This window comes from Spirosoma aerophilum, assembly GCF_054782495.1.
In genome coordinates, this window is record NZ_BAAGSJ010000032.1 from 1 (window position 1) to 57,671 (window position 57,671).

At 43.7% G+C, this 57,671-nt stretch carries 50 protein-coding genes (1 of these 50 running past the window's edge); 28 read left to right on the top strand and 22 right to left on the bottom strand.

All coding sequences use genetic code 11. The features are described from left to right. Nucleotides 1-52: 52 nt before the first annotated feature. The 3 genes from ACYVK4_RS27335 to ACYVK4_RS27345 form a co-directional block, all read right to left on the bottom strand. Nucleotides 53-1,951 carry a type IV secretory system conjugative DNA transfer family protein gene (locus ACYVK4_RS27335; RefSeq protein ID WP_461130755.1) on the bottom strand — a complete coding sequence of 633 codons (1,899 nt, stop codon included), beginning with the start codon at nucleotides 1,949-1,951 and terminating at the stop codon, nucleotides 53-55. A 210-nt stretch (nucleotides 1,952-2,161) separates the two neighbouring features. Beyond that, on the bottom strand, nucleotides 2,162-3,217 hold the full coding sequence (locus ACYVK4_RS27340) for a DUF5712 family protein (RefSeq protein ID WP_461130756.1): 1,056 nt from the start codon (nucleotides 3,215-3,217) through the stop codon (nucleotides 2,162-2,164). Further along, nucleotides 3,214-3,744, bottom strand: coding sequence for a hypothetical protein (locus tag ACYVK4_RS27345; protein WP_461130757.1), 531 nt, complete (start codon nucleotides 3,742-3,744; stop codon nucleotides 3,214-3,216). The genes ACYVK4_RS27340 and ACYVK4_RS27345 overlap by 4 nt, the downstream gene beginning before the upstream one ends. 687 nt (nucleotides 3,745-4,431) lie before the next feature. Here ACYVK4_RS27345 and ACYVK4_RS27350 point away from each other — a divergent pair. Together ACYVK4_RS27350 and ACYVK4_RS27355 are read left to right on the top strand one after the other, a co-directional pair. After that, complete coding sequence (locus ACYVK4_RS27350; RefSeq protein WP_461130758.1) at nucleotides 4,432-5,130, top strand: ParA family protein; 699 nt, start codon at nucleotides 4,432-4,434, stop codon at nucleotides 5,128-5,130. Nucleotides 5,131-5,139: 9 nt separating this feature from the next. Continuing rightward, a complete protein-coding gene (locus tag ACYVK4_RS27355; protein WP_461130759.1) occupies nucleotides 5,140-5,694 on the top strand; it encodes a hypothetical protein in 555 nt (184 codons plus the stop codon). A gap of 10 nt (nucleotides 5,695-5,704) precedes the next feature. Here the strand turns inward: ACYVK4_RS27355 and ACYVK4_RS27360 are convergent, their stop codons facing one another. Both ACYVK4_RS27360 and ACYVK4_RS27365 read right to left on the bottom strand, forming a co-directional pair. Next, entirely contained in the window at nucleotides 5,705-5,980 is a 276-nt protein-coding gene (locus tag ACYVK4_RS27360) for a helix-turn-helix domain-containing protein (RefSeq protein ID WP_461130760.1), read from the bottom strand. A 73-nt stretch (nucleotides 5,981-6,053) separates the two neighbouring features. After that, nucleotides 6,054-6,305 carry a helix-turn-helix domain-containing protein gene (locus ACYVK4_RS27365; protein WP_461130761.1) on the bottom strand — a complete coding sequence of 84 codons (252 nt, stop codon included), beginning with the start codon at nucleotides 6,303-6,305 and terminating at the stop codon, nucleotides 6,054-6,056. An 853-nt stretch (nucleotides 6,306-7,158) separates the two neighbouring features. On the opposite strand from ACYVK4_RS27365, the gene ACYVK4_RS27370 reads away from it, so the two are divergent. Together ACYVK4_RS27370 and ACYVK4_RS27375 are read left to right on the top strand one after the other, a co-directional pair. Continuing rightward, complete coding sequence (locus ACYVK4_RS27370; protein ID WP_461130762.1) at nucleotides 7,159-8,253, top strand: RepB family plasmid replication initiator protein; 1,095 nt, start codon at nucleotides 7,159-7,161, stop codon at nucleotides 8,251-8,253. Nucleotides 8,254-8,298: 45 nt separating this feature from the next. Further along, nucleotides 8,299-8,937: a hypothetical protein gene (locus ACYVK4_RS27375; protein WP_461130763.1), complete on the top strand. Its 639-nt coding sequence runs from the start codon at nucleotides 8,299-8,301 to the stop codon at nucleotides 8,935-8,937. 167 nt (nucleotides 8,938-9,104) lie between these two features. On the opposite strand, the gene ACYVK4_RS27380 is transcribed toward ACYVK4_RS27375, so the two are convergent. After that, complete coding sequence (locus ACYVK4_RS27380; protein WP_461130764.1) at nucleotides 9,105-9,344, bottom strand: hypothetical protein; 240 nt, start codon at nucleotides 9,342-9,344, stop codon at nucleotides 9,105-9,107. Nucleotides 9,345-9,733: 389 nt separating this feature from the next. Here ACYVK4_RS27380 and ACYVK4_RS27385 point away from each other — a divergent pair, with 389 nt between their 5' ends. Next, nucleotides 9,734-10,327 carry a hypothetical protein gene (locus tag ACYVK4_RS27385; RefSeq protein WP_461130765.1) on the top strand — a complete coding sequence of 198 codons (594 nt, stop codon included), beginning with the start codon at nucleotides 9,734-9,736 and terminating at the stop codon, nucleotides 10,325-10,327. A gap of 43 nt (nucleotides 10,328-10,370) precedes the next feature. On the opposite strand, the gene ACYVK4_RS27390 is transcribed toward ACYVK4_RS27385, so the two are convergent. Then, on the bottom strand, nucleotides 10,371-10,688 hold the full coding sequence (locus ACYVK4_RS27390; protein ID WP_461130766.1) for a hypothetical protein: 318 nt from the start codon (nucleotides 10,686-10,688) through the stop codon (nucleotides 10,371-10,373). A gap of 472 nt (nucleotides 10,689-11,160) precedes the next feature. Between ACYVK4_RS27390 and ACYVK4_RS27395 the strand changes: the two genes are divergently transcribed. The 11 genes from ACYVK4_RS27395 (at nucleotide 11,161) to ACYVK4_RS27445 (ending at nucleotide 26,985) form a co-directional block, all read left to right on the top strand. Beyond that, nucleotides 11,161-13,329, top strand: coding sequence for a TonB-dependent receptor (locus ACYVK4_RS27395; protein ID WP_461130767.1), 2,169 nt, complete (start codon nucleotides 11,161-11,163; stop codon nucleotides 13,327-13,329). Nucleotides 13,330-13,528: 199 nt separating this feature from the next. Further along, entirely contained in the window at nucleotides 13,529-14,221 is a 693-nt protein-coding gene (locus ACYVK4_RS27400) for a response regulator transcription factor (protein WP_370726181.1), read from the top strand. Continuing rightward, the gene (locus tag ACYVK4_RS27405; protein ID WP_461130768.1) at nucleotides 14,218-15,483 is read left to right on the top strand and encodes a sensor histidine kinase; all 1,266 of its coding nucleotides are present in this window, start codon (nucleotides 14,218-14,220) and stop codon (nucleotides 15,481-15,483) included. The genes ACYVK4_RS27400 and ACYVK4_RS27405 overlap by 4 nt, the downstream gene beginning before the upstream one ends. 66 nt (nucleotides 15,484-15,549) lie before the next feature. Beyond that, the gene (locus ACYVK4_RS27410) at nucleotides 15,550-16,908 is read left to right on the top strand and encodes a TolC family protein (protein WP_461130769.1); all 1,359 of its coding nucleotides are present in this window, start codon (nucleotides 15,550-15,552) and stop codon (nucleotides 16,906-16,908) included. Nucleotide 16,909: 1 nt separating this feature from the next. Continuing rightward, nucleotides 16,910-20,140 carry an efflux RND transporter permease subunit gene (locus ACYVK4_RS27415; RefSeq protein WP_461130770.1) on the top strand — a complete coding sequence of 1,077 codons (3,231 nt, stop codon included), beginning with the start codon at nucleotides 16,910-16,912 and terminating at the stop codon, nucleotides 20,138-20,140. Nucleotides 20,141-20,152: 12 nt separating this feature from the next. Beyond that, nucleotides 20,153-21,271, top strand: coding sequence for an efflux RND transporter periplasmic adaptor subunit (locus tag ACYVK4_RS27420; protein ID WP_461130771.1), 1,119 nt, complete (start codon nucleotides 20,153-20,155; stop codon nucleotides 21,269-21,271). 29 nt (nucleotides 21,272-21,300) lie between these two features. Further along, nucleotides 21,301-23,574, top strand: coding sequence for a carbohydrate binding family 9 domain-containing protein (locus ACYVK4_RS27425; protein WP_461130772.1), 2,274 nt, complete (start codon nucleotides 21,301-21,303; stop codon nucleotides 23,572-23,574). Nucleotides 23,575-23,693: 119 nt separating this feature from the next. Further along, nucleotides 23,694-24,668: a DUF1259 domain-containing protein gene (locus tag ACYVK4_RS27430; RefSeq protein ID WP_461130773.1), complete on the top strand. Its 975-nt coding sequence runs from the start codon at nucleotides 23,694-23,696 to the stop codon at nucleotides 24,666-24,668. 28 nt (nucleotides 24,669-24,696) lie between these two features. Then, on the top strand, nucleotides 24,697-25,248 hold the full coding sequence (locus tag ACYVK4_RS27435; RefSeq protein ID WP_461130774.1) for an arsenate reductase/protein-tyrosine-phosphatase family protein: 552 nt from the start codon (nucleotides 24,697-24,699) through the stop codon (nucleotides 25,246-25,248). Nucleotides 25,249-25,301: 53 nt separating this feature from the next. Continuing rightward, complete coding sequence (locus ACYVK4_RS27440; protein ID WP_461130775.1) at nucleotides 25,302-25,832, top strand: chromate resistance protein ChrB domain-containing protein; 531 nt, start codon at nucleotides 25,302-25,304, stop codon at nucleotides 25,830-25,832. Nucleotides 25,833-25,836: 4 nt separating this feature from the next. Further along, nucleotides 25,837-26,985 carry a chromate transporter gene (locus ACYVK4_RS27445; protein WP_370726190.1) on the top strand — a complete coding sequence of 383 codons (1,149 nt, stop codon included), beginning with the start codon at nucleotides 25,837-25,839 and terminating at the stop codon, nucleotides 26,983-26,985. 191 nt (nucleotides 26,986-27,176) lie between these two features. Here the strand turns inward: ACYVK4_RS27445 and ACYVK4_RS27450 are convergent, their stop codons facing one another. The 4 genes from ACYVK4_RS27450 to ACYVK4_RS27465 form a co-directional block, all read right to left on the bottom strand. Beyond that, a complete protein-coding gene (locus ACYVK4_RS27450; RefSeq protein WP_461130776.1) occupies nucleotides 27,177-27,773 on the bottom strand; it encodes a hypothetical protein in 597 nt (198 codons plus the stop codon). Between the two features lie 159 nt (nucleotides 27,774-27,932). Further along, a complete protein-coding gene (locus ACYVK4_RS27455) occupies nucleotides 27,933-31,088 on the bottom strand; it encodes a lantibiotic dehydratase (protein ID WP_461130777.1) in 3,156 nt (1,051 codons plus the stop codon). 566 nt (nucleotides 31,089-31,654) lie between these two features. Then, on the bottom strand, nucleotides 31,655-32,413 hold the full coding sequence (locus ACYVK4_RS27460; protein WP_461130778.1) for a LytR/AlgR family response regulator transcription factor: 759 nt from the start codon (nucleotides 32,411-32,413) through the stop codon (nucleotides 31,655-31,657). Beyond that, nucleotides 32,397-33,689: a sensor histidine kinase gene (locus ACYVK4_RS27465; RefSeq protein ID WP_461130779.1), complete on the bottom strand. Its 1,293-nt coding sequence runs from the start codon at nucleotides 33,687-33,689 to the stop codon at nucleotides 32,397-32,399. The genes ACYVK4_RS27460 and ACYVK4_RS27465 overlap by 17 nt, the downstream gene beginning before the upstream one ends. On the opposite strand from ACYVK4_RS27465, the gene ACYVK4_RS27470 reads away from it, so the two are divergent. Both ACYVK4_RS27470 and ACYVK4_RS27475 read left to right on the top strand, forming a co-directional pair. Further along, a complete protein-coding gene (locus ACYVK4_RS27470) occupies nucleotides 33,688-36,177 on the top strand; it encodes an outer membrane beta-barrel protein (protein ID WP_461130780.1) in 2,490 nt (829 codons plus the stop codon). The genes ACYVK4_RS27465 and ACYVK4_RS27470 overlap by 2 nt on opposite strands. Nucleotides 36,178-36,278: 101 nt before the next feature. Then, nucleotides 36,279-37,769 carry a serine hydrolase gene (locus ACYVK4_RS27475; RefSeq protein ID WP_461130781.1) on the top strand — a complete coding sequence of 497 codons (1,491 nt, stop codon included), beginning with the start codon at nucleotides 36,279-36,281 and terminating at the stop codon, nucleotides 37,767-37,769. 47 nt (nucleotides 37,770-37,816) lie between these two features. Here the strand turns inward: ACYVK4_RS27475 and ACYVK4_RS27480 are convergent, their stop codons facing one another. Further along, nucleotides 37,817-38,899: a DUF4238 domain-containing protein gene (locus ACYVK4_RS27480; protein WP_461130782.1), complete on the bottom strand. Its 1,083-nt coding sequence runs from the start codon at nucleotides 38,897-38,899 to the stop codon at nucleotides 37,817-37,819. On the opposite strand from ACYVK4_RS27480, the gene istA reads away from it, so the two are divergent. Together istA and istB are read left to right on the top strand one after the other, a co-directional pair. Next, nucleotides 38,829-40,370: an IS21 family transposase gene (gene istA, locus ACYVK4_RS27485; RefSeq protein ID WP_461130783.1), complete on the top strand. Its 1,542-nt coding sequence runs from the start codon at nucleotides 38,829-38,831 to the stop codon at nucleotides 40,368-40,370. The genes ACYVK4_RS27480 and istA overlap by 71 nt on opposite strands. A gap of 34 nt (nucleotides 40,371-40,404) precedes the next feature. After that, complete coding sequence (gene istB, locus ACYVK4_RS27490) at nucleotides 40,405-41,148, top strand: IS21-like element helper ATPase IstB (protein WP_461130784.1); 744 nt, start codon at nucleotides 40,405-40,407, stop codon at nucleotides 41,146-41,148. A gap of 302 nt (nucleotides 41,149-41,450) precedes the next feature. Here istB and ACYVK4_RS27495 read toward each other — a convergent pair whose 3' ends face one another. The 10 genes from ACYVK4_RS27495 to ACYVK4_RS27540 all read right to left on the bottom strand — a co-directional run bounded on the left by ACYVK4_RS27495 (nucleotide 41,451) and on the right by ACYVK4_RS27540 (nucleotide 49,253). Next, entirely contained in the window at nucleotides 41,451-42,449 is a 999-nt protein-coding gene (locus tag ACYVK4_RS27495) for a hypothetical protein (RefSeq protein ID WP_461130785.1), read from the bottom strand. Between the two features lie 143 nt (nucleotides 42,450-42,592). Further along, nucleotides 42,593-42,973 (bottom strand): hypothetical protein, encoded by a 381-nt coding sequence (locus ACYVK4_RS27500; RefSeq protein WP_461130786.1) that lies wholly within the window; start codon nucleotides 42,971-42,973, stop codon nucleotides 42,593-42,595. Nucleotides 42,974-43,076: 103 nt separating this feature from the next. Next, nucleotides 43,077-43,748 carry a recombinase family protein gene (locus ACYVK4_RS27505; RefSeq protein ID WP_461130787.1) on the bottom strand — a complete coding sequence of 224 codons (672 nt, stop codon included), beginning with the start codon at nucleotides 43,746-43,748 and terminating at the stop codon, nucleotides 43,077-43,079. A 204-nt stretch (nucleotides 43,749-43,952) separates the two neighbouring features. Continuing rightward, the gene (locus ACYVK4_RS27510; RefSeq protein WP_461130788.1) at nucleotides 43,953-44,336 is read right to left on the bottom strand and encodes a GNAT family N-acetyltransferase; all 384 of its coding nucleotides are present in this window, start codon (nucleotides 44,334-44,336) and stop codon (nucleotides 43,953-43,955) included. A 1-nt stretch (nucleotide 44,337) separates the two neighbouring features. Continuing rightward, entirely contained in the window at nucleotides 44,338-44,775 is a 438-nt protein-coding gene (locus ACYVK4_RS27515) for a hypothetical protein (RefSeq protein ID WP_461130789.1), read from the bottom strand. 269 nt (nucleotides 44,776-45,044) lie between these two features. Then, entirely contained in the window at nucleotides 45,045-45,176 is a 132-nt protein-coding gene (locus ACYVK4_RS27520; RefSeq protein WP_461130790.1) for a hypothetical protein, read from the bottom strand. Nucleotides 45,177-45,389: 213 nt separating this feature from the next. Beyond that, nucleotides 45,390-45,698 carry a hypothetical protein gene (locus tag ACYVK4_RS27525; protein WP_461130791.1) on the bottom strand — a complete coding sequence of 103 codons (309 nt, stop codon included), beginning with the start codon at nucleotides 45,696-45,698 and terminating at the stop codon, nucleotides 45,390-45,392. Between the two features lie 89 nt (nucleotides 45,699-45,787). Continuing rightward, nucleotides 45,788-46,711 carry an ArdC family protein gene (locus ACYVK4_RS27530; RefSeq protein ID WP_461130792.1) on the bottom strand — a complete coding sequence of 308 codons (924 nt, stop codon included), beginning with the start codon at nucleotides 46,709-46,711 and terminating at the stop codon, nucleotides 45,788-45,790. A 213-nt stretch (nucleotides 46,712-46,924) separates the two neighbouring features. Beyond that, nucleotides 46,925-47,182, bottom strand: a complete 258-nt coding sequence (locus ACYVK4_RS27535) for a hypothetical protein (protein WP_461130793.1) — start codon at nucleotides 47,180-47,182, stop codon at nucleotides 46,925-46,927. A gap of 22 nt (nucleotides 47,183-47,204) precedes the next feature. Further along, a complete protein-coding gene (locus tag ACYVK4_RS27540) occupies nucleotides 47,205-49,253 on the bottom strand; it encodes a toprim domain-containing protein (RefSeq protein WP_461130794.1) in 2,049 nt (682 codons plus the stop codon). Between the two features lie 190 nt (nucleotides 49,254-49,443). Between ACYVK4_RS27540 and ACYVK4_RS27545 the strand changes: the two genes are divergently transcribed. From ACYVK4_RS27545 to ACYVK4_RS27580, 8 genes are all read left to right on the top strand, one after another. Beyond that, the gene (locus tag ACYVK4_RS27545; RefSeq protein WP_461130795.1) at nucleotides 49,444-50,130 is read left to right on the top strand and encodes a hypothetical protein; all 687 of its coding nucleotides are present in this window, start codon (nucleotides 49,444-49,446) and stop codon (nucleotides 50,128-50,130) included. Nucleotides 50,131-50,529: 399 nt separating this feature from the next. Beyond that, complete coding sequence (locus tag ACYVK4_RS27550) at nucleotides 50,530-50,886, top strand: hypothetical protein (RefSeq protein ID WP_461130796.1); 357 nt, start codon at nucleotides 50,530-50,532, stop codon at nucleotides 50,884-50,886. A gap of 321 nt (nucleotides 50,887-51,207) precedes the next feature. Beyond that, on the top strand, nucleotides 51,208-53,646 hold the full coding sequence (locus tag ACYVK4_RS27555) for a VirB4 family type IV secretion system protein (protein ID WP_461130797.1): 2,439 nt from the start codon (nucleotides 51,208-51,210) through the stop codon (nucleotides 53,644-53,646). Continuing rightward, nucleotides 53,643-54,590 (top strand): hypothetical protein, encoded by a 948-nt coding sequence (locus tag ACYVK4_RS27560; RefSeq protein ID WP_461130798.1) that lies wholly within the window; start codon nucleotides 53,643-53,645, stop codon nucleotides 54,588-54,590. Before ACYVK4_RS27555 ends, ACYVK4_RS27560 begins: the two co-directional genes overlap by 4 nt. An 18-nt stretch (nucleotides 54,591-54,608) precedes the next feature. Then, complete coding sequence (locus ACYVK4_RS27565; protein WP_461130799.1) at nucleotides 54,609-55,235, top strand: hypothetical protein; 627 nt, start codon at nucleotides 54,609-54,611, stop codon at nucleotides 55,233-55,235. Next, on the top strand, nucleotides 55,235-56,023 hold the full coding sequence (locus ACYVK4_RS27570) for a DUF4138 domain-containing protein (protein WP_461130800.1): 789 nt from the start codon (nucleotides 55,235-55,237) through the stop codon (nucleotides 56,021-56,023). The genes ACYVK4_RS27565 and ACYVK4_RS27570 overlap by 1 nt, the downstream gene beginning before the upstream one ends. Nucleotides 56,024-56,035: 12 nt before the next feature. After that, on the top strand, nucleotides 56,036-57,202 hold the full coding sequence (gene traM, locus ACYVK4_RS27575) for a conjugative transposon protein TraM (protein WP_461130801.1): 1,167 nt from the start codon (nucleotides 56,036-56,038) through the stop codon (nucleotides 57,200-57,202). A gap of 5 nt (nucleotides 57,203-57,207) precedes the next feature. Further along, nucleotides 57,208-57,671: the 5' portion of a hypothetical protein gene (locus ACYVK4_RS27580; RefSeq protein ID WP_461130802.1), read on the top strand. The gene runs 763 nt beyond the window's last position; 464 of the gene's 1,227 nt are visible here — the first part of the coding sequence; it begins with the start codon at nucleotides 57,208-57,210; its stop codon lies off the right edge, out of view.

Genomic DNA, 57,671 nt, shown 5'->3' on the forward strand with positions numbered 1-57,671 from the left:
AAAAAAAAAGACCGCTTGAATCAGGCGGTCTAACCAATTAGTTTGCATCCATTTACTTAGTTGACGCTCGTAAACTGCTGGCTATCAATAAGTTTTCATTTACTGGATCAATCTGTCCTTTTATGATGGCGTTACATTCTAATCGGATTCGTTCAAAGTTCAAATCAGCGTCAACGTCTGTGTAGAAAACAGGCAATGGCTTGTTAGTACCTGTGGGGAAATTGTAGGTTGGTAGCTTTAAGCGGGTATGAAAGACCGGCTCGGCGGCTTCTGCCGTAATACCAACGAACTCCCCTTGTTCCATACGGTTAACCTCGTGCGGTTTGAACAATGCCTTGTCCTGAATAGAAAAACTTACCCCCTGGCTGCTTGAACCGCTTTTGGTGTCCAAGCTATTAGGATTACTGCGGTTCTGGCTTTCGTTTCGTTGTAGCATTTCCTCCTTACCAAATAGTTTACTCACATACTCACCCGTTTCAATGTTTGGATTCTTACCAAACATCTGTGTATTTAGGTTCGATATGATTGCATAAGCTTCTTCCTTTCCATAAGCTTTAACCATCTGGCTAATATCCTGAGCCATGTATATAGTGGCTACCTTGTTACTTCTGCCCGTTGCTGGAAGATCGGATAAATTAGGGATGTAACACTGTGGCCCTTCATCCAAAAGAACCATGCTATGTTCTTTGTCCGGATTGTTTAACTGCTTGATCGACGCTGTAATAATTAAAGAAACAACCGGAGATAGAGCCTCTATAATGTCCTGCTTTGTACCAATACAAAGTAGTTTAGGTTGATCCCTGCTGTTAAGATTAATATCGAAATCGTCACCCGATAACACCCAAGCGATCTCTTGGGTATTCATTCTGCCCAACGCATTTTGCAGGGTTCCGTACTGGCCCGCTAACTGTGGTTCAGCTTTCGTTTTGATAGCTGTGCTAACGCTGGCTACAATCGTTTTAGTCTGGTAGTTCGTTTCTAATAAGCCGATCAGTTGGTATACGTCATGACCTAAAATCATGTTCAAAACGTGAGGTAATGTGCAGTAGTCGGGGTAGTGAGTTTTCATATACCAGATTACTCCCGCTAGTATGGCGATGGCCGATGTATCCCAAAAGTCTTTTTTTCTGATTGCTTCTCGATTCAGCGTACAATAGAATGCGGCTGCAAACTCATACGCATAGGCTTGAAAGTGTAACAGCTCCGGCAACAGGGGATTAATTCGGTGACTCCTTTTCAAGTCAACAAAATTGACAACTACCAAGTCTACTTTACATTCACTGCGGCTGTAGTGATTATAAGCATATTCAGTTAAAGAAGGAAATTTAAAATCGAATAGCACACCCGTATAGTTCTTGTAGGCCGCTTGAGCTATGATCTGCTGCGCTACGGATGCCGTTTTACCAGAACCGTTAGAACCAATGATACCTACCCCTCGTGCGGGATTTGGGATGTTAACCCATGTTCCATTAGCTCCCTGAAAGCTAAAAGAATCCGGGTTATCAATTCTCTTTTTATCAGTGGGTATCTTATACTTAGATTGTTCTCCCTTCAACCAGTGAGTTAAAAAGGGCGTAGACGGTAATAATAGTAACAAACCAGCAATTTCGAAGTAGTAACTGTACGGGAAGATATCTGCTTTGAATAGCAGTAGACAACCTAACGCATAACAGCCAGCGATCAACAGCAAAGCCATCTTATCAACGCTGAATATACTTTTTTGCTTCTTCTTGTCTAACTCAGCTTGCAGAGTGGTATCAGGTAAAAGATAGCAGAAAGCATACATAATCACGAGCAAGGCCCGTACATAACCCCCGAACTTAAAAACCTGCTGGATGATAAATGAATTGAATTGTAGCGGGTCGTAATAAACAGCAACCTCTACCCCAAAGAGAGCTAACAAAAAAAGTGTAAAGCTCCAGACCCCAATTTTAAGCTGACTTATGACCATCGCTTTTGAGATTAAGTGTTCAGGAAATTTTTAAGATTCAGTAGTGTCGTTTGAGCGATCACGGTACTTTCTAAGTTTATTTATGTGCTGGTTTATAGTGGCTATTTTGCCATTAGACGTAGAGCCTACTATTATTATAGCTCTATACGGATTAAGTGATTCTCCTCCTGTTTCAGTGTTAGAATTATCGTTTCTCATATTTATTGAATGTTACAAACCGAAGTGACCACCCCGTTTACTTGACAAGTCTTTTAAAATCTCTCGGTCGTCGTCCTTATTGTCACCAGCTCCTCTAAGTACTGACTCGACAGCATAACTTACCCGTTGGCTCTGTACTGCTTGTCGTTGCTGGTTAGCCTGGCTGTGGGCGAACTCCCTATTTTCGCGCGGTTCCGCTTTGCGTAAATTCGCAAACTCCGTTAGGTCGTCTTTCCTCCCTTCCTTGTTATTTATCCGCGTACTGTAATCTTTCAGCCCTTTGTAGAACTCTTTAGAATACCCGGACTCTGCGGCTTTACTCCGAATGCTACCAACCGTCTTTTCGTCTAAGTCATACTTTTCTGCCAGTCGGTTGATTCGTTTTTCAAAGTATCGTACTTGGTCAATATGGCCGCGCTCCTTGTGGGGTTTCTCTTTGTGAAAGTGCGTCTGCTTCTCATAGTTGAACTGCTGTTGAAATGTCTCAGCGTTCTTTTTTTGAAAATCAACGATGTTAAAACGTGCCTTACTGGTATCAGGATTCAACGTAATTTTCTGCTCTTTATCACGTGTAGAAACTACGATATGAATGTGAGTCTGTACTCCCCCTTTCGATTCCCCTTTTTGCGCCTTTCCTTCTTTAACTTCTTTGTCATCCCATTGATACTTACGTGTTTCGTGAATAATCCCGTACCAAACCAAATCTTTACCTTCTAACTGATTACCATTTTTCAAGGTAAAGTTTTTGGCGTAATTTTCCATCACGTCAATGGTATATTTTTTTAGCATTTTAGGGTCGCCCTTGATATGGGCTAACTCCTCGCTGGATGGCGAGATAACCAGTGACACGAATTTTGTATCATCCTTCTTTAAGCCTTTTACGTTTCCATCAATACTGGCAACTACTTCTTCCTTACTTAGACCGTCTTCGTCCTGGGAAAAGTAATAAGCCTCTTGCCCTTGCTCCTTTCCCTCGTGTTCAAAATAATTCACTAACCGTTCAGAACTACCCTTATTATCGTAGTTGATTTCCCGGTTTTTAGTGGCTGGCAATACTTTAGTAATCATGCCTTTTTTGGTTTACGATTCACCTTTTTCTGAGTAAACATCTTAGCTGCCCTAGCCTTATGAGCCTCCTGCTCCTGCTCACTTAATCCTAATCCGGCTAGGAGTAAGTCTATAAATATCTCCATGAGGTTCAGCATATCAAAACTCGTATCCTCTAACGTATCGGCTCTATTTTTCAATTCATAGACATCTTGAACAAATGGCATCAAGTAGGTTCTCTCCTGTACTTGCATGAAAGAAAAGACGTTGTTACGAAGCTTTCGTACTTCTGTTAATACATCTTTTTCTTCACCCATATTGCGGGGGTCTATGTGGTTCCTTAAGAAGTATAGTATTGCGGCTTCACTGTATGACTTGATGGTTAATTTCTTTGGCTTAACTGCTTTCTTTCCCTTCTTTTTTTCTGAATTCCCTACAGCTTCAAGATATTCTGTATCAGCTATTCGATTAAGAACGTCTATCTCTTCAACTATCTGTTTTATAAGGGTAGGGTCAAAGAATACCCCTGCGCGTTTGCTAGATTCCATGTTTTTAAAGGTATTTTATTAAAATAGATAGCAAAATATGAAATAATATATTTGATAATCAACAACTTATGTATATACAGCTATCATTAGATAAAGTTATGCTTTTGATAGACAAGGCTTTAGCTCTGCTAAAAACGTTCCTTCTTGCTAAAAAAATTGCTCTCCTATTATTAGTGTACCCCTAAGATTATATAACTCAGTCTTTGAGAGATATTGTTAACAAAATAACATAGTTAACAAATATATAAATGTAATTTTGTATTATATGTACTTTAATTATAAAATACATTTATTAACAAAATAACTTTCGTTGGAAGTTACAAAGAATACATAGTAATCTCTACTTATAGCACTTCTATAATCCACTCTTAATTAATGGACACCCTGACACAAATTTACTTTATAACATTGTTACAAACGTAACTTTGTATATTGTTACATAATTTATAAATTAATTATGTAACAATAATTTATATCATTTTATTATTTTATCATTTTATATACTATGTTACATTGTTAACAAAATAACATAATACACAAAGTAATTATGTATAGTACATAATTTGTTATTTTATAAACTTTGTAGTATAAATTAAAAAATAATTTATTTTAAATGTCATTATAATATTGAGTATATTATGTATGTTTGTTAACAAATAAACACTGACACATTTTTAACAGATCACCATGAGAATCATTTGTGCGTCTACAATGAAGGGGGGGGCTGGTAAAACAGCTACTACCTGTTGGCTGGCTAACGTGTTGGCAAAACACAGCGATCAGAGGATATTGGTAATTGATGCAGATAACCAAAAGTCAATTACTGACCTCCGCGAAGAAGATAAGGAAATAGTAGGAGAGGGGCTAAAATTTGATTGGGACCTAAAAACAGCCAACCCGGAAGAAGCTCAAGCAATTATAGAAGATGCATATGAAAATGACAAGTATGATATTATCTTCATTGATATGCCCCGGATGACAGGCTTAGAAGATGATGCCATTATAGCACTATTAGCAATGGCAGATAGCTTTATCATCCCTATAAAACCGGCTCGTACTGACGCTTTGGCAACAGGTCATTTCATGGCAACAATGGCTGATTTAAAGAAAATTCGTGAAGGTGAAGGAATGCCGACTTACATCTACGCATTCCATAATTTTTATAGAAACATTAAAGAGAACAGTTACTTACCTGAATTTGCCGAAGGAATTGGTATTGAGCTGTTAGATTCTAAAATCAAACTGAAAAAGATTTTCGAAAACTACAACACGCATACGTCTTTACTAGAAAGTGCCGAAGGTCGGGATGAGTTCTTGCCCTTTGTTGATGAATTTATAAAGAAGTACGAATTGGAAATCCAACTAACTGTTCCAACCTCTAAATAAGCTTAAGATATGACACCGGGAAAAACAAAAGGCTTCGGCATAGTATCCAAAAAGGCAAGGGAGAAAGCTGCTGAACAAGCTACGAAAACGCTTAATAATGTAGATACTGCTGATGATGACAACGCATCAACCCCAACTCCACCAATGGAACAAAGTACCTCGACTCCCGACACTGCGGCCCCGATCACCGAAACGGACACTCCCGCTACCGCCCTGGCCCCTTCGGTTGAGTCTACAACTCTTGAACCTGCGCCTTCTGTCACTGCGGATATTGAATCTACAAATGATAAGTCTACGCCCTCTGAACCTGCAACTCCTGAACCTACAATTTCTGAAACTACCAGTTCGGAACCAGCCTCTAAACCAGCATCAACTAAAAGGGAAGGGAAGAATAAAAAGACTAGTGATACACCTGCTACACCGATGAACGCTGCAAGGGTATCACCACGAGCACATAAATTGTTGAATATGATCAGTTCGTTGGAGAACAAGACGCAAAGTGCAGTCATTGACGAACTTATAGTTCTGCATCCTTTGTATAAAAAACTGAAAGACTTAGTATAGCGGTTACAGACTAGTTATTTTGAGTCTTTTTTTTCAATTGATCTTTTTCATCTGGGGTGTCATCAAGCTCCCTCAAAATTATTTTTACTATCGCGGTTGGTGTCCGTTTAAGTACTTTAGCAAGCTTAATGATCTCTGCAATCGTGTACTGTTCAGGATTATTTTTGCGTTCCCGAATTGTAGCGCGATTGTAATTCAATACTTCTGCCAAGTCTTGTAAGGTTATATCTGACTCTTTGATAAGATCTGATAACTTTTTTGAATCAGGCTTATTAGAATCTTTCATGGCTCAATTAATTTTCTGGATTATACAAGAGCAGCGTCTTGTCGTTAAGCATTAATGTATTTTTTTGACCAGTTTAGTTTTCTTGCATAGTGGCCAACTCCTCAGCTGACCGGACAAGCAACCAGAGGGGAACATCCAAAGCAACAGCAATGAGCCAGGTAATGTGTATACTTGGATTTACTTTACCCCGTTCAACGCTTGAAATGTAAGTTCTGTCTAAATTACAACGAAAGGCGAGTTCTTCTTGCGAAAGACCTTTATTCATTCGTTCTGCCCTCATAGCTTTACCAAAGGCGACTGATAAAACCTTAGCGGTTGCTCCCATTTCGGCAAAGGTGCAGTTATGTAGTCTATTTGTCTACGGACTATTTACCACATAATATGCACTACGGTAAACTACAGATATAGTTGGCGGAAGATTTTTTTAGCATTTCCAAAGGTTTAATACTAAAAAAAATTGAAATTTTTATACTTTTTGCCCATGTTTCTTTAGCTTTTTTTCCCCTCTGTTCTTTTTTTTAGCACGTTGTCTAAAATTTCTAAAAATTTCTAAAAATTGATAGATTAGGTAGCAAATAACTCGTTGATTTTTAGCATTTTACTAACGAAAAAGCGACTAGAGTACGAAGCTAAAGCGACCGGAGTACGAAGTCAAAGCGACCGGAGTACGAAGTCAAAGCGACTTGTATACGAAGCTAAAGCGACTTGTATACGACTTAAACAAGACAAAAGCGACTTGAATACGAAGTTACTTTAAAACGACCAAAAGCGACCGGAGTACGAACTTGGCATGGCATTGTAGAATAAAACAGAAAAGCGACCGGAATACGAAGCTGAATGGGTTAATAGTTAACCTTAAATAAGACAAATTAATCTTTAATAATTTCAATATGTAGCTAGAAATGAATATTCGTAGAAGGCAATAAGCTAGCCATATGGACACAGGTTATGGCCTAACTATCAATAAGTTGGCTAATGATAGAAAAATCTACCATCATAAAAATTAACAAAACGACTTGGTAACGAAACCAAAGCGACCTAGCTACGAACGAGTAGGTAAATAAGCTGCTGAAAGATAAGTAGTTGGAAATAGGCTTAATTAGGTTTATTCAAGTTTGGCAAAGCCATAATTCTTTATAAATTGCAATCGTTTTTTAATATAACTTGATCCTTCTCTTATGTCGGTTCCAGAAGAAAATCTAGTAGTTGTACCAAGCAAGAAGCAAAAGAACAACTACCAGCCAAATCTGATTACGGAATCCCGTCAGATGTTTACCGCATTGGAAAAGAATATAGTGGTGATGGTTATTAACCAGCTAACGATTCGCTATTTCGAAAAAAGCCAGCCACTTTTTCCTAATCAGAACGTCGATTTCCTGATTCCTTTCTCTGAAATCAGTAAAAGCAGGAATTACAGCGAAATTGAGCGGGCGGCCAAATCGTTGCAGCTAAAACAACAGGGTTTCGCTTACACCAATGATAAAGGTGAACGTTATTTTAAATACATGATTCCCTTTCCTCTTGTGGAGAACCTCATGAGCAAAGGGAAAATGTGTTTAAAAATTACCATGTTTTCCGGCGCTGTCCCGTATTACACAGAACTGGGAAAAACATGGACGAGCTATGATTATGAGGTCATGCGCTCGTTGGGCTCGTTATACTCCAAGAGAGTGTATGAGATTTTAATGAGTCATTACAGGAACAATGACTTTACATATGAAGTGGACCATCTCCGGCACATCCTCAATGTGCCAGATACATTCAAATATTTTGACTTTACTAGAAAGTGTCTGGATGTAGCCAATAACGAGATCAAGGCTAAAACAGGAATGGAGTTTACTTACCAACCTGTCAAAAAAGAAGGGAAGAAAGTCACTAAACTCAAATTCACTAAAATATCGCCACTTAGCCAAGTCGAAAGCGAGGTTGAAAAGAACCGGCAATACATTAGCAATATGCCTGTAGGCGAAGCGGTGGCCCTGGCATGGAAATGGTTTTCAAACTACACGTTCAATAACGCCCAAAAATCGGCTATAACCGATAATTCAGATAAACTTGATACATTCCTTCGTATTCATTCAGAAGTAGCGTCAGGGAGACGCAAAAACGTCAAGAATGCGACCGCTTACATGGTTAAGTCATTAAGCCTCGAAAACGTTAGAGATAAGAAAAAGGAAGTAGTCCCCAAAACAACAATTCCGCGTAGTACGGCAAGTCCTAAAGCACTCAGCTCGATTATAGGAACGATGAACTTGTTTAAACCGGAAGAATAGAACGGCGGGGAAAAAAAGAATAAATCAACCCCAAACCTCAACGCGATGAACACCTTTAAACTCTTCGGGCTGCTAAGTGTCGTTCTGGCACTTGTTGGTGGCTGCAAAAAAGACCCTGACATAGTTTCAGTAAACAACGGTATAGAGTTTACTGAAAATCCTGATCCTGTAAAAAGAGTATCAGGTACGTACGATGCGGTGTTAGTCGATGCTGGTTTTAAATCTGGCTCTGGCGTTAGAAGTTACCGGGAAGGAAACCTTTCACTTTCGAAGCCTGACGGAAGTATTAAGGGCGGTGGTTATAAAATAACTATTCAGCCAGCCGGAGCGCAGACCGTAACCGTTTCTGTAGAGGGGTCAAGTAACAACTTTGCCAATGTGCCCAGCCATACCATAGGTACGTACACCGTATATGCAGTTCCAAATGGTAGTACTACCGAATACCAGTTACGAAAGTCATTAAACGACCCAATTGCCTTACTGGTTAAACGTTATGATGTTTATAATGAATTAACCGGATTTGAGTACGATGTAACGTTTAGCTACTATCACAATAAAAGTACGGGGGATTTCCATTGGGGCGAGCATGAAGAAATTGAACCGGCTCCTACCTCCTGGTTTTATTTGAATGGTGATGAATATACTGTTTACTGCAAGATGCTCAGAAAGGTCTCAAAAGCCTGATAAAGGCTACTTGATGATGTGGATAGAAGCGAAACAGCCTGATACTATCAGGCTGTTTTTTATAATTCCCTTATTTTTCTAATTAGAAATTTCTAATTAGAAAAATAAGGGTAAGAGTAAAGGCCACTTTAACGAAGTGGCCTTTGAGTACAGCCAATGACAACAGTTCAATTTTGATACCGTTTGTATTTCTTGTCTAGAACCTTATCAGCGACAATTTGGCATTCATCCATCAATCCAATGTTCATTTCAGTTATTTCAACAAGGATGCTCTCAAAAATTTCTGTGGGTGTCTTTTTGAGAAGTCTTGCCATTCTGATAATATCTTCGACGTTAAAGAGCTGGGGCTTAACAACGAGTTTTGCTAACTCGTCTAAAGCTTTTTTTTGACCATGAGCCGCTACCATGATAGAGTTGGATTAGTTAAGCATATCCAAATTCGCACCTATTCACTTGTGTTGGCAACAAAAGTTGGCGAAATAGCCTAATTAGTTGGTGAGGGGGTGAATGTCTTGTTTTAGGGGGTGAAGTGTATGTGTTCCTTCGTCTATAAGATACATTCTTACATATTTGTAAAACAGTATTAGGTAATTTTGCCGAAATGGAGGTAAGTAATCAAATAGGAGACAAATTAGTCTTACAAACTCATGTGTATCACTGCGTATGCGACGGATGGCGCTTGACAAATATTGAAAAATCAATATCTCACAATTCGCTAGATAAGTGACGGTAGGCTAAGCCAAAAAAGCATCGAACCTTATTTACATATACATTCCTTAGTCTGAACTCCACACGGATGAAAAAAAGTGATATACCTCCACCAGTTAGTCAGGTATCCATACAGCCAGCCACAATTCAATTGAAGGTCGTCACGGTGAACAACCGCAGCATGACCTATGCTCTGTTTAAGCAGCTCCCCGAGGAAGATTTCTTTGATGAGTCGTTTGGCATCATAGGTATACGATGGGGTAGGATAAATTATTTTTGGGGTGATCATAAAGATGCCACTGATACAACCCTGCATATATTATGGCAGAAAGGGGATGAACTTCGGCGGTGTATAATCTACAAGCCAAAATCATTCAACCATATCAATGAAAGTATCCTTGACTTAGCAAATCATTTCGAGCGTCTAGGTTTTCCCACTACCATTGACCGCGCCTATCTGGACCTTAAGCTAAAGCTTCGCTCAAATTATAATTATGAAGGAAAACCTGATAAATGGGAGTCTGACTCTGATCGACAGGAACGACATCATAGTAATCAAAATATTCTACAGTCTGAGGATTATCAACCGATCTATTCCAGTTTGAAGCAGCTTCATCAGAACTGTGTAAATCTTTACCTAGAAATGAAGGAGATTCCTCAACTCTTTATTGCAGTCGGCTGAGCGATGCATGATCGGGTAGTTTTACCGAAGTAGAGACAATTCGTCATTCAGGCTCAGGTGTCAACGGGACAAGTGCCGTTGAAAACCGATTAGTCTTATGTTTACGGTAATCGGCCATTACCTCCTCTGCAATTTCTTTAGTCGGTAAAAATTGCCAATCGAGCATCTGACTAATATGCATTATCCGGGCGACGTTGGGTTCTCCGGTCAGGACATTTAAGAATTGAACGATATAATAGTTGTCGTCAGCTTTGCCCATAATAAAAACCTGACGAAAGAGAGTATCTCCCTGCCAAATGTTTGCCCACATGTCAACCAGGCTGGTATTATTCACGGTAGGTTTCTTTTTTACTTCTGCCATTATCAAAAATGTTGGATTATCCTGACCTCAAAGTTATGGCTAATGTCTGCATTATGCATCCCTTGGGTGCGTTTGCCGGTTCGTACAAAATTCGTCACTTGGCAACTAGTCGGCAAGAAGGTATCATATACTACCGAAACGGACCAAGTCGTGTTACGGTGGCCGCTGGACGGCTAATTCGCCATTTGGGAGAAAAATCAATCTCTCAAACTCAGCTAAAATGTGAGATTTTGAATTTGATTCGTGAGATGCCAATTTGAGATTGAGCGTAGCTAGAATTGACTCGAACAGTTAAGATCCGGCGACCGTTGCTTGAAACGGGCGTTTCTTGCGACATTATCTTTCGTACTATCCTAAGAACGTATGTTACGCCAATATGAAGTTGCAGTCTTCACTCCAAAACTTCAATTTTTGTACAGAATCAGAAGGTATTTTGGGCGTGTTTAAATAGCCCGCACGACCGTTAATTGGTATGATTCGACTTCTAATTTTATTGCTCCTCATTACTTCCTCTCTTTTTGCCCAAAATACGTTTGTCGCCCGCGTTTTGGATGCTAAATCAAAGACACCACTGCCCGGAGCTACGGTACAAATAAAAACCCTCAAGCGTGGAGCCGTGGCCAATGGCAATGGCATTATCACCATAACCGATCTTCCGTCAGATGAATATGAAATCGAGGTGCGATTTATAGGCTATAAAGAAGTCGAGAAGGAATACGAATTCCCGTTAAAACGGGCCGACACACTGACCTTTTTACTCTCACCAGTTGGGGAAGAACTCGGCGAAATTACCGTATCCACTACCCGAAGCAGCAGAACCATCAGTGACATTCCAACCCGCATCGAAGTTATATCGGCGGGTGAGTTGGATGAAAAAGTTAGTGGTCAACCCAGCAACATCCGCACCTTGCTGTCCGAAAGCACGGGTATTCAAACTCAACAAACATCCCCCACCTCAGCCAACACCACCCTTCGCATTCAGGGTCTGGATGGTCGATATACTCAGTTAATGCAAGATGGATTTCCGCTGTATTCCGGTTTTGCCAGTGGACTAAGTATTTTGCAAATTCCTCCTCTTAACCTCCGACGAGTGGAAGTGCTTAAAGGGGCTTCTTCGACGCTCTACGGCGGGGGTGCCATTGCCGGACTGATTAACTTAATTACTAAAGAGCCAACTGCGGAACGCGAACTCACTTTTTTGGCTAATTACAATCAAACCCAGGCACTGGATTTGAGCGGTTTTTATTCGCAGCGGTTTGGTAAGATCGGACTAACGCTGTACACAGCGCGTAACATCCAGCGGGCCTATGATGTCAACCAGGACGGCTTCTCCGATATTCCAAAATTTGAGCGATACACCCTCAGTCCCAAGCTGTTTTATTACCTCAATCCGACCACGACCATCAGCTTGGGTGTGAACACCAGTTTCGAAAATCGGCTAGGAGGAGATATGCAGGTTATCGCTGGTCAATCAGACAATATCCACTCTTATTTTGAACGCAACCAAACCAACCGCATCTCTACGCAATTCCGGTTCGATAAAACCTTTACGAACCAAGCCGTGCTAACCCTAAAGAACAGTGTCAGTTGGTATACCAGGGCATTAACCCGGCCGAGTTATATGTTTGATGGCCAGCAAACAGCCAGCTTTTCAGAAATCAGCTATAGCCGACCCAATCCAGTCTTCGAATGGGTCATTGGGGGCAATCTATGGACCGATCAATTTACCCAAAAAAACGCCGTCGCCCTCCCGCTGAATTATGCTTTAACGACGGTTGGCGCATTCGCGCAAAGCAACTGGAAGCCATTGGCTAACCTGGTTTTGGAGACTGGCTTACGTACCGATTATACCAGCCGCAATGCCTTTTTGGTCTTACCCCGGGTGTCAGTCCTGTACAAATTCTCCCCTCATCTTACCAGCCGCATCGGGGGCGGCCTGGGTTATCGCTCCCCCACCCCGTTTACCGACGAATCCGAAACGCTGGGCTTTCAAACTATTAGCCCCCTTAATTTTGCCACTGTACATACAGAAACTTCACTGGGGGGTAATGCGGATATCACCTACCGGACCCTGTTGTTTGAAACAATCAATTTGTCCGTGAATCAGTTATTTTTTTACACCCGCCTGAATAACCCGACCCTGCTGAACACGACCCCAGACAAAAGCGGTCAATACGTATTTTATAGTGCAGCGGGCTACCTTGATTCCAAAGGGTTTGAGACCAATATTAAATTCACTTATGACGAATTAGCCTTGTACCTGGGCTACACCTACACGGATGCTAAGACGTATGCTAGTGGCACCATCCGGCAAAATCCGTTTACCTCAAAAAACCGGCTTTATACTACGCTGCTCTATGAAATCGAACCTCATTTGCGGTTAGGGTACGAGTTATTCTATATTGGTCAGCAAACTATCCGTGATGGGGATATAAAGCAAAGTTATTGGGTAATGGGTGTATCCGCAGAGTATAAATGGAAGCATTTCAGCGTTTTCGCCAATGCGGAGAATTTTACGGATGCCCGCCAATCCCGCTTTGAGCCAAGTTATACGGGTAGCTTTCAAAATCCCCAGTTTAACGATATTTGGGCACCAACAGATGGATTCATCTTTAATGCAGGTTTCAAGTTGATGCGTTAAGTGATTCTGACTTATGGGGTAACTATTTTTTTAAATTAACATGGATATAACTATGTAGCATACAGAGTAAATTTATTTATTAAAAATTACTCTGATCATTCGCTCAACGGAAACCAACGTTCAATATTTGTTCAGAATCCAGCTCTACTTTAGCTGTTGGTAACCGGCCTTTCCTTAAAAGGCGGTAATCTGACTGCCCATGAAACTGCTAATTGTTGAGGACGAATTACCCTTATTGAACGACATCAAAGCTTACTTCGCTGATGAGAATTTCGTCTGCGAAGGGGTCGAGACCTATGAGCAGGCCGTTGAAAAGGTAAGTCTTTACGATTACGATTGCTTGTTAGTGGATATTACGCTGCCCGATGGGAATGGTCTGGATCTACTAAGTCTGTTGAAAACCCTCAAAAAATCACAAGGCGAATCCGCACCCGGTATTATTATTATTTCTGCTAAGAACTCCCTGGATGATCGCATTCGGGGACTGGATCTGGGTGCGGATGATTATTTAACCAAACCTTTTCACTTATCGGAACTCAACGCCCGGTTAAAAGCCATTATTCGCCGTCGCAATTTCGCTACCACCGATCAGTTGACGGTTGGTCATTTACGCATTGATCCGTTAAGCCGACAGGCCTGGTCAGGTGACCGGATACTAAACCTGACTCCCAAACAGTGGGACATCCTGCTCCATTTACTGGCCAACCGAACGCATGTCGTTTCTAAATCATCGCTGGCTGAGCACCTCTGGGGCGATCACATCGATCAGGCGGATTCCTTCGATTTTTTGTTTGCCCACATCAAAAATCTGAAGAAAAGACTGGCTGGAGCCAATGCGGGTATCGAAATACGAACCGTCTATGGGGTAGGCTATCAACTGATTGAATCATGAACCTACTCACCGTTACAACGCGCTATTTTCTGGGCTTGCTCTTGATGCTACTCGTCCTGTGTTCCGCCATTTCCTACGCGGTGATGCGTTATGCGGTCAATAGTAACATTGATGAGATTCTATTTAACCGCCGGAATGCCATTATCCGTACGTTTGCCCGGCAACAGGGCGTATTGCCCAGAGATGCTGCTGACTATAACGACTTTATTCTCAAACCGCTTCCCAGGAGTGTTCAGATCGATACCTCGCTCCGCTACAGCGACACGCTGATTTATGAGCCGACCGATCAGGAAGAGGACGAATACCGGAAACTGCAAACGCAGTTCAGCTTTCAGGGTAAACCTTACGCCCTAACCATTGTCCGTACCCATTTAGAAAACCCCGAGATCATCGGCACTATATCGGCTACACTGATCCCCCTCTATCTTTTTGTCATCGGCGGATTGCTCATCGCCGGTCGTTATCTCACGCAGCGTCTATGGACACCCTTCTACCACACGCTCACCAAACTAACCGAATTTGACCTGGATTCAACGGCTCCGATCCAGTTTGAGCCTGCCCGTATCACTGAATTTGAAGCACTCAATCAGGCCGTGAGTGGCTTAACGGCACGGAATCAACGGGCCTATCAGCAGCAAAAACAGTTTATCGAAAACGCGTCGCACGAAATGCAGACGCCCTTAGCGGTCATTCAAACCAAAATCGAACTCTTATACCAGCAGCCCCAGTTAGGCCAACAGCAAGCGTCATTATTGCATGCGGTGGGCGGCCAAACCGAACGATTGACCCGGTTGAACAAAGCGTTGCTTTTGCTTTCTAAGATCGACAATCGACAGTTTACGGATCGTACCCGCGTGGTCTGGGCAGACATCGTGACCAATATTCTGCCCTACTTTGAGGAGCAGGCTGAAAAATATTCTCTGACGATCCATTCGGCCATTGAACCCGGTGCACACGTCCACACAAGCCCGGTACTGGCGGATATTCTGCTGAGTAACCTGCTTAAAAATGCCTTCGTCCATAACGTGCCGAATGGACAAGTCAATATTCGTACGGAAGGATGCACCTTAACCGTAGAGAATACCGGCGATGCTCCCGACATAGCTCCCGATTTGCTCTTCGAGCGGTTTCGAAAAGCATCGCGACAAAAACAAACACTGGGTTTGGGGCTAGCCATCGTCAAAAGTATTGTCGACGTGAATGGCTGGCAAATCAGTTACGTATTCGCCGACGGGCAGCATCGGGTGCGTGTCCATTATTGACGAGTTCAGTTTTTATTCAGAATGACCCAGTACGTTTACAGTTAATTGATTTATATCCTTTTTCTAATGTGGTTTCCCCGGTACGTAACCTTAGGATTGATTTTTTTCACGCTTTCTTCGTCCTGGGCTCAACCAACCCGGCTGACGGATTTGCTGAAACAGGCGGAACAAACCTATCCGGCGCTGAAAGCAACTCGCTACCGACTGGATGCACTCCGTAAAAATGATGCCCTCATTCAACAAACGGCCCGTCCATCGCTCGATGCCGCCTATGGGGCGAATCTGGCCACCTATAATAACATCACGGGGCTGTTTTTTCCACCCTTTGTATTGCCCATTAGTGGGCCTCCCTCGGCATCGAATAACTACCAGCCCGTGGCCGGCAGTTCGGCTAGTTTACTCCTGGGTTGGCAACCCATTAGTTTCGGCAAACGGGATGCCCAGCGGGTGGTAGCCGGAGCCGAAGTGGCTGCCAGTGAAGCCGGACTCGGTAATGACCGGCTTAGTCTCAACGTCCGGTTGATCAGCGCTTATTTAGATCAGATTCTGTTTCAGCAGCTACTGGGTGTCTACCGGCAGAATATTCAGCGGGCACAAACAGTACTCACCCAGGGCCGGGTATTGGTGGCCAATGGATTACGGCCCGCATCGGATACGGCATTATTACGCAGTGAACTCTCGCGGGCAGGGGTCGAGCTGTTACAGGCGCAACTGGCCTTGCAAACGGCCCAAATCAATCTCGGCGAGTTCGTCACCGGTACGGCTTCGCTGGTGCAGGCGGACTCGCTTTTATTTACGCGCTTACCGGATTTACCCGGCCAACCCGACTCCTTATCAGCTCATCCCGCCATTCGACTTGCCGAGCAACAAATTCGGGTGAGCGAATCCAAAGAGACGCTGGTTCAGAAAGCGCGCCTGCCAACCCTCAGCCTGTGGGCCACGACCTATGCCCGAGGATCAGGGGTATCGGCAACGGGTGAGGTGAAAGCAACGGAGGGTTTACTATTGACCCGACTGAATTACGGGGCTGGCCTCCAGTTAGCGCTCCCGTTATTGAATGGCCCTGAGGTACGGTTGCGCGGCCAGCAGCAACATCTGCTGACGAGTGCCTTCGCAGAGGAGCTGAATCAAACCCGGCTGCAACTCTCCACCCGGCTGCAACTGGCGCAGTCCAGTTTACAAAATGCCCTGCTGGTGGCTCGCGAACTACCCGTTCAGGTGCAGGCGAACCAGACGGCCTATGCTGCCCTGCAAACGCGTTACACCAATGGGCTGGTGACCCTGACCGATCTGGCCCAGGCCCAATACGGGCTGGTGCGGGCGGAAACGGATCTACGCCGGGCCTACTGGTCGGCCTGGCAAGCTTTATTACAACAAGCAGCGGCTAGTGGCGATTTATCCCTTTTTCTAACCCAGCTACCCTGACATGATTGGACTCATCACTGCCGCCCTGCGCCGACCCATTACCGTTCTGGTAATACTGGTGGGCATTCTGCTAGCGGCTGGCCTGTCGATCCGCCGAATGCCCATTGATATTTTCCCCCGGCTTGGAACGCCTACCATCTACGTCGCCCAAACCTACGGGGGGCTATCGCCCCAGCAGATGGAAGGCTTCGTGACATCCTATTACGAATACCATTTCCTCTACATTACGGGCATTAAATTCGTGGACAGCAAATCCATTCAGGGTTTGTCGCTGATCAAGTGTCAGTTTCAAGAGGGGACTGACATGGCCTCGGCGATGGCCGAAGTGGTATCTTACGTGAACCGGGCCCGGGCCTTCATGCCCCCTAATCTGCAACCGCCCTTCATCATGCGGTATGACGCCGGTTCGGTTCCCGTTGGCCAGTTAGTGTTCAGCAGTCCAACTCGTTCATTGAACGAGGTTCAGGACTTAGCCCTGTTTAAAGTCCGGCCTATGTTTGCTGCGTTAGCAGGTGTATCGGCCCCGCCCCCCTTTGGCGGCAACCAACGAACGGTGGTCGTTAAAGCCGATCCCGAACGAATGCGCAGCTATGGACTGACTCCCGATGAATTAGTCACGGCTATTGCCAAGGGCAATCTCCTCACCCCAGCGGGTAACCTTCGGGTAGGCGATCAATTGTTAATCACCCCTCAGAACACCGTTGTCGATAACATCAAGGAACTTGAAAACCTGCCCATCAAACCAACCCGAAGCGGAATTTCGAACGGGGGTAATCCAGCCGGAACGGTCTATGTGCGCGATGTAGCCACGGTCGATAATGGAGCGGATATCACGACGGGCTATGCACTCATTAATGGTAAACGGTCGGTCTATATCCCCGTGACTAAACGGGCCGATGCGGCTACCTGGGACGTCGTCCAACGTATTAAAAAAGCGTTGCCGGAGATGCAGGCAGCCATTCCTGAAGACATCAAGGTTTCCTACGAGTTTGATCAGTCGGGCTACGTGATCAACTCACTGCGTAGTCTGCTTTTCGAGGGTGGACTAGGTGCCTTGCTGACGGGTTTGATGGTGCTCTTGTTCCTACATGACTGGCGCAGCGCCCTGATTGTGGTGCTGACCATTCCGGTGGCCTTGCTCTCCGCCCTGGTGCTGCTGAATTTGTTTGGGCAGAGTTTAAACATCATGACCCTGGGCGGACTAGCCCTGGCGGTTGGTATTCTGGTCGATGAGGCCACCGTAACCATTGAGAACATTCACCGGCATCTGGAACAGGACGAAGAGCATTCGGTTCAGGCTAAAGCGCGGGCCATTGCCGATGCCTGCCAGGAAATCGCTGTGCCCAAACTCCTCATTCTGCTGTCAATCCTGGCCGTTTTTGTGCCATCCCTGTTCATGTCGGGGGTACCGCGCGGGCTATTTCTGCCTTTATCCCTGGCCGTTGGCTTTGCCATGATGGCCTCGTTTCTATGGTCGCAGACGTTAGTTCCGGTACTGGCCAACTGGCTGCTCAAAAACAAAGGCCATGCAATACCGACTACTCGATTTGACCGATTTTCACAGCGTTATGCCCGCTTCACGGGCCGATATGCTGGGCGCGGTGGGTTGGTTTTAGCCCTCTATGGCCTGGTCGCGGTGGCGCTGATGGTCGTTTTGTACGTAGGCGTAGGCAAAGAATTATTTCCCCGCGTGGATGCGGGTCAGTTTCAAGTACGGCTGCGGATGCCAGCCGGAACGCGCATCGAACGGACGGAAGATCAAACCAAAAAAGTGCTGGCCATTATCCAACAGCTAGCCGGATCGGGGAATGTGGCCATCTCATCGGCCTATGTCGGCCTCCAACCTCAGACCTATGCCATAAGTCCCATTTACCTATGGACGAGCGGTCCGCACGAGTCAGTCCTGCGCGTTAACTTTAAACCTGGTTCGGGTATTCGGTTAGCCGATTTTCAGGAGCAACTCAGAGCCGAGGTTACGAAACAAATCCCGACGCTGCTGATTTCGTTTGAGCCTGCCGATCTGGTCGATCAGGTATTAAGCTTAGGTACCGCCACGCCCGTCGATGTAGCGATACAAGCCAAAAATCTGGTTCAGGGGCGGGTGTTTGCCGAAAAAATCAGAAAGCAACTCCTGGCATTGCCCGCCCTGCGCGATGTGCAATACAGTTTACCCCTTGATTACCCGACCCTGCAAATCAACTACGACCGGCTGCGAACCGGACAGATGGGATTGACCCTGGACGAGATAAGCCGGTCGGTCGTGGCAGGTACGTCATCCAGTCGGCTGACCCAGCCGGGTTACTGGCTCGATAAAGCATCGGGGAATTCCTATCAGGTGCAAATCGAATACCCGCAATTTCGCATGAACAGCCCCGACCAATTGGAAGCGATTCCGGTATCGTCCAGTGGCAATCAGCGCGTTTACCTCCGGGATGTAGCGGACTGGAAACGGCTCAATACCCCCGGTGAATATGACCGACTCAATCAGCAACGCTACATCACGCTGACGGCTAATTTACACGGTCAGGCGCTGGGTGGAGCCGTTACGGATATTAAAAAAATCATTCATAACCTGGGCGAACTACCCGCCGGGATGAAAATAAGCCTGCGGGGACAGGCTGATCTATTAGCCCAAACGCTGAGTGAATTGTCGCTGGGATTGGGGTTAGCCATTGTCGCCATTTTTCTGTTGCTGGCTGCTTACTTTCAGTCCGTTGGCCTGTCGCTGGTGGTCCTCTCCACGCTGCCCGCCGTGCTGACCGGATCGCTGGGGCTTCTTTTCCTAACCGGCCATACGTTGAACATTCAATCCTTTATGGGATGCATCATGGCCATCGGTGTAGCCGTCGCGAATGCCATTTTACTGGTGGCTAACGCGGAAACCGTCCGGCGACTTCCAGTTTCAAAAAGCCGTAGCACCACCCAGACCGATGCATCCCGAAAAACAGGTATTGGTTTTCAGGCCGGACAAACCAGACTACGCCCCATTTTAATGACCTCGCTGGCCATGATGGCGGGCATGATTCCGATGGCCACCGGTTTGGGCGAGGGAGGAGATCAAACGGCTCCCCTAGGTGTCGCGGTGATTGGTGGGCTGCTGGCATCGACGGTGACGACCCTGTTGATCCTGCCGGTATGCTATGACGCGGTGCTGGGCCGAAAAATCTACCAAAATCCATCGCTTGACCCCGACGATTCTTCCGCGTCTGTTTATTCACCATCCCATTCTTAATCGCTACGACTCATGAAAAAAAGCCTTTTTATGCTGCTGATCAGCGGTTGGCTGGTGGCCTGTTCCGATTCTAAAACCGCCCAAACGGGTAGCACTACTATAAACAACCCAGGTACCGACGCCAAACCCGATACGTTGCAAGCCCTGGTGCTGTCCTCTGGCCCGGTTGAAAAAGCCATGAATCTGCCCGGCGAACTACTCCCTTTTGAGCGGGTGCAGCTCCGGGCTAAGGTGCCGGGCTTTATTCGCCGGATTGCGGTTGATATTGGTTCGCCTGTTCGAGCCGGGCAGGTACTGGCGGTGCTTGATGCGCCGGAGCAAAAAGCGCGCCTGGCCGAGGCCCGAAGCCGGATGCAGGTTAGCCAGGCTAAACTGGTGGCCAGTCAGGATGTGTACCACCGACTGAGCCGGGCCGCGCAAACACCGGGCGTCGTGGCGGAGAGTGAGTTAGCGCGTGTACATGGACAGGTGGTCGCTGACAGTGCCGAAAACGTAGCCTCACGCTATGCCGCAAACGCTTTACGCGACATCGACGGCTACTTAGTCCTCCGGGCTCCGTTCGATGGGGTTATCACCAAACGCAATGCTGATGTGGGTACGTACGTAGGTACGGCGACGGATCCGCCGATCCTGGAAATCGAAAATAATCGAACGCTGCGTCTGCGGGTAGCCGTACCCGAAGCGCTCACGAGTGGAAAATTGAAAGACAACAAAATTTCGTTTACCACCAAAGCCGTCCCCAATCAGAAGCAACAGGCCGTCCTGGTTCGCAAATCCGAAAGCATCGACGTGGGAACCCGTTCGGAAATCTGGGAGTTTCGGGTGGACAATACCGCCCATCAGCTAAAATCAGGTATGTTTGCGGATGTAACGCTCAAGCTGAGCCGGTCAAAACCTTCGGTTGTCGTACCCTTTTCAACGGTTGTCACGACCCTGGAACGCAAGTTCGTCATTCGGATTGTCGCTGGACAAACGCAATGGATTGATGTGCGACCAGGCCTCAACGTACCGGATGGCGTGGAGATTTTTGGCGAAATACAACCCGGCGATACGCTGGTACTAAAAGGGAACGAAGAAATTAAGCCGGACACGAAAGTGGTGGCCACGGTAGAAAAGCCCAAAAAACCATAAGAGCACCTGTTCACGACTAGCCATAGCCGATGCGAATTCTGTACGCCTGTTTGTATTTTGTTGTCTTTCTCAGCCTTGCCGGGCAGGCGCAGCAACTGGGCGTCAATGAAGAAGGCTATCAGATTCACATTAAAAAAGCACACGGATTAATAAAAGTCGATGGACGCTTAGACGAAGCGGACTGGCAACGAGCTGATACGGCGGCTAATTTCTGGCAGATCTTCCCCTACGATACCTCGCATGCACTAGCCAAAACACAGGCGTGGCTGACCTTCGATGATAATTTTTTGTATGTGGCCAGCATTTGCCGACAATCGAATCATTACGTTGTGACCTCGTTGCGCCGGGATTTTGCACCGGGCAATTCGGACGTATTTGGTGTTAATATAGATCCCTTCCGGGACAAGTTAAATGGGTTTAATTTTGCCGTGTCGCCCTATGGCGTGCAGCGGGAAGGGCTTATCACCAACGGTGGTGATTATACCACCAACTGGGATAATAAATGGTATTCGGCTGTCACCCGCAGTGATTCCGGTTATATCGTGGAAATGGCCATTCCGTTTAAAACCCTTCGCTACCGGCGGCAGGAAGGCATTAACACCTGGTTAATTAATTTTGTCCGGGCTGATATTACCCGCAATGAAACGTCGGGATGGGCACCGATACCCCGCAATTTTGGGGGTTTATCGCTGGCTTTTTCGGGAACCCTGCTTTGGGAAAGTCCACCCCCGCAACCCGGCGCAAATATTTCCCTCATTCCCTATGGGCTGGTGGAAACTGACCGGGATTTTCAAGGGGGGCGTCCGTTGCAAACCAAGCTCAATGCCGGATTTGATGCCAAAGTGGCGGTGACGCCTTCCCTCAATCTGGATGTGACGGTAAATCCTGATTTTGCCCAGGTCGAGGTGGATCAACAGGTAACCAACTTGAGCCGGTTTGAGTTGTTATACCCCGAACGTCGGCAGTTTTTTCTGGAAAACAGTGATCTGTTTGGCTCGTTCGGCTTTAGTAGTGTCAATCCGTTTTTCTCCCGGCGCATTGGTCTGGCCCGCAATCCCCAAACGGGCTTTAATGAAAAAATACCCATTCTGGCGGGCCTGCGACTCAGTGGCCGGTTGAATAAGAACTGGCGGATCGGTCTGCTGAACATGCAGACGGGTCGTCGAATGCTGGGGGATTCCGCGCAGCTACCAGCCATCAATTACGGTATGCTGGCCATTCAGCGCCGGATTTCAACGCGTTCGTATATTGGTCTGGTGTGGGTGAATAAAGCCCCGCTCGCCGTGCAGGCTTCGGATGTATCGGCCGCCTACAACCGGGTACTGGGTCTGGAATATTCGCTGGCTTCGGCCAATAACCAGTGGCAGGGGAAATCGTTTTACTATCGTTCCTATAGTCCGGGCGACGCTTCGTCCGATAAATTGCCCCAGTCCTACACCTGGGGCGCGACTATGCAGGTGGATAAACCACGCTTTAACGGGCAGGTCGGTCTCTATGATGTAGGCGATAATTTCCGGGCCGAGGTGGGCTACGTGCCGCGTCAGAGCTTGCTCCGAACGTATGGGGAAGCGAATTTCGTGTTCTATCCAAAGGGGCGCATTGGCAAACTGATCAATCGGTATTACCTGGGACCGGACTGGGATATTCTCTACGGAAAGGTGCAGGGACGGATGGTCGACTGGGACGCTGGTTTATTTGGTGGGATCACCTTGCAAAATCAATCACAACTTAATTTTGCCTTGCTGCGCTGGGATTATACGTACCTGTTTTCTCCGTTTGATCCCACCAACACCGGCGGCCCTGAACTGGCTCAAAACACATCGTATCTGTACTTTAGTAATCGGATCAACTATATCTCCAATGTCCGAAAGCCGTTCTTTTTTTCAGCGAGTACGCGGTTTGGGGGCTATTTCAATGGGCAAATTGGTCAGCTTCAGGGCACCCTCAGCTACCGTCAACAACCCTATGGGATTTTCTCCATGGATTTTACCTACAATCATATTCGGCTGCCCCAGCCGTTCAATACCTCGGATTTACTGCTGGTGGGGCCAAAAGTCGATCTGTCTTTTTCGCGCAGTGCCTTTCTGACGGCCTATTTGCAGTACAACAACCAGATCAACAACGTCAATACCAATATCCGGTTTCAATGGCGGTATAAACCCGTCAGTGATTTATACGTGGTTTACACGGATAATTACTACGCGTATGCCACTAGTGATGACCGGGGTCGATTGGTAACCAATGCTTTCCAACCCAAAAACCGGGCCCTAGTACTGAAACTGACCTATTGGTTAAATCTGTAAGCGGGTGCTGCATAACTGGCACGATATGAAGGCCTTTCCGGGTGAATGTCCGTCAGCCCTCATTCAGGATTAATTCAGAATTAGCCGCTACTTTTACCCCTATCTTAAACTCTACCCGTATGCAACGCAGACTCTTCTTACGCTCGGCAGTCGCGGCCAGCACCATCCCCTTATGTGGGGTATCGGACCAACCTGATTTGCCTGCGGGTAATCTACTTGGGAAAACCCCCGCCTTAACGGTTACCGAACAGGAGGCTATCGCTACCGCACTGGGTAAAAAAGGGACCTATAATGAAGCGCAGGCAACCTATAACGTGCCTCTGCCTCGTAATGACCTGAAGGTTACGGTGAAAGGCGAGTCAGTGCCGATTCCGTTTGGCTTTGGTGGCTGGGTAGCGTTCAAGAAAACGCTCGATGGCAAACAAACCGTCATGATGAGCGATACGGTTTTGCTCGAAGCAGAAGTTAATCCGCTCATCGACGCCACCCACGCGGCCGGATTGGACGTAGGGGCCATTCATAACCATTTCTTCTACGAAGAGCCGCGCATTTTTTACATGCACCTGCATGGCATGGGAGATACAGCGGAACTGGCCACCAAATATGCACAGGCGATACGGAACACAAAATTGTTTCCGGCCAATCAGGTTGCTGCCACTGCGCCATCTGGCACCCCGGCGCTCACTGGAAAAGAGCTTTTTGAGTTGCCCGCTCTGGACGGGTTAGTCAACTACAAAGGGGTTGTGAATGGGCCGACGTATAAATATACCGTTGGACGGGATGATGTGCAGATTGTAGCGATGGGTGCTGAAATGACGGCCGCTATCGGTCTGAATTCCTGGGCGTCCTTTGCTGGAAAACAGGATGCCGCTCATATCGCGGGTGACATTGCGATGCTGGAAGGTGAGGTGAATAATGTCGTGAAGGCCTTACGAAAAAATAAGCTGGAGGTCGTAGCCCTGCACCACCATATGCTGGGCGAACAGCCGCGCACCGTATTCCTGCATTACTACGGACGTGGGCCAGCCGTCGAATTGGCGAAAGGGTTTCGCGCTGCACTGGATCAGTTAGGTAAGCCGGGAATGCAACACTAGGGTCTCACCAGTCAGACGAAGCTACCGTATGAACAAATCGATAAGACTTGATATAAAACCAGTCCTGTTTAGGGAGTCTATACGTTCCATTCGGCTAATGTGGTTTGTTAGTTTGCTGATAGCCAGTCAAGCTTTATATGGGCAGCAACTTCGCAATGAAAGCACGAGTGAGCCGGTGAATACGGTGGTTTTTGTCTGTGAACACGGAGCGGCCAGGAGTTTGATTGCCTCCGCTTATTTTAACCAATTGGCCCAGGAACGTAAGCTGCCGGTAAGGGCGATATTTCGCGGGCTAAATCCAGACTCAACGTTGTCGCAGCGTGCTGAATTGGGCCTTCAAACGGACGGCATCATTGTGCCCAAATTGAAACCAAGTTTACTCACCGGGCAAGATATGGCGAATGCCATTCATGTTGTAGCGCTGGATTGCACACTACCGCAAACCAGCCTGGACACGCAAAAAACAAGTAGCTGGCAGATTCAATCATCGATCAGTCAAAACTATGAGAACGCTCGCGATGAGATCAAGAAAAAGGTAGAGGAATTGCTTAACTCGCTCAGCAAACAAGCCCTTAAATAACAAACTCGTTTTGCCCGTACTAGAAGCCGTAACGCTTTACCCAATCACCTACTATGAATGCTATAACCCTACTTGGGGCCGTTGAAACGGTCGGCGAGTTAGTCACCACGAACCCAAAAGGTAAGACGCCGACAAAATGGATTACGCGGTCACGGCCAAAAATAGATCGGATCGCCTGTCCCTGGTTAATTCTTAGGTTTATTGATCAAGACGCCGAAATTACGTACGTCCCCAAAGAGCAGGTTTTCGCCAAAGCGAAAGAACTGGGTGCTATCCCGTTCGATATTGTCGGGGCGGAGTACGAACACGCGGGTGAACTGTGCACATTTGAGGTGTTTCTCAAAAAACATAACCTGGAAACACCTGCCCTCCAGCAATTAGGACTCATCGTCCGGGGAGCGGATACGGATAACTTTGAGCTGGCACCCCAGGCCGCCGGACTATGGGCGATTTCGGCAGGCCTATCCGAAAATTACACCGATGACCAACAGCAATTGGCGCAGGGTATGATTATCTATGACGCGCTTTACAGTTGGGCCACCAAATTACAAAAAGAGAAACATACCTGGGAGCCTAAACAGTAATTGCATGGAATCCACGCACCATTCCTACACCAAAGCGGATTTAGTCCGCTATTTTCTTGGATTAGGCACGATTGGTTTTGGCGGGCCACCCGCCCTGGTCAGTGCCATGCACCGCGATCTGGTAGTTGATCGCGGCTGGATCACCGAGGAAGATTACCGGGAAGGGTTAGCCCTGGCCCAACTGGCACCGGGTCCGCTGGCGGCTCAACTCTCCATTTATCTGGGCTACGTTCACTACGGTATTCTGGGGGCTACTCTAACGGGCATCGCTTTTGTAATCCCTTCGTTTTTGATGGTACTGGCCCTGGGGTGGGCCTATGTCCGACTGGGAGGTCTACCCTGGATGCAGGCCATTTTTTACGGGATTGGGGCCGCCGTGATTGGCATTATCGCGATGGGTACCTACAAATTAACGACCAAGACAGTAGGTAAAGACTGGCTGGGCTGGGTTTTATTTGGTATCTCGGCCATCGCGACAGCGGTCACAGAATCAGAAATCCTGTGGCTGGTTTTGTTGGCCGGTGTTATCTACTGGTTGGTTAAAAGTCCACCTTCGTTTATCAGGCCAGGCGTAGGCACTAGCTTCACGCCTTTCATTCTACAGGCGCTAAGTTTACCCACTGATTCGGTGCTGTGGAAGCTAGCGATTTTCTTCACCAAAGCGGGCGCGTTTGTCTTCGGCAGTGGACTGGCTATTGTGCCGTTTCTGTATGGGGGCGTTGTCAAAGAATACGGCTGGTTAACCGAGCAACAGTTTTTGGATGCGGTGGCCGTCGCCATGATTACCCCCGGCCCGGTCGTGATAACGGTGGCCTTTATTGGTTACCTGGTGGCTGGTTTTCCAGGAGCCTGTGTAGCTGCTCTGGCGACGTTTTTGCCCTGTTATTTATTTACGGTTCTGCCCGCGCCCTACTTCAAACGCTGGGGGAGACATCCGGGTGTCAAGGCGTTTGTGGATGGGGTAACCGTCGCAGCTATCGGCGCAATTGCCGGGGCAGTCGTCGTGCTAGCTCGGCGGCAATTGGTGGATATTCCTGCCATTGTGATTGCCTTAACAACTGTTGGCTTACTATATCGATTTAAGAAATTACCTGAACTCAGTGTGATTGGCGGAGCTGCCGTTATTGGTTTACTGCTCCGGTATGTAGGCTGACGTTTGCGACTGATAGCGATTGACACATATCAAAATCAGTGTCTTATAAAAACGCTCCCTCCTGAGACGAATGAGCTTTCATGGTTCTACTTTTTATTTGTAGCGGTTAATTGGACGCTATGTTTTAGTAACTGTCAACTTATATCCGTAGCATACGTGTACCACCTTTACGGGATACTCGAAGAATGTAATCAAGTAAATAGCATCAATATTGATTCTGAACAAGCCTTGATTGTACCTTCACGGCGGTGTATTTCAATTAATTCACGGCATTGTTGATAGAAGCTGTTGTACCCATCAAGACAGTATTCAATGTTGATACTATTGATTTCCCGCTCAGCTAACGTCCCTTCATCAGGGCTGATATCGCTAACAAGTACATCAAATCCTTCATCTGAACGCCTACGCAAATCAGCAAATCTTCGAGTAAATGCTAGTAATTCACTGTACTGCTCTATCGTTTCTGGAAGAGATGCTTGTAGTCCGGAATGAAAATGATAATGAAGCTCTGAGAAAGGGTTGTAAACCAGACTTTCATCCTCAACCCATTTTTTGTGTTCATCAATATAGGGTTGAAAATTACCGATCACGAAGTCAGAGCATTCCTTGTATAGATCTGAAAGGTTGTTAAAAAGTACTTGTGCTTGCTTTGCGCTTTTTATAAAAAAAACAAATTCCTCAGCCGTTATTACTGAGGGATCTCCCGGCATGTTATAACAAGAATTCATAACAATGTCTTCTTCCAAACTAGCTTGATCAAGTAACTCTTTAATAAGTTTAATATTCATTGGGTCCAAACTTTTATTTTGATCGTCCTCTGGTGCTTTCGTCTATAAGAGAAACTGCATAGCCTAACATTTGATACTAAAGACCAACCATATCTTTGAACGCTTTCACAAGTGATGGTTGATCATACTGCTTGGGGCATATTAAGCTCAGGCAATTACTTAAACGTTTTTACCTAAGCGTGATTGTAAAGATTCATAGTGACGAGTTATGAAGTGGTAGACAATCATCTCATGCCGCCGATTTTGGCCCGCAAATAGGCGATTTAAGGCCATGTGTAGTATAGCTTCGACAAACTGATCACTATCCTTTTTAGAGTCTGTCATTTTAAAATACGTCTGTATAGCGACTGCTGCGGATTGAATGGTTCTACTGCGTTCCTTTACGAGCTGAATGTGGGTTGCTGAATGAGTTAAAAAAGCGGTACCATACTCTCGATATAATTCATTCAATTTCCGTTTCATCTCTTTAGTACCTGACTGTTCGTGAAAGAAAGCTTGCTGTAGCCGATGAGTAAGCCTTACTTTATCAGAAAGGGAATAATTAAGGTCGGTAAGCAGTGTATCAATACTTAGCAGAGCCAGTGTATAACGATCTGCTTCCAGTTGAGTTTCAGCCTGGGTAAGCCAGTTTATAACCAATTGACTGTCGGCACAAAATATAGCTTCGCTGAACTCAATTAGATCAGGCTCATACCGCTCAAGTTCACGCTGATACGTGTCTAGCTGTATCCGGTTAACTAATTTTGATTCAACATAAGGCAGGAACGCTTTGTGAGCTAATTCAAGCAACTTACCGTCTTTCTTAGGTACGGTTTTAAAACGGATACGAAGATGATTCTCCGGGTCGGCATACCGAACAAAGAACACATTCGTGCACCATCCCTTTTTTAAAGCCTGCTGGATGAGGGGTTGTAATACAGTCGCCAAGAATTGATCGGAGACTTGTTCATGAAGATATACTTTGAAATACAACCAATCTTGGCCAGGGGGGAAACTGCGTTGAATACTGGTTTCTCTCAGCTTACCTGGTTCAACGGAATGAGTGTATTCCCTCACTGGTGACTGTTGACTAGCGACAGTTTTTAAAGGGATAACTAACTCAGAGTTATATTGCTTATTGTCATGACTCAGCCAGGGTTGAAAGAACTCACCAAGCCATTCTTTCAGTAATATCTTCCCCTGCTTTGCAACCTCCTCTACAAGCACTCTTTGGGCCGGTTCAAACTCAAGATCAAGCAGTAATTTATTATCGCTCTCTACCAGTTGCACATAACGAGGTAAGCTATAGAGCTTACGCAAACTAGCTGCTGTTATTACCTGATTAGATGGTATAGATTCTTTCCTAATTATCCATTGTGCAGGGCTAATAACTAGATTTTGATAAATAAGGCGAGGTAAATAAGGCAATTGGCTTAATGTTCTCCATGACCAACCAAACGGGTGATTCTCGGCCAGATGCACATAGACTAAAAATTGATAAACCTCATCTCCAAGTGCAGGATTATGTGCGCTGCTTAGTTGAGGTCGTACCCGTTGGTATGTTTTTTTACTACGTAGAATGACTTGACCAGCATCCGTAACCGAAACTAGTAAGTCAGATAATAAAATTGTTTGCTCACTTGAAACGCCTTCTGGTGTAAGATATGGAATCTCGTAAGGGCGTAAAACGGGTCTACTCACAACATTCCCTGCTCGTCGTGGGCTGACTGGCCAATGAACAATTTCCGCTAGTATGTCTCCTGAGTATTGCGTTTGCTCCCAAGCACACATGGTTTCAACGGCTCCTCTAAGGTTTTCATCACCATGACAGAACCGGCCAAAAAAGAAAGCAGAAGAACCACCTGATGTAGTATTTAAGACAAAGCGCCATCCGTCGGGATAAGTAGGTGTAACCGGCTCAGTACTATGCGATGGATTATTGGTTGATGCCAGCGGCTCAAATAGTTCTCCGTGTACGTACCAAGAAGGGGGCGTAGCCACTCGCAAATGTGGCTGGTCTTTCAATACTGTATTAATGTCATTGTGTGTTATGACTACCTCTTTGCAGCCATCCAATAAGAAACGGCTATAAAGTATTTCTCGCAAATGATCAATAGGATCTGTTCCCATACCAGTATCCGAGGTAGAAGCAAAAGGTAAATCGGCTAAAATAGGGTAGCTGGACAAGGTATCATTTGTAAATCCAATCCCAACCTCAGGGTCTAGAACGGTCAGTAAATCAACTTCTTGTTTATCAAATCGTTCTTTAAAACGCGCACAAAAGTCCTGTAATGGCGAGTTGTGTTTAAAAAGCAACAGCGGCAATACCTGATTGAATTGATTAGCAATCTGAAAAATAGTCGGCTTATCTAGCTGTAGTCGTGTAGGACGAAGAAATAAGTCCGTTTGAACTAGTGAATCAGACGGATTAACAGGTAAGTCTAACTGGCTTAGTGCTTGCTGCAACAGGCTCTGTGCCTGAAAGAGTTTTTCCTTATCAATTGGTGACTGCCCCAAATTGGCTTGTGCAGCTTGAAGTACTGTAGTAATAGGGAATTTAAAGGGCAGGCTGTTAAGCTGATCCAACAGATACGTACACATATCCAGACCAGTAATAGGTATCGACAGATTACTAATTAGAAACTGATCGTCAATTAACGCATTTATAAACTCGGCAACCTCCTCCTGAAAATCACTCCCGTACAGATTTGTTAATGTCGCATAGTTCAATTGTCCTTTCTTCCGAAGCCGTTCAACCAGCTTTCTTAGATCGGGCGTACTAGTTATAGACGATAAAACGATTTTAGGTTTGAGGGGTGTCCCGCTTCGTTCAGAAAACCTAAACTGGTTTATTACCTCGTATAGACTATTATTAAGCTTGTAATGGAGCCCAGAACGAACAGATTTGTCCTGGGCTAACGTATGACTTACTGCTGCAAGCGTAGCAGAATCCGGTCGGCTGGCCGTTTGCCACGAATGATTGTCGAAATCAAGTTGTCTTTTAGAACCAACCGTTCCGACACCCAAACCAGCAAAGAGACCATAGGGTGTAGCTCGGCCATACGAACGGAATACGTACCGCCATAAAGCATCGGCTAAAGAGGGTTCTAGTTCTCCGGTTTTACTTTTTTCGGTTTGCCAAGTTGCATGTAGGCTAGGAGAAGCTAGAAATAGAGCTTCTTCAAACCAATGCTGTTCGAGTAAGGATTGTAATAGAGCGGTATAACTTCCCGGTGAATGTTTTACGTAACTGTCGATCTGGTTAATGAGATCGCTTATTGGCCGGTATGGTAATCTAACGACAAAAAAGGAATGATGATCGAACGGAGACTTCATTTGAAAATAGTAACAGTAAAGGAAACACCCCGCTCAAGTCAATGAGCGGGGTGTTTCCCAAGAGATAAGTCAATACAGTTATGTTACTAGTTACCTACTGTTGATACAATTGTTCCACCTGTTCCACCACAATCCACTGTACTACGGGAGTTTTGATTAATGGTTGGCGCTGTCATTCTTGACTTTACAGTTTGCTTGGTGTAGGTCTTGAAACGATTTGAGGCTCTCATGTTCATAGTTGGTTTTGTTTACCTACAAAAAAGCGAATAAAGTCCCCAAAAAGCAATAATGACCGTTAAATAAAGATCGTCATGTCTATTGTCGTACCCGATACGACTTTGCCTGTAGGTTTCGTGTTACTCTTCTGACGGTCAGAAATTTGTCTCTTGCAGACTTGAAAGCGGTTTTTTGTCTTGGTCTCTTTCATAGTATATTTTTTCTGGCAAGATGCGAACTATTTTAATTCTACATCAGGAAAAGTTGGTGAATAGGTTAACAAAGTTGGTGAGGGGGTAAATACTGTTATTTAGTGGGTGAATTTCAGCTTGAATAGCTAAGAGACAATCTTATTTGAAACCTTTATCGTTCAGGGTCTGCCGTACAACGTCTCGAAATGTAGTACCAATTGGTAGTTCATCGCCCGTAAAAAGCTTTATCGAGTTAGAAGTAAATACATTGATCTGATCGATACGAACGATATACTTCCGATTGATGCGTAAGAAGTCTTGTTGAGGTAGTTTATTTTCCAACTGAGACACCGTTACTTTAGAAAGCAAGGTTTTAACGGGTTGGCCGGTTAAATGTATCTTCACATAATTGTCTAAGGATTCAATAAAATTTATAGTCTCAAGCGGCAGGTTAACATAGTTTCGATCAACCCGTACTGTAAGTACTTTCTGATCTAACCGTATCTCGTTACTCTCTCCAGAATTACTATTTACCTGCTTCCAGCGGGTATGCTCAAGCCGCTCCTCGACCCGTTGAATGGCGAGACTAAATCTATCTGGGAAAATAGGTTTCTCTAAAAAATCAACTACTGCATGTTCGTAGCCTTTCAACGCGTATTCCCTGTAAGCCGATGTGATTATGACTAAAGGCATTGGTTTGGGTAATAAGTCCAAAAACTCGAAGCCGCTTAACCGGGGCATCCGAATATCAAGGAGCAGTAATTCAGGGTGTAACTCTTGACACTTTACTAGAGCTTGTTGTCCATTGTTGGCCGTTCCTACCAGTTCAAGAATAGGAGTACGCTCCACGTGTTCAATTAATAAGTCTTGTGATAAAGGCTCGTCGTCTATAATCAGACAACTAATTTTGGAACTCATATGAAAGGGAGTGTTTTAAAGGAATAGTCAATAAGACTTTATACTCTTGCGGGCTTTCCTGAATCGTAAGCTTGTAGTCATTGGGATTAAACAGAAGATCCAGGCGATTACGAGCATTCTTTAAGCCAATACCTCCAACCCGATTTTCTGATTCATTTTCTTTAGCCAAACTGTTAGCGATTGCTATGTGTAGGGCTTGGCTAGTCTCCTCTATTGATAAATCTATCTCAACCCACCCTTCTTCAAAACTATTGTGTAAACCATGCTTGAACGCATTCTCAATGAATGTTACGAGTAAGAGAGGGGGGACTAAGAAATGTTGAGCATTACCCGTTTGGTTGAAACGAATCCGGTCAGGATTAAAATGTCGTGTCTTCTCTATTTCGACATAGTTTTTAAGGAACTTCAATTCACCAGCTAAGGGTACAAACTCCTTGTCTGTATCATACAAGGTATAGTGTAGTAGTTCAGATAGTTTTCTTAATAAACTAGCTGCTTCCTGATTTGTGCGCTGAATTAAAGCCAGTAATGAATTAAAAACATTGAATAGGAAATGTGGGTTAATTTGGGTCTGTAGTAGTTGAAGTTGATTCCGTATCAACGTTTGATTCTGCTCTTTCTGTCTAACAATTTCTTCTTGCTGCTTAACAATTTCTCCCTTTTGTTTTACACTCTCTACGCCCCAGGAAATAGCTTCTCGAATGATGCGCAAAAGAAGCGGTAACATCAGGTAGGATACATTATAAGCCCAAAGAAAGCTTAAGACGGTATAGCCCGTTAGAACTCCTATTGGACCAGAGGCTAATAAAACGTCATTGTTACGTTTCATGTAGGCGGGTGCTGGTAAGTAATGCGATGTAGCGTAGGTAAATAAATAGTAGTCGTATATATTGAACGCAACGAAAATCGCAATGCTGGAAACAGCGACAAAAAGTAGCCTTCGCCATATAATCCGATTGGTAGCGCGGTAGTTAACAAGCAGTTTCATTAACGACGGAACGACCAGGTAGCCATACGTGTAAAAAAGGATAAATGTTGTCCCTAAATGGGTTAAGTACATTAACCAAAATAGGCCAGGGTCAGGCGGCAACTTCGGGTCAACCCTAAGTACCCGGTTAAGAGCTATGTAAGCCTCAAATGAATCAAACGCCCAAAAAAGAACATGTAAGCTGATTCGACCTGGGGTAACTCTTCGGGGCGGCAGATTAAACAGTGACTCGTCACCATTCCAATTTTGTTTGGTAAATTCGGTATTTAATCCGGGCATAATTTGCATGAGAAAAAAAACGGCAAATAAGATACTCACTGGCTGGTACTTCTTCTTTTCTTTCTTTTTAGTAGGGCTTCTTTCCGTCTGCTCCGCTCAGGTAAGTAGTCCTGATAACACAACTCAAGTTAAGAAATCTTATTCAGTGTCTGGGCAAGTACGATCCTTGGAGAGTCAACCAATTGTAGCGGCTCTAGTGGCAGTTTTACGACCGGATTCGAGCTATATAAAAACAACACTCACCGATTCGACAGGCCACTTCATACTAAGGGATCTGGCTGCTAGTCAGTACGTAATACAGGTATCACATCTTGGACAACAAAGGATGAATCGTTCGGTGAGATTATCTGATTCGCTTCAAAACGCTACTCTAAACTTCACGTTAGTACCTGCTGCAATCAAATTAAATGAGGTTTCGGTCAGAGAGAAACGGCCTATTTTTGAAGTACTCAGTGACCGGATCGTTCTTAATATAGAATCGAATCCAGTCTTTGCAGGCGGTAATGCGCTCGATGCCCTTAGCCTGGCTCCACGAGTAACGGTTGACCCAATTACCAAATCTGCCGGAATTGACGGAAAGTCAGGTTTGATCGTTTATCAGAATGGCCGGCAATTGTATAAGTCCGCCGATGAGGTAATCACGTACCTACAAAACCTGCCCGCTAGCTCGATCTCCCGAATTGAAATTCTGACTAACCCACCGGCTCAGTATGATGCTGGCAGTAGCGGGGTCATCTTGATCTTCACAAAGGGACTTGACTTAAACGGCTTTAACGGTGAGTTGAGCCTTACCGCTGGTGTAGGGCGTTATTTCAAAAGTAATGCTTCTCTAAGCTTGTCACTCCAGACTAAGAAAATTCAGGGTTCATTCTTGTATGCGCCTAACTACCGACCTACCTACTTTAGTTGGCGATCACAACAGCAACTTACCGATGCAAGCCAAAGTGAACAAGGTTTTTCGCGTAGTCAAGAGTTTAATAGAATCGACTATGTTAATCACTTAGTACGAACTAGCTGGAATTGGAACATTGCAAAGTCTGCTTCAATCGGTACGGTTATACAGGCATCACAAACCGCTGAAACGGATAACCCTACATCATCTATCCAATATCAGTTAGCTTCCAAGAATTCTCCCGTAACACAAGTTGACGCTGTTACTCAACTCAAATCGACTATTTCAAATTTTGCCCTCAACCTGAATGCGAGAAAGGAGTTTAGGTATCCTCAAACCAATTTGTCAGCAGATATAGATTTTGCTCAGTATAATAATAACTCACTTTCATCAGCCACTTTTACTCAAAACCTACCTGCCTTTCGAGCTGCTGAATATGTACGTGTTAGGTATCCCAATTCAGTAAAGATAAAAACGGCTAAGATTGACTTTTCAACACCTTTTCTCGCAAAGGGCCAATTTCAATCAGGAGTAAAATACAGTTCAATTACTATGAGTAATCTGCCAACTACTGAACAGTATTCACCGTCATTCTCTCCGTTAGAACCTTTGCTATCAAAATCGTATCGGTATCAGGAACAAACATCTTCAGCTTATAGCAATTTTAACTACGCCTGGGCGCATTGGTCTTTACAAGCTGGTTTAAGGCTTGAACACACCTACTACCGTGGTCAGTCTGGACCATCAACCGTAATTAGCCGGGATTATACGAATCTATTCCCTTCATTGAACCTTCAATACACAACAGCTAAGAAGTACCAATACAGTGCTTCTTTCAATCGTCGCATAGTTCGTCCGGCTTTCGATTTGTTAAATCCGGCCTATATTTTTTATGATCCTTTAACCCTCTATTCAGGCAACCCGCTATTACTGCCCCAGCTCACAACAACGGTCCAGGCTACCTATTCAACCCCAAAACGGATGAATTTAACAGTAGTGTATAGCTACAGTAAGAACCGTATTGCGGAGATTATTTATCGTATTGACTCAAGTTCAGCAACAACCCTTAACTATAAAATCAATTTTGATTGGGAAAAACGAATTGCGGCAACGTATTCTGTCCCTGTTGAGATAACTTCTAGCTGGCAACTACTGGCATCTGTAACCGGGGCTAATTCTGAGTTTTACTCTACGTTCAAAGATATTCCGATCTCGACTAGACAATCAACAGCCATCTTCCGGCTGAGTAACACGATTAAGAGTAAAATGTGGTCTGCCAATGTCAACCTCACCTACCGTACTAGAGCTGTAGTTGGTTATATGCTTTATGACCCGATATGGTTTTTAGACTTAGGCGTTCAACGCCCACTTGGGCCAAGAGCAACCATTAAATTAGCAGCATCAGATATTTTTCACTCTTTACTGATTACCAATTATGGAAACTATCTGAATACAAATATTATCTTCCATCACAAGTATGAAAGTCAACGTGTATTGCTTACCTACGCCTATCGCTTTGGAAACGCTAAAGCTAAAACGCTTAAAGAGCGGTCATTTGGTTCAGATACAGAGCAGGAAAGGCTAGGGGGGGATAATAAAAATTAGTCTTAAACCAAGACACGTAATTTGCTTACACACTGGTTAGCTATATGAATAAAAAGCATTGGTTTCTACTCTTCCTTCTGACGCACAGCTACTTATCTAGCTTGGCACAAACGCCCACTTTCATTTCTGATAGCTTGCAGGCGTATATTAAAAAAGGCATGGCAGACTGGCAAATACCAGGCATGGCCGTTGCGATTGTCAAAGATGGTAAGGTAGTTGTCAGTCAGGGATTTGGCGTGTTAGAGGTAGGAAAAGACAGCAGGGTAGATGAAAACACCCTGTTTTTCATTGCCTCCAATACTAAATTATTTACGGGAACAGACCTTGCCCTTTTAGACGAGCGCGGAAAGCTTTCACTGGATGATAAGGTCACAAAATATCTGCCTGACTTTCGGTTATCGGATGCGTCCACTACTCAACTGGTCACTATCAGGGATTTGCTATCCCATCGTATAGGGACAAAAAATTTTCAGGGAGATTTCATGTTTTGGGATACCGATCTAACGCGAAAGGACGTATTAAGCCGAATGCGTCTGTTAACACCCACAAATCAATTCCGTCAGGATTTCGGCTATTCAAATCAGGGATACGTAGTAGCTTCTGAGATCATCCCTAAAGTTAGTGGCATGACTTGGGAGACCTTCACCGATAGTTCACTGTTGAAACCTTTGAACATGAATCGAACATCCATGCTTTCAGCGGGAGCCGATAAACGTTCTAACATAGCCTTACCCTACACTACCTGTTGTAGTGCAGATAGTAAACTCGCAAAATTGCCCTTTGATAATCTCGACAATCTAGGACCCGCTACCGGTATGCTATCTAGTGTTAGTGATATGTCTCGATGGATGATTATGCAGCTTGACAGTGGCCGCTTTGAAGGAAAACGTATTCTTCCCTGGGCGGTGCTGGAAAAAACACGTGTCGCCAACACGCTGGTCAGCACTGATAAAATGAAGGCGTTCCCACTTTCTTATCAGTTCTATTGCTTAGGCACTGGCCTTATTGACTATGCAGGATACTCGGTTTATGCTCACGCGGGAGCCTGTTCCGGCTTCAAAAGCACAACTACTTTAGTCCCGGAAAAAAACTTAGGCATTGTCGTACTCACCAATCAAGACAACAATAACTTTCATGAAGCTCTGCGTTTTCAAATCCTCGATGCTTACTTGAACGTGCCTTATACCAATCGTCACGAGTTTTATTTCAGCCGCGCCAAAATAAGAGACCAAAAGAGTAGAAATGAAATTAAGAGTCTATCACAGCGTGTCGAAAAAAAGTTGAAACCTAAAACACCTCTGCTGACTTACTGCGGTGTATATAGAAATGAATTGTACGGTACATTGTCAGTTGCACTAGATACAGTTAAAGGAAGATCAGGGCTGACCATTCGTTTTGAACACCATCAAAACCTTATTGCTCAACTAGACTACATGGATGGGGAAGAATTTAGGTTAACGTTTTCCAATCCAAGATTTGGGATTTTTCCGGTGTCGTTTTCCAGAGCCAACAATCAAGTGGGAAGCCTAGAAATTAAGGGAACTGATTTTGTTGACCACGATTCTTACGAGTTCAAAAAAATGAATGAATAATTAGCCCAAAGATTACTTAGAATTAAACAGGCTGTCATCTAAGATCGTTAAATGTTTCGAGAATTAATTTTGAAGAAATCTCGCCATTGACTTACACTACTGTTTAGGGTGTATCTTGAATTACTATAAATATATTCTAATGAGCCGCCCATTGTAGCTCGGTTGATTTCCTGCACATGTTCGGAATTAGATTGTCTATAATGAATTTTTTTGAAAGGGGGTACTACTGAATCCTCGTCTTTCTTGAGAATAATTAAAGTTTTATAAGGTGTAATCGGAAAAACAAAACGAAAGTCTTCGATAAAGTTAGTGTTTGCAAGCTGCCCTTTTTCATTGACGCAGTACCCTGGATTATCAGAAGTTATAAACATATCATTAATAGTAGTCTCATGTATATACCATATCTTATTCATTAGTAATCCTGTTATCTCAGTAAGTACACCGTCTGCTCTTTCTGTTCGCGACAAATTGATTCTAACTAAATTCTCCCTGAAATTGGGTCTGTTAACAGCATCATCTAACTCTTTGAAAGCTAGTTCTATAGTAAGTCCTTCACTCGCTAATCGTTCTTCCCACAACTCCTTATTATCTAAAATATCTTTTTTTATCCTATTGTTTACTTCGATGGGGCCTTTTTGAGCATTTTCGTGATTGAAAAACGTCGGATTTCTAATTTTCATTTGTAACAAAGTTCTGATAAATATATCAGCCTCTCCCAAAGTAAGCCATTCATTACTCGAAGCTAACTTGTTAACTATATCTCCAAAACGATCTTCATAATACTTTAGTGACTTAGTTTCTACAATCAAAGGATCATCTACTTGAAAATTCTTCATCATGTTATCATCACTAATAAGATATAGATTCTCAGCATAACAAACCTGTGAAGTAGGGTAAGTTCGCACCTTCCCCCTATTAGTGAGTATTTCGGAATAAACAGACCCACCTAATACGCAGCATGCCAACCCAGGCATTTCGGGCATAACTGACCCACCCCTTTTTCGAGTAGGAATCGCGTCACCGCTGTAGTTTTCGGAGGTAATTGACCCACCTCCGACTATGGCTAACCACCGAGTTCCTATGCACCTGCTGCGCCAAATACTGCTACTCAAACAACAGGGTAAATCCATTCGTGATATTGCCCGATCACTGGCAATCGCTCGCAACACTATTCGAGGGTATTTGCGCCTTTTGCCCCAAACAGACCTGGCTGGGCTATTAAGTTATACTGATGCCCAACTCGATCAACTCATTCAACCACCCGTGGCTATGCCACCGGCTGATGGTCGATTAGCTGAGTTGCAGAAGCGCCTACCTGCTATTGATCGCCAGTTGGCTTGCATAGGCGTTACACGCTATGACCTCTGGCTAGACTACAGGGGAGAACAACCTGATGGCTATCAGTATACTCAGTTCTGTCACTATTATCGGCAATGGCATCAAGTTCAGCAGGTGACTATGCATTTCGAACATAAGGCGGGCGACAAAGTGTTTGTTGATTTTGCCGGGAAACGCTTATCGATCGTCGATCAAGCAAGTGGGGAACTGAAGCCGGTTGAGTTCTTCGTGGCCGTGTTAGGGTGCAGTCAGTTGACCTATGCTCAAGCCGTTGCCAGTCAACGCACGGAAGACTTTATCGAGGCACTACAAAATGCCCTATGCTACTTTGGCGGAGTGCCTTCGGCCATCGTACCTGATAACCTCAAGGCTGCCGTCATCCGTGCTGATCGCTATGAACCTCGGATTAATGAGATGCTGAGCGATTTTGCCCTCCACTATCAGACGACGATTCTACCTGCTCGCAGTGGCAAACCGCGAGATAAGGCGTTGGTGGAAGGAGCAGTCAATATCCTTTATAATCGGGTGTATGCTCCGCTTCGGAACCAGATATTTCACCAGCTCGAAGAACTCAACGCAGCCATCCTGGAACGGGTTAATGGGCATAATCAGATGCTGTTTAGCGGCAAAGAGTACAGCCGACGAAGTCGTTTTGAGGCTTATGAGCAAGTGCAGCTGAGGCCCTTACCTACCAGTATCTATCAGATTAAACACCACCTGGTAGCTCGTGTGCAGAAAAACTGTCATGTACTGCTCTCGGAAGATAAGCATTATTACAGCGTGCCCTACCGCTACGTTGGCAAGCGCGTGCGGCTCATCTATACACAAAGGACTGTCGAGATCTATGCCCATTATGAACGGATTGCCGTCCATCAACGGGATAGAAGTAAGTATCACTACTCGACCACTAAAGACCATCTGCCCAGCACCCAGCAATGGGTGAGCGATTGGAACCCAACTTCTTTCATTCGATGGGCTGGTCGTATTGGCCCCCAAACGCAGCGTGCTGTCGAAGCAATTTTAAATAGTCGAACTCACCCAGAACAAGCCTATAAATCCTGCCAGGGCATCCTGAGTCTAGAAAAGAAAGTAGGCGTGGATCGACTGGAGCGGGCTTGTGAGCGAGCCTTGTGCTACCAAAGTGTGAGCTACAAAGTCATTCGCTCCATTCTGGAACGAGGTCTGGATAGCTTACCTGAGTCAACGCCTATCCTGATCACAACCACTCACGAGAATATACGAGGATCAGCCGCCTACCAATAATGACAAAGGGGAAAGAAAATAAACCAACAGAACCATGAATAACCAAGCAACCCTGGACCGATTACGTGAACTCAAACTAACGGGTATGTTCCAAGCCTTTGAGGCTCTCTTGCAACTACCGGTTCACCAGCAGCCAGCGGCTGATGAACTACTGGCTCAACTCATCGATGCTGAACACGAGTATCGCCAGCAACGCAAGACCCAGATGGCCATTCGGGCGGCTCGCTTCCGCTATGCGGCTTCGCTGGAAGAGCTGCACTACGGTGATAGCCGAAATCTGGATAAGACCGCAATCCTGCGTCTGGCCGATTGTCGCTTCATTGATCGTTCGGAAAACATCTTCCTGACGGGTGCCACGGGTTGCGGGAAAAGTTATATAGCTTCAGCCCTGGGCTATCAGGCCTGTCAGTTAGGATATCGGGTGGGTTATCACAATCTGATCAAGCTCTTGCAGCGCCTACAACTGGCTAAAGCCGACGGCTCTTACCAGAAAGAGATGGGTCGACTGGAGCGGCTACACTTACTGATCCTGGATGACTGGGGACTCCAACCGCTGGACCAACATGCTCAATTAGCCCTGTTGCAGATCATGGAAGATCGGCATGGGAAAGCAGCTACTATTATCACTTCCCAACTGCCGGTTAGCAAATGGCACGAGTACATCGGTGATCCTACTCTGGCCGATGCCATCCTGGATCGGATTACTCACAAAGCCCATCGACTGGAGTTGAAGGGTGAATCAATGCGTCGTAAGCAACGAGTTATCACAGATAAATAATGATCACTAACTTTGAGTGATTCCTACCCGACAAAGGGGTGGGTTAGTATGCTCCGAAATACCTGGGTTAGCATCTCCGTAATACACAATTAGGGCGGTTCAGTAAATTTTTCTCAAAAGCATATAACTTATTAATATCAGCGGCAACAAAATTTTTAAGATATACTTGAGGTACGAAATGATGATTTTTGGGTTTATTTGAAGATTTCATTTTTTGATTGCTTTATGATATTATATTCGCTTTGTTGAATTACTAAAAAGCTAGTAATAAGTGATACCGCTCGATCTAAGCGGTATCACTATTAATTTACATTTAACGCTTGGTGCGTCAGCTCATGAAAAACTTTCTCGTCTAGTCCATATCGGTCAGCTATTGATAAACTTGCTCTACTGTTCATCAGCGAATAATTAAAAGCATTATAAAGAAGCCACATTGTAGGCTCCGACTGTAGTAGTCTTTCTTCGATCTGCAAGCGTTCCTGGGCTTGTTTAACCAACTGAACCGGGATACTTACCCGTTTTGTTAGTTGCTCTACACTGCTGGCATCTACAGGCGTTTTGAACAACCGTTCATAAACCTTTGCAGTAAGTGAACCTTTATGCTTCATAAACTGGTCTATTACCTTCCCTAAATGGACGCGTAAGTGTTCCATATCAAGCCGGTAATGATGCAATTTTTTGTGTAATATTTGGTCTACATCTGTGGTGGTAGTGGTGCGCGTTTCAACCGATTCTTTTACTTTTTTAGCATCCTGAAACTTCTTTGGTTTTCCAGCCAGTAACCAATTTAAATACGCATCCATTTCTAAAAATTCGTCGGCCCAACCCATCAGGCCATTTTCACAGACTTGCCGGTAATAGCTAACCCGTACACCGTTTTCGCTCACGGTGTTACTGTTAACAATGGTTCCCTGCATAGTAAAAGGGGATTTACCATTGTAGGAGTTATTTATGATAAGGTTTCTATAAAGGCGCTCATTCCCTACTTTGATTTCATCAGGCGTAATGATACTTATATTAAATTCTCCAGTGTTGGTGAATTTAACCTTTACCTCATGCTTAGGGATGTGACTCGTTATTACGTCGCGTAAGAGATCGTTGGGAACTATAGAATAGTCCGACGACTGTACAGCGTAAACTACCCGCTTAATGTCCGAAGGATAACCAATTATAACCTGCTGCCGGTCACTCGGTAATATCTCGAATCCGGGCATGAATTCAGACAGTTTAACGGATTCGACAGGAAAACAAATTTCGCTCCAAAGGTCTGTTTTTTGTGGTGTTGTGCTGACGGATGCCATAAAATTTTCTGTTTAAGTATTCAACAAGTAATTGATTTACAGTATTAATATAAGATTTATTTTTCTAATTAGAAAACTATATTTAGAAAAAATAGGGTTAGGTTATAGCCCGTAACCATCCAGTTACGGGCTGATAAGAGCATTTAATTTGAATCACTCTTCGGCCAAACTGAATTGAAATCTTCCCAAGAAAAAACGGTTACACTGGGTTCAAAGGTTTTGAGTCCTAACCAACAAACCTTAGCATCAAATAATTGAATAGGAGTTTTAGGGCTGATGCTCTCCCCTTCGCTGTCAGTTCCAGCGACCAGGGCTTTACTGAAGATTTCATGCACTCCAAACCGGAATACTTCGTGTTCACCGTCCGGAACATTGTCATTAACAAACATAAGATCACCGTTGGCTTGTACAGGTACGGTAGAGATCAAGCTACAACCTAGTAAGGTGTAAATACTCTGCAAGGAAAAGTCAGTGTTAACTACTGAAATGGTACGGGCTGCGGGGTCGATCAAATAGGCGTTCATAACTGTTTCTGTTTACGTGTTTCAACTGATTGATTATGAACTAAAGATACTATTTTATTTCATATTACGCAACATTTTAAGCGTGAAACAGTGAAACACTACTTTATCTAACCTTTTTTTCCCCACTGTTCTTTTGAAATCTTCTTACGGTCTCCGACATAAAGAGCTTGCCATTTCTGGTGCGAAAACCATGTTGATTTAACTTTTCTGCAATACCTCTTGTCGTTAAATTGTCATGTTGATATAAGCGGATTAGTTCGGTCGCCTGCTTGTTGGCCGGATGGTTCTGGGCATTTTCAATGATGGCGGCTACGGCTTTGCTTCGGCTATCATTGGTTAAGTTCTCTGGTTTGCCCAATTGAAATCCTCGACTTTTCTTTTGGGCGAGTGCTGCCCGTGTTCGTTTAGAAATCTGCTCGGCTTCGTGTTGGGCAAAGGATGCCATGATGCCAATAGTTAATGTATTGGCATCGGGCAAATCGCAAGCCACAAAATCTATTTCGGAATCTCTCAGCAGCATGACAAACGAAGCGTTACGGCTGAGTCGGTCTAGCTTGGCGATCAGGAGCCGGGCGCGGTGCTGACGAGCTGCACTGATGGCGGCTTGTAATTGGGGACGATCTTTCTTGCGTCCACTTTCGATTTCGGTAAATTCCTCAACCAACGTTTCCCCTTCTCGAAGAAAGCGTTTGACCATTTCTCGTTGATCGTCCAGGCCCAAGCCGGAACGACCCTGTTTTTGGGTGGACACCCTATAGTAAGCGATGTAACGCATAATGACGACAAGATAAGCGATTTCCCGCTTTGCCACAAATCTTAAACGCACGTTTAAGATTTGTGGCAGACTAACCAAAATGGTTAATTCACAGAAATTTGATCACGAAAAAGATAGCAAGCGATTAAATATATATGGTCAGGCACTTGGCTACTGTCAGGCGACTGTCCTTTTCTAATTAGAAATTTGATGTTCTCTACTAAGTCAGGTTGCAGTTGACAAATTTTTGCTGAATTCTTCGCCCTCAACCGTGTACCAGTTACGAGTATAGAACTTGGTTTGCTTGGCAATCCGCTCTCCTTCGCCTGTATTCCTATAATGTTCGCCATGACCAAATGTTCCCCTAATATGTGTAGCGTTATTTTCTATAGCAATTTCCTCAAATCGTTTTATCAGTTTTTCACCGAATCTAAACTTGTTGCTTCTGTACTCCTCTCTAACTACTAAGCTATCTAACTTAAAGTAACAGGTTGTAGAAAACTTCTTGTCTCCGGCGGCATAGCCTATCTCCTGTCCATCCACAATGATACTTATACGGTAATCATCAAGAGATGTATTTTCTCTACATACAATCTCATACTCAATCATTTCAAAGGCTTTTCATTGTCTCAACGATATGAGAAATCTTCTCAATCTCCTCTTGGCTCCACAGTCGGGGGTCATTTTGCTTTCTGTAAAAGTTAGAGGTATCCATTTGTAGTTTGTTGCAAATGAATGTTACAGTAACCTTTGCATCCTTAAGGTAGGCTGTAAGTGTGCTGGATAAGTTGCGGCCTAACTCAATAGCCTCTAAAAATCTGCTATTTATACTATCATCTTTAAGAAAACCCGCCAGAGCTGTTACCTCGTCGTAGGCTATATTCTGTGGATAGTTAAGGCGTTGGTAATACATATTACGAGTTATGCCCAATTTATCACAAACGGCATTAACTGACGACTCAGCTTTAACGCGACCCTTTAGAGTCGCCACAAACTCGCTCAACTTTAGTCTGTAAGCGGTGTACGCTTTTATAATGTCTGATTCCATACAATTCTAATTTAATAGGCGTATCGACCAAATGTAAAGGGTGTTTGGATCTGCTGCCAGGCGTGATCTTTCAGAACATTCTACGGTAACAAAAAGAGTTGTAGAAGAAGCCTCTACAACTCTCGATCAATTTGTTGAAACTTAAACAGGACAACTTCTTTACAGAAGCTGAACAGTTAAGAACTCGAAAATTACGAATAACTGTAGATTATACGTGCTTATTATCAAGGGCCATTGTATCCTCGATAATGAAGGCCGTTTTATCAAGCTTAAAAAAAAGGGTCTTGCTGTGTCGTGAGTTGGTTTTGTGATAGCGCGTCGGCTGCACCTTCAAAACGTCCGCGCTGCTGGCTGTAGGTCGGCCAATCAGAGTTAGTATCATCAATAGGTGTATAAGGCATAGTAGTAAGGTTAAGGTTTATGAGCGTCTACTATAATGGGTAAACTATCTGGTGATTCAACCCATGTTTTGTACTCCTCCCAACTCATACCAAGATAGGTATGAAGCGGCAAATCTGAGTAACCAGTATGCCACTGGTCAATGTAGTAATCTACTTCGTCAGGTTGCGCGGTTCCGCTAACGCATTTTTCAATGAAGGTGCACATGGTTTAATTTAATTAAATCTTAGTGGAAACTGCCCCCCTTTTTGCTCTCGTATTATTTTACGTCGTTCTCTAGCAACAGGCAAAAGTACTTTGACCTGGGCAATAAGTGCGCTCTCTTGCTGCTCTGATTCAATAGCTATAGACCGACGTTTAGCCAGACATAAAGCCACACTTACTGACCCTGCGCCCATTTCCATCTTATCAAAGTCTATTAGCTCTGTAATGATTTCATCTATCAACCAATCTCGAAAACTATTCCAATTGTCTGCACCGTATGTAGGAAAATCGGCAAATCGTTTAATATGACTGTAATCCATAGCTGTATTTTTTAAAGTTCCGGCGTAGCCGGACGATTTTATTTATAATTGGCCCGAAACCTTATTGGCTTCGGGCCTTCGCTAGTGGGTTATTCTTCTTCCGGCATATCTTGTAAATCAGCTAAATTAGGAGCGATGAAGTTTACTGCCTTTTGTGCTTCTTTGGCTGCCCAAAAAATGAATTTCTTATCTTCTTTCAGCGACCTTAACCAGCCTTTTAAATAAGCGGCTGAATTATCAATAAGGGCTGAATTTGCAATGCCCGTAAACGTGGACAAAAAGGCGGCTCCTAATTCAGCAACTAATTCTTCTTTACTGTAATTGGTCGAACCAAACCGGCAAAGATTGGTGACGCCCTCCCGGTTTAGTCGGCTCTGGTGGCCGGTGCTGTGGGTCATTTCGTGGAATAAAACATTGTAGTACTCGGCTGAGGTGTTAAACTGCTCGATAGATGGCATATTAATATAATCAGCACTAGGCACGTAATAAGCTGCATCTTTATTGGCATGACGGATGGCAGGGGCCATTGGCATGTTAGCTACAATATTTTCACAGATATTTATTGTCTCGTTGGGATTTTGCGCAACTGTCGGTTCAGGTAATACAAAGTCTATCCCTTCTACGTCGCGGACATTAAACACATTATAATATTTGATAAATGCGTTTTTTTTCGGCTCAGTCTGTCCATCGCGGGTTACTGTCTCTGTCTTAGAATCAACAACGTTCCAGTACACGACTGGTAAACTTTTTGCACCTTTACGAATGCTACCGCCTTGCGCCTTTGCTTGATTGAACGTACAAAAGAAAGGAACATCATAAGGTGTCATGCCCAATAAAAAAAGATTAATACCGTGATAGCTTTGTTTGCTGAAATAATTTTTAGGAACGATACCAGACGTTGACCAAGTTTTGCACCACGGATTTACGCCCGATTCAATTTTTTCAATAAACAGGTCCGTAATTTTTTGGTAAATGTCGGTTTCAACTGCGGGGTCGATCAAGTAGGCGTTCATAACTGTTTCCGTTTAAGTGTTTCAACTGATTGATTATGAACTAAAGATACTACTTTATTTCATATTACGCAACAGTTTCCACGTGAAACAGTGAAATATAATTATCTTTACCCCTTTTTTTTCCCTCTGTTCTTTTGTGTAATTCTGGCAAGAAGCATCTGTTAAAATATAAAAACCCGTTCAATAGACGGGTTTTTAAGCTGACACTTTGTTTTAAATAAATGGTTCTTTATTTAAGTTGTTATTGTTGGTTTTTAAGTAGAGGTTATAGGTCAGTTCAAAGGCTTTGTAAGGCGTTATTTTTAGGAATTGAGCTAAGTTATGTATTTCTTCAATGGATACGTTCTTACAACATCTTTGACGGTTCTTATACCAAGTTGTAACCTGCATGTTCATTGACTGAGCAATAATTTTATGTTTAATTCCTTTTCGCTTTACATAGGCTTCAATTGTTTCATTCGTTGTTTTCATGAGCTTTAATTTAAAGATGGTATTACATAGACATTGAGCGTTTACTTTCCTGCTCCTGGTTAATGTCTTTCTTTGTATCTTTTAAATCAGCTCCATCAACATTACCGGCTCCCCGGTTGGTAGCTCCTGCGACTTCTTTATTCATCGCTGTTTGAATTTCTCGACCAGAAGTACCTTCTCGTGTTAGTTCTTCTTGATCGTACCGTTGCTCTCTCCGAATGTTGCTATGTCCTTGACTATCTACCTCAACTTTGTATTCTGTCTTAGCTACTGTATTACCATCACCATCAACTACTCGTACATCTCCTGAATTTGCTTTCGCTGCCGCTACTGCTGCCTGTTGCTGGCGGTCGGCCGCTGCCGTTTCTTGCAGTTTTTGTTGTTCTGTTACGCGTTTTTCAAATTCGGGCGTTGCTACGACTCTTTCGTTTTCTCGGTCATAATGGACTAACTCTACTTTCTTTGACCCCTCATTTGTCTTAATCTCCATATAAGCAGATACCTCTTTTGCGTCTGGTCTTTCCTGAGCTTTTTCCGCTACTGCATTATACGCATCGATCTCTTTATTATAGCGACCTGCAACATGCTCTCTACCATTCTGTTCCTGATAAGAAACTATATACGGGTTAGCCCGTTTCAAATCTTCGTTATAGTCTTTTTCAGCCGGTCGCCGTACTTCCATGTGATTCTCCAAACCACGTTCTATAATAAGTGCTTTCTCAACTCTGATAAGATTTTCCCGGTTGGCACTAAACGCTATCTCTATTTCTGATGAACGAGAACCGTTTTGTACAACTACGGCTCTAGCTTCTCTCTCGGCTCCATCAGGTATGTTTTTATTAATGGCAGTAGTAAAGCGTTCGGCTATTTCCTTTAGCCGCTCCTGCCCTTCCTGCTGATCTTGGTGATTGATGGTTACAAGTAATCGTGCGTCGGTACGATCATGTATGTTTAACTGAGCGTGAGTATTCTCACTTTTTTCAGTAAGGTTGAGCCGACCGGCTATATTGATATTTTGCTTTACTCCTCCAGGGTCATTGTCATTGGCTAATACTACTTTCTCAGCTTGACTTTCCTTAACTAGTTTTTCGATAAGTACGGGTTGATCTCTAGATATATTACCGGCAGTAGCTATGTATAGCCGCTTTTCATCTTCTTTGGGTGGGTTAAGTTGATGATAGGAAAGCGAGTCTATAGGGCTTTCGTGTATAACAACTGCATTAACTGGCCGTTTGTCAAAGTCTGTTCTAGACGACCATACAGCGTTTTCTTTAGGTCGCTCAATACGGTTATACTCCTCGTTACGATTGATCGACGCTATAACGTGTTCTTCATTACGAAGTGGGAACGATGTATTAACGATTATCCGATCTGTGGCCCCTTCTGGAGCCTTATATCCATATGTGTTTTTTAATGATTCTAAGTAGTTCGCTGGTAGTTCGTTCGTGTCTTTAACATGAGTCTGAATGGTCTTTAATTGATCGAAAAAGGGCTTAGAATAGTATTTCTCCAAGCCGATCTCTTGAATTTTAGCTTTATCCGCTTCGGATATTGGAGCCATTTTACTCAATTGATTGACTCCATTTTCTAAATGCTGTTTATAGCTGAACTCCTTATTGAAAATCCTATCCTTAAACTCGTCAGCGTAGATTGTACTCTTGTTGATACCCCGACTCTCTAAATATTCAGTTTCTGTGATAGGCTGAAACCTAAAATTATGTTGAAAGGCTTGGTTATGAGAATGTGAATTGACTTGCTGCGGGAGCTGGCGCTCTTGTGGGACTTCACCGACGTAACGGGCCAATTTATCATTGATCTCCTTCCAGTCAGTTCCGTTTTTGAGCCTTTCAAAGCTGATTACATCTCCTCTCTCTTTGGAATTATTAGGAGTGTAGAAATAATCATACTCCTGCCCCTTATACACTACTATAGTGTCTTGGGTCTGCCCCTGGCTCTTCTTATCAAGTACGGCTGCTGTAGCAGTCGATTTAGCGTCGTCTTTCTCCCATCCTTGACGTTGGGCGTACTCGGATAAGTCTATCCGCTTCTTGTACTCATCGAAGGTCGTCATAAGTCATTCTTTAAATTTAATGTCCGTACTTTTAAATGCTAGTTTTTTCTACCATTAGTCAAATAAAAAAATATTTCTTAATGGGTAAAATAAGTAGCACGCAATTCTAAGGAATTTTTTCCTATACTTGTCACGGATTTCAAAAAAAGCCGTCAAATAGACATTTATTTGCACTTTTACCGTGTACAATATGATTAAAATAAGTAATTTAGTCAAATGGATACCAATATGCCTAGCATCAATAGGAGTACTTTTGTACTCGTTGAGTGGTAGAAATTTTGCCCATAACTTATTTAGATTTATCATTGGTGATTCTTATAATTTTGCTGGCTTGTTCCTGGCTGTACTGTGGCTAACATGCTTGGTATGGGTAATCCTCAAAGGTCGGCAAGTAGAGACATCTGAGGGTGAAAGCTCAGGCAGTCTGTATAGAATAGCCAGTGTCCGCGAACAGCATCTACTACACGTATCAGCGATACCGTATAACGAGCAAAGTAGGCAAGTCATAGCAAGGTTCAATCCTGATCCAGCTAAAGGACAGGAAAAAGATAATAACAAAGGACCAGCCGTAAAACAGGAACACCAAAATAACACAAGCATAACCGGCAACTTCCCTAACAATGGGGAAAAAAAGGAGCCATCAACAGAGATAGTAAAAGAAGCTGAATCAAATACCAAAGACAACAAAAAACCAGCTCCTGATTCCAAACCTGTTGAGGTCTCAAACAAACCAACAGATTCTATTGACAGAGGCCCACTTACCGATGTAAATACAAGTATTAAAGGAGTGAGCCTACTCGACGAGGAAAAAGCAAATAAACTAAAAGGAAGATTGAAATTTTACGGACCAAAGCATAAAGAAGCCCAAGAAAATTAACAACAAATCAATATCAATTATGAACTACGCAACATCATTTTTACTCGACAATAGTACGTTGGTAAAATCACCAATACCAAACAAACTATTAATGGAAAGCACGTACATAAACACATTAGAATCTATGTGTAAATCGCTGCTAGAAAGCCTGACCGTAATCTTTGTAGCCCTATTGATAATAACTTTAATTAGACAATCTTTTCAATTTGTAAAACTTAAAAATTTTAATCATAACCAACTGAACAGCCTATGGAAAAAAAGAGTAAGTGTAGCGTGCAAAAGTTAGGAGAAGTACTTGCTTTTGCTGCACTATGTTGATTCAAATTTTCAATTGTCTTAAAGCAGATTTCCCAGTTAACAATTTTTTAAATTAATGTTCCATAATAACCACTTACAATTATGTTGCTCACAGAAAAAGAAAATGCAAAAAAAGTAACTCGCACAGTGGGTTTTATCATTATCGCGTTCGCCTTAACTGTAATTACCCCTGATGCAATGGCCCAAGGCGGTGTAACCGGCTCTGTTAAAAATATCGCCAAAATAATTCAGACTTCGGCCAACGTCCTATTTATTATTTTGATGGTAGTAGGTCTGATTCGTACTGTAGCGGGATTCATTTCAAACTCTCCTAACGCAAGCAAAAATTTACTTATGCTAGTTGTAGGTGCAATTCTATGGTTCGGCTTTAACACGATTGTTGAAGATATTACCTCCTCAGTAGGTAGCAGTTCAACAGGCGGCTATGAAGGCAGATAACGTTTAGCCGTATGGAAGTCAGAAAATCATTAGAAAAAAAGACGCTGATATTAGGAATTGAAATACGTGATTTAGGAATATCACTGGGGCTTTTTTTCGGCGTTATGATTCTTATAAATATTGTGCGGGTATTCATACCTATTTCAGTTTGGTACAATATCGCGGGAATCGTTGCAATATGCGTATATGTGGGAATTGTCAGATATGGATTAAAGAATAAGCATCCGTCTTTTATAGTAAGCTTACTCTCGTACCATTTCTTTCAACCAAAACAAATCTGGATGAAAAAGTTAGATTTCATCGAAAAACGCCAAAAATTCAATGGTAAGCAACGACACAAACACTAGAACTATTGATGACATTATACCAATATTCTCGGTAGAATCGAATCAATTAGTGTTGAAAGACGGTCGTATAGCAGTAGGTTTTTCCGTCTCTGGTATAGAGACGGAAAAACTTAATGCAAAACAGTATGACTACTTAAACACATTAATTTATGGGGCGTTAAAAGTTTTACCAGAGGGTACAATTGTTCAAAAACTTGACACTTACTACTTTAAAGAGTATGGTGAATCAACGAAGAATAAGACATACTTTCAACGTAGAACTATTGAGCATTTTTCAGAACGACCAATTTTAGTCCATGATGGCTATTTATTTATGTCTATTGGACTAAGTATAGACAGGGGGCGTAACGCGGCAAATACGTTATTTGCTCTAGGCAAAAGTGTAATAAAAAATCCTTTTGAAAAGATTGCAGAAAGACAGGCTTCTATTGAACAATTAGCCAACGATTTTATAGCAACCCTTACGTCTTTTGAAGGAATTTCTTTCAAACGTTTAAATGACCAACATCTACAAGATTTTTACCTTCAATATTATAATCTTGAGTTTGATTCAGATAACCAACCTGCGGATTCATTAAGAACGTTTACACCCTGCTCAACTCATGCGGCTATTGGTGAAAAACGGGTCAATGTTATTACTATGTCTGGTCAAGGTGGCCCGATAGAGCCATTTGCCAGGAATAGGCAAAATATTATGTCGCCCTGGGTATACCCCATTGCTAACTATCTGTATTTCCCGCACATACTAAGTGTATCTATTAAGGTAATGAATAAGGACAAGGTTCTGTCTGGGATGGACACAACGGCCAAAGTTATTCAAAACCTTGATTTCATGATGACTCAGGACAACCGAATTAAGCGGGAAGAAATATTAGAGTTTACAGAAGAAGTAAGGAGTGACAATAAAAATATAGTCACAACGAATGTCAGCGTGATAGTGTATTCGAGCAATGATTATGAAGGTGAAAAAAACATTCAAAGAACTGTTGCCGCATTTCGGGAAATGGGTTCTTCTGAGTGCTTTATAGAAAGTATTGATACCGCTAACTTATTTATCGCTAATGCTCCCGGTAACTCAGACCAAAATTATCGGTGGTTGACGATGACCGGGGATAATGGGGCGGTATACTTAAATTTCATTACAAAATATACTTCTGATCTTAAGGGTGATTTACTTACTGATCGCTCCGGCGAACCATTATTAGTAAATCTTTTTAATGATGATTTAGAGAACCAAAATGCTGTAGTTGTTGGTCCAACTGGTAGTGGCAAATCATTTACAGTTGCCAATTTTCTAGTACAGCGGTTTGATAGAGGAGAACCCCAAATTGTAATAGACGTAGGTGGGACATATTTAAGTGCTTTCACAGCTTTAAACGGAAAGTATTTTGAATATGATCCGGAGCGGCCACTGAAGTTCAACCCTTGCTTAGTTCAACGTGAACAAGACGGTACGTTTACATTAAACAATGACAAAAGTAATTTCCTAACCAATTTAATAACTGTCATTTGGAAAGGCCAAGACGGTGTAATACGTCAGCATGAAAGGTCTGTATTGAATGAGTTAATACTACACTACTATCTGGAATATAACGAAAAAATAAAGAAAGATTCCAGCCTTACACTACTACCTTCCATATCGGGATTTTATGAATACACTATAGATTATATGGATTCCCACAGCGAGGATTTAGAATACAAAAAGCAATCGGGTTCTTTCAATTTTAATGAGTTCCTTTTATGCCTTAAGCCTTTTGCTGTTGGGCAATACAAAGAAGTGTTAAACTCGGATGAATACGAAGATTTGGCAGCTTACAAGCTGATTTGTTTTGACATGAAGAAGATTAAGACAAATCCTATTCTTTACCCCGTTGTCGGAATGTTGATTACAGAATTAGCCGCTGACCAATTGGCTCGTTATCCTAAAATTAACAAATGGATTTACATGGATGAAGCTTGGTCAATGCTTTCTGATACTATGACTGATTTTATTGAATTGATGTACCGGACTATCCGTAAAAACAATGGTAGCATGTGTATCATCACTCAGGGTATCAATGAAATTATGACTTCACCAATTGGTAAGGCAATTAAAATTAATGCGGCTACTAAAATAATACTTCGCCATACTGACACGGAAGAAGTAGGCACTTTGTCTAAAGAGTTTGCTTTTACTCAGCATGAAAAAGAAAAAATCCTTTCACTTTCGACTGCACCCACTCACAGAGAAATTTTCATAAAACAGGGTGAGTATGGTAAAGCATATCGTGTAGACGTTCCTTTTGCAGTACAAGCTATCTTAACATCTAAACCACGTGAGCGGGAAATGTTAAGAGACCTCACAGCAGAGTACGGTGATATTTTTGCAGCAATCAGACAATTTGTTGAACTAAAAAAGACAGGGAAATTATGAACACGTTAAACCTCATTTTACTTCAAGCTCAACAAAACATTGGAGAAATGTTTTTTGCGTCTGCAATACTACTTATTAAAGGTATTGTCACAAAATGCTTAACATTCATCCCCTTAATGCTATTTGTGCATTTAGTCATTTCACTTACTAAAATGTACTTTGGTGATATGAGGTTTGACCCTTCTGCATTGATTAAGGTTATTGCTATTTGGATTTGCGTTGCAGCTTATGAGCCGATAGTATACGCTATCTATGATGCTACCTTTTGGTTCAATGCGCTAGTAAGCAACGTTGATACTGATATTATGAAGTCTTTAAATACACTCTCTGAGACAGGTTATTTAAAGCAGCATACAAAGGAATTTTCCTTTCCTAATGTCAAAGTCCCATTTGATGATATGACCTCTTTTTTTACTTGGCTCATACTAGCAGTAGAAAACGGGCTTTCAATGATAGTACGCTTATTTATTGAGCGTATACGGGGAATGTTAATTGCCTTCATTCTAGCGTGTGGCCCTGTTGCTTTTACGATTAGCACCATACCGGGCTTTGGTGGCACTATCGGTCATTGGCTACGGATTTTCCTTTCTACTGCTCTTTGGGGGCTAACTCTCGGTATTCTGGATGCTATCATGGTGGGCTTCATTTCCAAATTCACTATACCTACCGGCACAACTCTTTCAGAAGCGTCGGCAGTGCTTGATTTATTAGTCGTGAATGGTGCTGTAATCTTAATGTACTTGAGTGTTCCGCTTCTAACCTCTTTTTATATCGGTAGTGCGGCTTCGTCGTCTTTCCTACGAGCTGCCCAGGGCGCGGCTGGTGCGGCTACAACGTTTGCTGGTGGTGCTGCCAATAAAGCACTGAATGACTATCGGAAGGATCGGGACAAGAAAAAGGAGCGACAAAGGGAGCGGCAACAGCAATTACAGGAAAGCAACTAACCATAACATCAGCCAACGATGGTAACAGATAATAATAAGCTCGGTGTAGCGGTCAATTTCAGCAAAGCATTCACGGCTTTAAAATGGATTACAATTGCCGCTGTGATTCTGCTCTTTGCTTCCAATGCTTTTTGGGGCTGGACGTATTCAAACAGCTTAAAAGAAGCTCGTCAAACGGTGTATGTCGTTTCTGATAAAGGCACTACCGCTGCGGTTGAATCTCCCACCGCTACCCCTAGTGTCTACGAAGCAAGGAACCATGTCAAAGACTTCATGCGGTTGATGTTCAGTCATGATGCGGAGACTTACAAAGATCGAATTGATTTGGCGATGAAGTTAATTAACCGGCAAGATGGGTTAGCCATCTTCCAAACCTTCCGGGAAGGGAAAGTACTGGAGAATTATAATCGGTATAATATCCATACTGAACTTGAAATAGACAGTGTAAAGGTGAATGTAGCGACCGAACCGTATTCAGGTATGGTCTATTCAAAACAGAAGGTTATCTACCCTGACGAGGTACAATACGTTCCCCTAGCTGCAAAATTTCTTCTACTTCAAACCTACCGATCTGAGGACAACCCATTTGGCTTGCAGATTAAAGATTTCAATTTCATTCAATATAACCCCAAATCAGAACCATAATGAAAGCGATTATAACCCTGTTCCTTTTGGGTAATCTGCTAACTACGCAAGCTCAAAAACTAGATACGATCAGCGTAACCAGTGAGGGAACTAGCTACCTAATTTTCGATGAGCCAATTAGCTTAGTTAATCTTGGTACGAAAGCGTATATAGGTAAGGTTGAAAAAGACCGGATGCTTTTTTTAAAAGCTCTCTCTCCTAACACTGAGCCTACCACCCTCCTTGTTCAGGCGGGTTCAACTCTGTTCACTGGCTACGTTCGATACGTTAAAAAGCCTTCTAGAAGCTTCTATGATTACCGGATAATGGACGAAAGTAGTAGTCCAGCCGCAAGAAGCGTGGTTTCATCCCTTGCTCCAACAACCAGCAAGTTAGTAAAGATGAAAACTGGCAAGTCTAATGTCAGTGTGCGAGAAGTGAAAGACGGTGTAGAGGTTGAATGTATTCAGGTATTCAATGATACACAACGTACCTATTTGAAGCTGGCCGTTAAGAATACGACAACAATAGCCTATGTGTTGGATTTGGTAACGTTTACCTATAAAGAACGTTTACCACGTCGGTTAAGAAATAAGGTAGCTCCTCAATATGAGGAAATGACACCAGACGACAGAATAGAACCCGCTCGGATAGAAGCCGGTAGAATCGAATACTTCTATTACTCCCTACCGCTCTATTCTACTACTGAATCGGGATACCTGGAAATGATTTTTCGGGAAAAAGTTGGTGCGCGGGTAATTACCCTTGAAATCCCGGCAAAAAAAATCATGACTGCTTCTCTACTCTAAAACCTCTTTAATATGAATGTAACGGCCAAAATAACAGACATTTTCGGGCTAAGGAAACAGCCCGAAAACGCCTCTTCTGTTCCCGATGAAAACACAGGAACAGTTTCTGCAACTAGCCAACGAATACAAAGTATCGCGGCAAAGAATAAGACTACGCTTTTAGCAACTGCGGCTGTTGTACTGATCGCTGGTGCTTTGTTTGCATTGCGTCAGGTAAGCACTGGTTTAAGAGGGATGCGTATAACTCCGTCTGACCCTAATCTGTATAAAACGGTCAAAACTAACATCGGCAAATCCAGCATGGTAAGCTCGATGGAAACAGAAATCAATAACAATAGCTTGAGTGGCAAGGGCCCATCTTCTGAGGTTAGTATGGTCGCTCAAAAATGGAACTATAAGCCTGTAGGTTCGATACCAGCCAAAAAGCTGCTCGATACAAATAAGGTAAATGCAACTATTCCGGGCGCTTTATCGTCGGTTACGGCTCCTCCTACTTCTTCCGTAACTGTACCCAAAGAAAGGATTGTTGTTAGAAATGTCTATCCGAAGTCGAAGCGTAAGGAGAAACAAGCTGAGGTATATGACCCGTTCAATACTGTTCGTGTTAGTGAAAGTGAACCCTCAACTACTCGTATTGCTGCGGCTCCTTCTATGGTTACTGCTTCTTCAGCTAAAGAAGCCGAAGGAGTACGCCTTATTCCGGCGGTAGTGTATGGCAAGCAATCTGTTAGAACAGGGTCCAAAGCCCGGTTTAGAACTACGGAGTCCGTGACCTTTCAAGGTGTTTATATACCTCGGAATACAATCCTAACCGCTATTACCTATCTAGGTTCTGGCCGGATTCAGTTTCAAGTTCCTACATATGTCGTAGCTGGTCAAAAGTTGCCGGTAGACTTAATGTGCGTTGATAAAGATTATCAAACAGGCATAACCTACAATTATGATTATGTAGACGACAATATGCGGCAAGTAAGTGGCTCTACTGTCAATGACGCTGTAAACGGAGCTACTTCTTATCTACCCTACGGCTCTGCGCTCGGTGTAGCTGGTGCTATTGGTAGTTCTGCGGTGCGCGGAATCACTAATGCTGTTACATCAGGTAAACGTCAACGCTCGATGCAGCAAGTAGAAATTCAGGACGGGTATCAGGTCTTTTTCAAATCAACCAAAAATCAATAACAGCGATGAAACGTAAATTCATGTTAGCGGGCGTTCTCTCATTCTTCATGCTGCTTGCCCGACCAGCGAAAGTAGAAGCTCAGATTGCCATTGATGTTACAGCAATTCAGCGGCTGATTGAGCTGAAAAACTTGGTTGATAAAGCGAAGAAACAGCTTGGCGAGTTACAGAAATCGAATACTATCAACAACGGTACTCGTCAGAATACCAGCGCGATACTTGAAACACAGGTTGAAATTGAAAACCTGCTTCGGCAGGCGAATGAATTCTTGAAAGTTGCGGCAAAATTTAATCAATTCTCCGATGTTGCCACCTTCAACCATTTTGCAGACTTCCATACAGTTCCCTTTTCTGAATACATACAGCCGCTTCTTTGGGACCAAGCCTACATTTTCAGTAAGGTACAATCCGATCAGGTGTTGGGTGAAACGGACGGTATGAAATTATACGATTACATACAGACAGGGCG

Excerpts from the sequence above, each read along its gene's own strand:
- ACYVK4_RS27520 (WP_461130790.1), bottom strand. The coding sequence starts at position 45,176 with ATGCCTTATACACCTATTGATGATACTAACTCTGATTGGCCGACCTAC.
- ACYVK4_RS27565 (WP_461130799.1), top strand. The coding sequence starts at position 54,609 with ATGGTAACAGATAATAATAAGCTCGGTGTAGCGGTCAATTTCAGCAAA.
- ACYVK4_RS27460 (WP_461130778.1), bottom strand. The coding sequence starts at position 32,413 with ATGAGTTCCAAAATTAGTTGTCTGATTATAGACGACGAGCCTTTATCA.
- ACYVK4_RS27365 (WP_461130761.1), bottom strand. The coding sequence starts at position 6,305 with ATGGGAGCAACCGCTAAGGTTTTATCAGTCGCCTTTGGTAAAGCTATG.
- ACYVK4_RS27560 (WP_461130798.1), top strand. The coding sequence starts at position 53,643 with ATGAACACGTTAAACCTCATTTTACTTCAAGCTCAACAAAACATTGGA.
- ACYVK4_RS27525 (WP_461130791.1), bottom strand. The coding sequence starts at position 45,698 with ATGGATTACAGTCATATTAAACGATTTGCCGATTTTCCTACATACGGT.
- ACYVK4_RS27450 (WP_461130776.1), bottom strand. The coding sequence starts at position 27,773 with ATGAATATTAAACTTATTAAAGAGTTACTTGATCAAGCTAGTTTGGAA.
- traM (WP_461130801.1), top strand. The coding sequence starts at position 56,036 with ATGAATGTAACGGCCAAAATAACAGACATTTTCGGGCTAAGGAAACAG.
- ACYVK4_RS27360 (WP_461130760.1), bottom strand. The coding sequence starts at position 5,980 with ATGAAAGATTCTAATAAGCCTGATTCAAAAAAGTTATCAGATCTTATC.
- ACYVK4_RS27430 (WP_461130773.1), top strand. The coding sequence starts at position 23,694 with ATGCAACGCAGACTCTTCTTACGCTCGGCAGTCGCGGCCAGCACCATC.
- ACYVK4_RS27335 (WP_461130755.1), bottom strand. The coding sequence starts at position 1,951 with ATGGTCATAAGTCAGCTTAAAATTGGGGTCTGGAGCTTTACACTTTTT.
- ACYVK4_RS27420 (WP_461130771.1), top strand. The coding sequence starts at position 20,153 with ATGAAAAAAAGCCTTTTTATGCTGCTGATCAGCGGTTGGCTGGTGGCC.
- ACYVK4_RS27455 (WP_461130777.1), bottom strand. The coding sequence starts at position 31,088 with ATGAAGTCTCCGTTCGATCATCATTCCTTTTTTGTCGTTAGATTACCA.
- ACYVK4_RS27480 (WP_461130782.1), bottom strand. The coding sequence starts at position 38,899 with ATGGATTTACCCTGTTGTTTGAGTAGCAGTATTTGGCGCAGCAGGTGC.
- ACYVK4_RS27535 (WP_461130793.1), bottom strand. The coding sequence starts at position 47,182 with ATGAAAACAACGAATGAAACAATTGAAGCCTATGTAAAGCGAAAAGGA.
- ACYVK4_RS27380 (WP_461130764.1), bottom strand. The coding sequence starts at position 9,344 with ATGGTAGCGGCTCATGGTCAAAAAAAAGCTTTAGACGAGTTAGCAAAA.
- ACYVK4_RS27405 (WP_461130768.1), top strand. The coding sequence starts at position 14,218 with ATGAACCTACTCACCGTTACAACGCGCTATTTTCTGGGCTTGCTCTTG.
- ACYVK4_RS27375 (WP_461130763.1), top strand. The coding sequence starts at position 8,299 with ATGAACACCTTTAAACTCTTCGGGCTGCTAAGTGTCGTTCTGGCACTT.
- ACYVK4_RS27425 (WP_461130772.1), top strand. The coding sequence starts at position 21,301 with ATGCGAATTCTGTACGCCTGTTTGTATTTTGTTGTCTTTCTCAGCCTT.
- ACYVK4_RS27465 (WP_461130779.1), bottom strand. The coding sequence starts at position 33,689 with ATGCAAATTATGCCCGGATTAAATACCGAATTTACCAAACAAAATTGG.
- ACYVK4_RS27445 (WP_370726190.1), top strand. The coding sequence starts at position 25,837 with ATGGAATCCACGCACCATTCCTACACCAAAGCGGATTTAGTCCGCTAT.
- ACYVK4_RS27345 (WP_461130757.1), bottom strand. The coding sequence starts at position 3,744 with ATGGAATCTAGCAAACGCGCAGGGGTATTCTTTGACCCTACCCTTATA.
- ACYVK4_RS27340 (WP_461130756.1), bottom strand. The coding sequence starts at position 3,217 with ATGATTACTAAAGTATTGCCAGCCACTAAAAACCGGGAAATCAACTAC.
- ACYVK4_RS27510 (WP_461130788.1), bottom strand. The coding sequence starts at position 44,336 with ATGATTGAGTATGAGATTGTATGTAGAGAAAATACATCTCTTGATGAT.
- ACYVK4_RS27370 (WP_461130762.1), top strand. The coding sequence starts at position 7,159 with ATGTCGGTTCCAGAAGAAAATCTAGTAGTTGTACCAAGCAAGAAGCAA.
- ACYVK4_RS27435 (WP_461130774.1), top strand. The coding sequence starts at position 24,697 with ATGAACAAATCGATAAGACTTGATATAAAACCAGTCCTGTTTAGGGAG.
- ACYVK4_RS27570 (WP_461130800.1), top strand. The coding sequence starts at position 55,235 with ATGAAAGCGATTATAACCCTGTTCCTTTTGGGTAATCTGCTAACTACG.
- ACYVK4_RS27390 (WP_461130766.1), bottom strand. The coding sequence starts at position 10,688 with ATGGCAGAAGTAAAAAAGAAACCTACCGTGAATAATACCAGCCTGGTT.
- ACYVK4_RS27355 (WP_461130759.1), top strand. The coding sequence starts at position 5,140 with ATGACACCGGGAAAAACAAAAGGCTTCGGCATAGTATCCAAAAAGGCA.
- ACYVK4_RS27470 (WP_461130780.1), top strand. The coding sequence starts at position 33,688 with ATGAGAAAAAAAACGGCAAATAAGATACTCACTGGCTGGTACTTCTTC.
- ACYVK4_RS27550 (WP_461130796.1), top strand. The coding sequence starts at position 50,530 with ATGTTGCTCACAGAAAAAGAAAATGCAAAAAAAGTAACTCGCACAGTG.
- istA (WP_461130783.1), top strand. The coding sequence starts at position 38,829 with ATGGCTAACCACCGAGTTCCTATGCACCTGCTGCGCCAAATACTGCTA.
- ACYVK4_RS27495 (WP_461130785.1), bottom strand. The coding sequence starts at position 42,449 with ATGGCATCCGTCAGCACAACACCACAAAAAACAGACCTTTGGAGCGAA.
- ACYVK4_RS27440 (WP_461130775.1), top strand. The coding sequence starts at position 25,302 with ATGAATGCTATAACCCTACTTGGGGCCGTTGAAACGGTCGGCGAGTTA.
- ACYVK4_RS27540 (WP_461130794.1), bottom strand. The coding sequence starts at position 49,253 with ATGACGACCTTCGATGAGTACAAGAAGCGGATAGACTTATCCGAGTAC.
- ACYVK4_RS27350 (WP_461130758.1), top strand. The coding sequence starts at position 4,432 with ATGAGAATCATTTGTGCGTCTACAATGAAGGGGGGGGCTGGTAAAACA.
- ACYVK4_RS27505 (WP_461130787.1), bottom strand. The coding sequence starts at position 43,748 with ATGCGTTACATCGCTTACTATAGGGTGTCCACCCAAAAACAGGGTCGT.
- ACYVK4_RS27555 (WP_461130797.1), top strand. The coding sequence starts at position 51,208 with ATGGTAAGCAACGACACAAACACTAGAACTATTGATGACATTATACCA.
- ACYVK4_RS27530 (WP_461130792.1), bottom strand. The coding sequence starts at position 46,711 with ATGAACGCCTACTTGATCGACCCCGCAGTTGAAACCGACATTTACCAA.
- ACYVK4_RS27515 (WP_461130789.1), bottom strand. The coding sequence starts at position 44,775 with ATGGAATCAGACATTATAAAAGCGTACACCGCTTACAGACTAAAGTTG.
- ACYVK4_RS27410 (WP_461130769.1), top strand. The coding sequence starts at position 15,550 with ATGTGGTTTCCCCGGTACGTAACCTTAGGATTGATTTTTTTCACGCTT.
- ACYVK4_RS27415 (WP_461130770.1), top strand. The coding sequence starts at position 16,910 with ATGATTGGACTCATCACTGCCGCCCTGCGCCGACCCATTACCGTTCTG.
- ACYVK4_RS27545 (WP_461130795.1), top strand. The coding sequence starts at position 49,444 with ATGATTAAAATAAGTAATTTAGTCAAATGGATACCAATATGCCTAGCA.
- istB (WP_461130784.1), top strand. The coding sequence starts at position 40,405 with ATGAATAACCAAGCAACCCTGGACCGATTACGTGAACTCAAACTAACG.
- ACYVK4_RS27500 (WP_461130786.1), bottom strand. The coding sequence starts at position 42,973 with ATGAACGCCTATTTGATCGACCCCGCAGCCCGTACCATTTCAGTAGTT.
- ACYVK4_RS27385 (WP_461130765.1), top strand. The coding sequence starts at position 9,734 with ATGAAAAAAAGTGATATACCTCCACCAGTTAGTCAGGTATCCATACAG.
- ACYVK4_RS27400 (WP_370726181.1), top strand. The coding sequence starts at position 13,529 with ATGAAACTGCTAATTGTTGAGGACGAATTACCCTTATTGAACGACATC.
- ACYVK4_RS27395 (WP_461130767.1), top strand. The coding sequence starts at position 11,161 with ATGATTCGACTTCTAATTTTATTGCTCCTCATTACTTCCTCTCTTTTT.